At 61.5% G+C, this 56101-nt stretch carries 56 protein-coding genes, 1 tRNA gene and 1 pseudogene (2 of these 58 running past the window's edge); 34 read left to right on the plus strand and 24 right to left on the minus strand.

The window, feature by feature from the left end; genetic code table 11:
* Nucleotides 1-204, minus strand: partial view of a helix-turn-helix domain-containing protein gene (locus tag ACM5SV_RS17005; protein ID WP_026157537.1) — the 5' end (the start) only. The gene continues 363 nt to the left of window position 1, outside the view; 204 of the gene's 567 nt are visible here — the first part of the coding sequence; it begins with the start codon at nt 202-204; its stop codon lies beyond the left edge, outside the window.
* Nucleotides 205-340: 136 nt separating this feature from the next.
* On the opposite strand from ACM5SV_RS17005, the gene tenA reads away from it, so the two are divergent.
* The 3 genes and pseudogenes from tenA to ACM5SV_RS17020 all read left to right on the plus strand — a co-directional run.
* A complete protein-coding gene (gene tenA, locus ACM5SV_RS17010; RefSeq protein ID WP_222015104.1) occupies nt 341-1039 on the plus strand; it encodes a thiaminase II in 699 nt (232 codons plus the stop codon).
* 76 nt (nt 1040-1115) lie between these two features.
* Nucleotides 1116-2948 (plus strand): translation elongation factor 4, encoded by a 1833-nt coding sequence (lepA, locus tag ACM5SV_RS17015; protein ID WP_012759770.1) that lies wholly within the window; start codon nt 1116-1118, stop codon nt 2946-2948.
* 330 nt (nt 2949-3278) lie between these two features.
* Nucleotides 3279-3389 (plus strand): annotated as a pseudogene (locus ACM5SV_RS17020) (type II toxin-antitoxin system CcdA family antitoxin); the annotation flags it as partial.
* A gap of 1 nt (nt 3390) precedes the next feature.
* Here ACM5SV_RS17020 and ACM5SV_RS17025 read toward each other — a convergent pair.
* The 3 genes from ACM5SV_RS17025 to ACM5SV_RS17035 all read right to left on the minus strand — a co-directional run bounded on the left by ACM5SV_RS17025 (nt 3391) and on the right by ACM5SV_RS17035 (nt 5363).
* A complete protein-coding gene (locus ACM5SV_RS17025) occupies nt 3391-3843 on the minus strand; it encodes a GFA family protein (protein ID WP_222015091.1) in 453 nt (150 codons plus the stop codon).
* Between the two features lie 183 nt (nt 3844-4026).
* Nucleotides 4027-4575 (minus strand): sugar O-acetyltransferase, encoded by a 549-nt coding sequence (locus tag ACM5SV_RS17030; protein ID WP_017995739.1) that lies wholly within the window; start codon nt 4573-4575, stop codon nt 4027-4029.
* An 11-nt stretch (nt 4576-4586) separates the two neighbouring features.
* Entirely contained in the window at nt 4587-5363 is a 777-nt protein-coding gene (locus ACM5SV_RS17035; RefSeq protein ID WP_222015090.1) for a type 1 glutamine amidotransferase, read from the minus strand.
* 203 nt (nt 5364-5566) lie between these two features.
* Between ACM5SV_RS17035 and ACM5SV_RS17040 the strand changes: the two genes are divergently transcribed.
* A complete protein-coding gene (locus ACM5SV_RS17040) occupies nt 5567-5860 on the plus strand; it encodes a SelT/SelW/SelH family protein (protein ID WP_003544579.1) in 294 nt (97 codons plus the stop codon).
* A 9-nt stretch (nt 5861-5869) separates the two neighbouring features.
* Here ACM5SV_RS17040 and ACM5SV_RS17045 read toward each other — a convergent pair whose 3' ends face one another.
* Nucleotides 5870-6289, minus strand: coding sequence for a BA14K family protein (locus ACM5SV_RS17045; RefSeq protein ID WP_017995736.1), 420 nt, complete (start codon nt 6287-6289; stop codon nt 5870-5872).
* A 169-nt stretch (nt 6290-6458) separates the two neighbouring features.
* Between ACM5SV_RS17045 and ACM5SV_RS17050 the strand changes: the two genes are divergently transcribed.
* The 8 genes from ACM5SV_RS17050 to ACM5SV_RS17085 all read left to right on the plus strand — a co-directional run bounded on the left by ACM5SV_RS17050 (nt 6459) and on the right by ACM5SV_RS17085 (nt 12645).
* Nucleotides 6459-6545: transfer RNA gene (locus ACM5SV_RS17050), tRNA-Leu, on the plus strand.
* Nucleotides 6546-6783: 238 nt separating this feature from the next.
* Nucleotides 6784-7068, plus strand: a complete 285-nt coding sequence (locus ACM5SV_RS17055; RefSeq protein WP_017995735.1) for a hypothetical protein — start codon at nt 6784-6786, stop codon at nt 7066-7068.
* A gap of 516 nt (nt 7069-7584) precedes the next feature.
* Nucleotides 7585-8358: a glucose-1-phosphate cytidylyltransferase gene (gene rfbF, locus ACM5SV_RS17060; RefSeq protein ID WP_113546556.1), complete on the plus strand. Its 774-nt coding sequence runs from the start codon at nt 7585-7587 to the stop codon at nt 8356-8358.
* The gene (rfbG, locus tag ACM5SV_RS17065) at nt 8349-9413 is read left to right on the plus strand and encodes a CDP-glucose 4,6-dehydratase (RefSeq protein WP_222015261.1); all 1065 of its coding nucleotides are present in this window, start codon (nt 8349-8351) and stop codon (nt 9411-9413) included. Before rfbF ends, rfbG begins: the two co-directional genes overlap by 10 nt.
* A complete protein-coding gene (locus ACM5SV_RS17070; protein WP_222015089.1) occupies nt 9410-10645 on the plus strand; it encodes a class I SAM-dependent methyltransferase in 1236 nt (411 codons plus the stop codon). The genes rfbG and ACM5SV_RS17070 overlap by 4 nt, the downstream gene beginning before the upstream one ends.
* Nucleotides 10642-11184, plus strand: a complete 543-nt coding sequence (rfbC, locus tag ACM5SV_RS17075; RefSeq protein ID WP_222015088.1) for a dTDP-4-dehydrorhamnose 3,5-epimerase — start codon at nt 10642-10644, stop codon at nt 11182-11184. Before ACM5SV_RS17070 ends, rfbC begins: the two co-directional genes overlap by 4 nt.
* Entirely contained in the window at nt 11181-12419 is a 1239-nt protein-coding gene (locus ACM5SV_RS17080; protein ID WP_222015087.1) for a glycosyltransferase family 2 protein, read from the plus strand. The genes rfbC and ACM5SV_RS17080 overlap by 4 nt, the downstream gene beginning before the upstream one ends.
* 76 nt (nt 12420-12495) lie before the next feature.
* Nucleotides 12496-12645 (plus strand): hypothetical protein, encoded by a 150-nt coding sequence (locus tag ACM5SV_RS17085; RefSeq protein WP_157628347.1) that lies wholly within the window; start codon nt 12496-12498, stop codon nt 12643-12645.
* Between the two features lie 8 nt (nt 12646-12653).
* On the opposite strand, the gene ACM5SV_RS17090 is transcribed toward ACM5SV_RS17085, so the two are convergent.
* Nucleotides 12654-13232 (minus strand): acyltransferase, encoded by a 579-nt coding sequence (locus tag ACM5SV_RS17090; RefSeq protein ID WP_012759757.1) that lies wholly within the window; start codon nt 13230-13232, stop codon nt 12654-12656.
* An 82-nt stretch (nt 13233-13314) separates the two neighbouring features.
* On the minus strand, nt 13315-14067 hold the full coding sequence (locus ACM5SV_RS17095; protein WP_128438465.1) for a cephalosporin hydroxylase family protein: 753 nt from the start codon (nt 14065-14067) through the stop codon (nt 13315-13317).
* A 285-nt stretch (nt 14068-14352) separates the two neighbouring features.
* Between ACM5SV_RS17095 and ACM5SV_RS17100 the strand changes: the two genes are divergently transcribed.
* Together ACM5SV_RS17100 and ACM5SV_RS17105 are read left to right on the plus strand one after the other, a co-directional pair.
* Entirely contained in the window at nt 14353-15501 is a 1149-nt protein-coding gene (locus ACM5SV_RS17100; RefSeq protein ID WP_222015086.1) for a DegT/DnrJ/EryC1/StrS family aminotransferase, read from the plus strand.
* Nucleotides 15502-15533: 32 nt separating this feature from the next.
* Nucleotides 15534-16292 carry a cephalosporin hydroxylase family protein gene (locus ACM5SV_RS17105; protein ID WP_012759754.1) on the plus strand — a complete coding sequence of 253 codons (759 nt, stop codon included), beginning with the start codon at nt 15534-15536 and terminating at the stop codon, nt 16290-16292.
* A gap of 330 nt (nt 16293-16622) precedes the next feature.
* Here ACM5SV_RS17105 and ACM5SV_RS17110 read toward each other — a convergent pair whose 3' ends face one another.
* Together ACM5SV_RS17110 and ACM5SV_RS17115 are read right to left on the minus strand one after the other, a co-directional pair.
* Nucleotides 16623-16955: a hypothetical protein gene (locus ACM5SV_RS17110; RefSeq protein ID WP_012759752.1), complete on the minus strand. Its 333-nt coding sequence runs from the start codon at nt 16953-16955 to the stop codon at nt 16623-16625.
* A 59-nt stretch (nt 16956-17014) separates the two neighbouring features.
* Nucleotides 17015-18628 (minus strand): GumC family protein, encoded by a 1614-nt coding sequence (locus ACM5SV_RS17115; RefSeq protein WP_012759751.1) that lies wholly within the window; start codon nt 18626-18628, stop codon nt 17015-17017.
* A gap of 134 nt (nt 18629-18762) precedes the next feature.
* Between ACM5SV_RS17115 and ACM5SV_RS17120 the strand changes: the two genes are divergently transcribed.
* The 12 genes from ACM5SV_RS17120 to ACM5SV_RS17175 all read left to right on the plus strand — a co-directional run bounded on the left by ACM5SV_RS17120 (nt 18763) and on the right by ACM5SV_RS17175 (nt 34593).
* Complete coding sequence (locus ACM5SV_RS17120; protein ID WP_221962239.1) at nt 18763-19812, plus strand: glycoside hydrolase family 5 protein; 1050 nt, start codon at nt 18763-18765, stop codon at nt 19810-19812.
* A gap of 2 nt (nt 19813-19814) precedes the next feature.
* The gene (locus tag ACM5SV_RS17125) at nt 19815-21107 is read left to right on the plus strand and encodes a hypothetical protein (RefSeq protein WP_222015084.1); all 1293 of its coding nucleotides are present in this window, start codon (nt 19815-19817) and stop codon (nt 21105-21107) included.
* Between the two features lie 159 nt (nt 21108-21266).
* Entirely contained in the window at nt 21267-22286 is a 1020-nt protein-coding gene (locus ACM5SV_RS17130; RefSeq protein WP_222015081.1) for an acyltransferase family protein, read from the plus strand.
* Between the two features lie 216 nt (nt 22287-22502).
* Nucleotides 22503-23387, plus strand: coding sequence for a formyltetrahydrofolate deformylase (gene purU / locus ACM5SV_RS17135; protein ID WP_130662642.1), 885 nt, complete (start codon nt 22503-22505; stop codon nt 23385-23387).
* Between the two features lie 113 nt (nt 23388-23500).
* The gene (locus ACM5SV_RS17140) at nt 23501-26422 is read left to right on the plus strand and encodes an aminotransferase (RefSeq protein ID WP_113546565.1); all 2922 of its coding nucleotides are present in this window, start codon (nt 23501-23503) and stop codon (nt 26420-26422) included.
* 521 nt (nt 26423-26943) lie between these two features.
* A complete protein-coding gene (locus tag ACM5SV_RS17145; RefSeq protein WP_003544544.1) occupies nt 26944-27138 on the plus strand; it encodes a hypothetical protein in 195 nt (64 codons plus the stop codon).
* 228 nt (nt 27139-27366) lie between these two features.
* On the plus strand, nt 27367-28362 hold the full coding sequence (locus ACM5SV_RS17150; RefSeq protein ID WP_012759745.1) for a P1 family peptidase: 996 nt from the start codon (nt 27367-27369) through the stop codon (nt 28360-28362).
* Between the two features lie 114 nt (nt 28363-28476).
* Complete coding sequence (locus ACM5SV_RS17155) at nt 28477-29397, plus strand: LysR substrate-binding domain-containing protein (RefSeq protein ID WP_012759744.1); 921 nt, start codon at nt 28477-28479, stop codon at nt 29395-29397.
* 149 nt (nt 29398-29546) lie between these two features.
* The gene (locus ACM5SV_RS17160) at nt 29547-31076 is read left to right on the plus strand and encodes an ABC transporter substrate-binding protein (protein ID WP_012759743.1); all 1530 of its coding nucleotides are present in this window, start codon (nt 29547-29549) and stop codon (nt 31074-31076) included.
* Nucleotides 31077-31350: 274 nt separating this feature from the next.
* On the plus strand, nt 31351-32298 hold the full coding sequence (locus ACM5SV_RS17165; protein ID WP_012759742.1) for an ABC transporter permease: 948 nt from the start codon (nt 31351-31353) through the stop codon (nt 32296-32298).
* 3 nt (nt 32299-32301) lie between these two features.
* Nucleotides 32302-33165: an ABC transporter permease gene (locus ACM5SV_RS17170; RefSeq protein WP_012759741.1), complete on the plus strand. Its 864-nt coding sequence runs from the start codon at nt 32302-32304 to the stop codon at nt 33163-33165.
* 36 nt (nt 33166-33201) lie between these two features.
* On the plus strand, nt 33202-34593 hold the full coding sequence (locus ACM5SV_RS17175) for an amidase (RefSeq protein ID WP_222015080.1): 1392 nt from the start codon (nt 33202-33204) through the stop codon (nt 34591-34593).
* Here ACM5SV_RS17175 and ACM5SV_RS17180 read toward each other — a convergent pair whose 3' ends face one another.
* The 3 genes from ACM5SV_RS17180 to ACM5SV_RS17190 form a co-directional block, all read right to left on the minus strand.
* Nucleotides 34594-35451: an NlpC/P60 family protein gene (locus tag ACM5SV_RS17180; protein WP_221967724.1), complete on the minus strand. Its 858-nt coding sequence runs from the start codon at nt 35449-35451 to the stop codon at nt 34594-34596. It abuts the gene before it with no gap.
* An 11-nt stretch (nt 35452-35462) separates the two neighbouring features.
* A complete protein-coding gene (locus ACM5SV_RS17185; protein WP_003544522.1) occupies nt 35463-35813 on the minus strand; it encodes a MarR family transcriptional regulator in 351 nt (116 codons plus the stop codon).
* Nucleotides 35814-35983: 170 nt separating this feature from the next.
* Nucleotides 35984-37375: a leucyl aminopeptidase gene (locus tag ACM5SV_RS17190; RefSeq protein WP_012759737.1), complete on the minus strand. Its 1392-nt coding sequence runs from the start codon at nt 37373-37375 to the stop codon at nt 35984-35986.
* A 144-nt stretch (nt 37376-37519) separates the two neighbouring features.
* Here ACM5SV_RS17190 and ACM5SV_RS17195 point away from each other — a divergent pair, with 144 nt between their 5' ends.
* A complete protein-coding gene (locus tag ACM5SV_RS17195; protein ID WP_012759736.1) occupies nt 37520-38356 on the plus strand; it encodes a tetratricopeptide repeat protein in 837 nt (278 codons plus the stop codon).
* Nucleotides 38357-38404: 48 nt separating this feature from the next.
* Here ACM5SV_RS17195 and ACM5SV_RS17200 read toward each other — a convergent pair whose 3' ends face one another.
* The 10 genes from ACM5SV_RS17200 to ACM5SV_RS17245 form a co-directional block, all read right to left on the minus strand.
* Complete coding sequence (locus ACM5SV_RS17200) at nt 38405-39037, minus strand: LysE family translocator (RefSeq protein ID WP_012759735.1); 633 nt, start codon at nt 39035-39037, stop codon at nt 38405-38407.
* 197 nt (nt 39038-39234) lie between these two features.
* A complete protein-coding gene (locus tag ACM5SV_RS17205; protein WP_012759734.1) occupies nt 39235-40221 on the minus strand; it encodes a type II secretion system F family protein in 987 nt (328 codons plus the stop codon).
* 15 nt (nt 40222-40236) lie between these two features.
* On the minus strand, nt 40237-41244 hold the full coding sequence (locus ACM5SV_RS17210; protein ID WP_113546570.1) for a type II secretion system F family protein: 1008 nt from the start codon (nt 41242-41244) through the stop codon (nt 40237-40239).
* Nucleotides 41245-41249: 5 nt separating this feature from the next.
* Complete coding sequence (locus ACM5SV_RS17215; protein ID WP_012759732.1) at nt 41250-42725, minus strand: CpaF family protein; 1476 nt, start codon at nt 42723-42725, stop codon at nt 41250-41252.
* Between the two features lie 132 nt (nt 42726-42857).
* Nucleotides 42858-44135 (minus strand): AAA family ATPase, encoded by a 1278-nt coding sequence (locus tag ACM5SV_RS17220; protein WP_012759731.1) that lies wholly within the window; start codon nt 44133-44135, stop codon nt 42858-42860.
* Between the two features lie 14 nt (nt 44136-44149).
* The gene (locus tag ACM5SV_RS17225; protein WP_017995713.1) at nt 44150-44905 is read right to left on the minus strand and encodes a CpaD family pilus assembly protein; all 756 of its coding nucleotides are present in this window, start codon (nt 44903-44905) and stop codon (nt 44150-44152) included.
* Complete coding sequence (locus tag ACM5SV_RS17230) at nt 44902-46401, minus strand: type II and III secretion system protein family protein (RefSeq protein ID WP_012759729.1); 1500 nt, start codon at nt 46399-46401, stop codon at nt 44902-44904. The genes ACM5SV_RS17225 and ACM5SV_RS17230 overlap by 4 nt, the downstream gene beginning before the upstream one ends.
* 10 nt (nt 46402-46411) lie before the next feature.
* The gene (cpaB, locus tag ACM5SV_RS17235) at nt 46412-47227 is read right to left on the minus strand and encodes a Flp pilus assembly protein CpaB (protein WP_012759728.1); all 816 of its coding nucleotides are present in this window, start codon (nt 47225-47227) and stop codon (nt 46412-46414) included.
* A 110-nt stretch (nt 47228-47337) separates the two neighbouring features.
* The gene (locus ACM5SV_RS17240; RefSeq protein WP_012759727.1) at nt 47338-47850 is read right to left on the minus strand and encodes an A24 family peptidase; all 513 of its coding nucleotides are present in this window, start codon (nt 47848-47850) and stop codon (nt 47338-47340) included.
* 124 nt (nt 47851-47974) lie between these two features.
* Nucleotides 47975-48163 (minus strand): Flp family type IVb pilin, encoded by a 189-nt coding sequence (locus tag ACM5SV_RS17245; protein ID WP_012759726.1) that lies wholly within the window; start codon nt 48161-48163, stop codon nt 47975-47977.
* Nucleotides 48164-48543: 380 nt separating this feature from the next.
* Between ACM5SV_RS17245 and ACM5SV_RS17250 the strand changes: the two genes are divergently transcribed.
* The 7 genes from ACM5SV_RS17250 to ACM5SV_RS17280 all read left to right on the plus strand — a co-directional run bounded on the left by ACM5SV_RS17250 (nt 48544) and on the right by ACM5SV_RS17280 (nt 54066).
* Entirely contained in the window at nt 48544-48954 is a 411-nt protein-coding gene (locus tag ACM5SV_RS17250) for a pilus assembly protein N-terminal domain-containing protein (RefSeq protein WP_003544493.1), read from the plus strand.
* A 113-nt stretch (nt 48955-49067) separates the two neighbouring features.
* The gene (locus ACM5SV_RS17255) at nt 49068-49703 is read left to right on the plus strand and encodes a TadE/TadG family type IV pilus assembly protein (RefSeq protein ID WP_041935612.1); all 636 of its coding nucleotides are present in this window, start codon (nt 49068-49070) and stop codon (nt 49701-49703) included.
* Complete coding sequence (locus ACM5SV_RS17260; RefSeq protein ID WP_012759724.1) at nt 49703-50284, plus strand: TadE/TadG family type IV pilus assembly protein; 582 nt, start codon at nt 49703-49705, stop codon at nt 50282-50284. Before ACM5SV_RS17255 ends, ACM5SV_RS17260 begins: the two co-directional genes overlap by 1 nt.
* 178 nt (nt 50285-50462) lie before the next feature.
* On the plus strand, nt 50463-51683 hold the full coding sequence (locus tag ACM5SV_RS17265; protein WP_012759723.1) for a phosphopentomutase: 1221 nt from the start codon (nt 50463-50465) through the stop codon (nt 51681-51683).
* A complete protein-coding gene (locus tag ACM5SV_RS17270) occupies nt 51680-52648 on the plus strand; it encodes an adenosine deaminase (protein WP_012759722.1) in 969 nt (322 codons plus the stop codon). Before ACM5SV_RS17265 ends, ACM5SV_RS17270 begins: the two co-directional genes overlap by 4 nt.
* Nucleotides 52649-52741: 93 nt before the next feature.
* The gene (upp, locus tag ACM5SV_RS17275; RefSeq protein WP_012759721.1) at nt 52742-53371 is read left to right on the plus strand and encodes a uracil phosphoribosyltransferase; all 630 of its coding nucleotides are present in this window, start codon (nt 52742-52744) and stop codon (nt 53369-53371) included.
* 125 nt (nt 53372-53496) lie between these two features.
* Nucleotides 53497-54066 (plus strand): TIGR02281 family clan AA aspartic protease, encoded by a 570-nt coding sequence (locus ACM5SV_RS17280; protein ID WP_017995705.1) that lies wholly within the window; start codon nt 53497-53499, stop codon nt 54064-54066.
* Nucleotides 54067-54072: 6 nt separating this feature from the next.
* Here the strand turns inward: ACM5SV_RS17280 and deoA are convergent, their stop codons facing one another.
* Both deoA and deoC read right to left on the minus strand, forming a co-directional pair.
* Nucleotides 54073-55380: a thymidine phosphorylase gene (deoA, locus tag ACM5SV_RS17285; protein WP_012759719.1), complete on the minus strand. Its 1308-nt coding sequence runs from the start codon at nt 55378-55380 to the stop codon at nt 54073-54075.
* A gap of 1 nt (nt 55381) precedes the next feature.
* Nucleotides 55382-56101 carry the 3' portion of a deoxyribose-phosphate aldolase gene (gene deoC, locus ACM5SV_RS17290; protein ID WP_012759718.1) on the minus strand. Its footprint extends 57 nt past the window's final position, so the window shows 720 of its 777 coding nt (coding positions 58-777); the start codon falls outside the window, past its right edge; the stop codon is at nt 55382-55384.

Genomic DNA, 56101 nt, shown 5'->3' on the forward strand with positions numbered 1-56101 from the left:
AAAGAAGGCCGACAGCGACAAGCCGAGTGCTGCACAGATCCTCGCCAGCAGCGAGGCGGTCGGGCTCGCCTCCGCCCGCTCGATGCGCGAGATCATCGCCCGGCTGACGCCGGAGGCCGTAGCCAGCTCATCGAGCGTGAGAGCCTTTTCCTGCCGCAGTGTGCGAATGCGGATGCCGATCGCCTGTTCGAGTTCCGGTTCCATTTTCCAGTCCAATTTCTACTATAAGAGAAATACATTATCCGATGATGGAATCAAGTGGCTACGAAAAGCGGCCAAACGTGCCTTGCTTTCGCCGCTACGCCGTCCATATATGGCGGCGCAATCCGAGGAGAGAGTGATGGACGCCAGCAAGCAGAGCACGGAACTGACGGGAAGCTTCACGGCTGCCGCCTGGGACAGGATCGCGCCGATCATGGCTGAAATCGAGGCCTTGCCGCTGCTGCAGCGCCTTTCGGACGGCACGCTGCCGCCGGAGGTTTTCCGCCATTACATCCTGCAGGATGCGCTCTACCTCAAGCATTATGCGCGATGCCTTGCGATCGTCGCGGCCAAGGCACCCGACAATGCGCAGGTCCTGCGCTTCCTCGGTTCGGCACAGAAGGCAATCACCGTCGAGCAGGGCCTGCATGCCGGCTTCCTCACCCAGTTCGGCATGACGTCTGCCGACGTCACATCAGCCGAACCCTCGCCTGCCGGCTTTGCCTATACCAACTTCCTGCTTGCCACCGCCTATCACAGCTCCTACGCGGTGGCGCTGTCCTCCATCCTTCCCTGCTTCTGGATCTACTGGCATGTCGGCGAAGCGATCAAGAACCGGCCTGCTATCGAAGGCAATGCTTTCCAGGCCTGGATCAACACCTATGGCGATCCGCAATTTGCCGCCGGTGCCCGCGAAGTGATCGCGCTGACCGACATCGCCGCCCGCGCCGCATCGCCGGTGGAGCGGGCGCAAATGACCGATGTCTTCGTGCGCGCCTCGCAATATGAATGGATGTTCTGGGATTCGGCCTGGCGGCTGGAGACGTGGCCGGTCTGATCGGCGCCCGGCACAGGACGAAATAGCGTAAACAGCAGGATAATTACCGCTTTGCGGCAGGGGGCGGCGCTGCTATATGGCGCGCATGAGCACCAATTCCACCACTCCGCTGTCCCATATCCGCAACTTTTCGATCGTGGCCCATATCGACCACGGCAAATCGACGCTGGCCGACCGCCTGATCCAGACGACGGGCGGCCTTGCCGAGCGCGAAATGTCCGAGCAGGTGCTCGACAATATGGATATCGAGCGCGAGCGCGGCATCACCATCAAGGCCCAGACCGTGCGCCTGCATTACCAGGCGAACAACGGCGAGAAATACATTCTCAACCTGATCGACACGCCCGGCCACGTCGACTTCGCCTATGAAGTCTCACGGTCGCTGTCGGCCTGCGAGGGCTCATTGCTCGTCGTCGACGCCAGCCAGGGCGTCGAAGCGCAGACGCTTGCCAACGTCTACCAGGCGATCGACAACAACCACGAGATCGTCACCGTCCTCAACAAGATCGACCTGCCGGCCGCCGAACCCGACCGCATCAAGGAACAGATCGAGGAGGTGATCGGCATCGACGCTTCGGAGGCGGTGCTGATTTCGGCAAAGACCGGCCTCGGCATTCCCGATGTGCTGGAAGCGATCGTCCACAGGCTACCGGCGCCGAAGAGCCCCGGCGGCGAAAAGGCGCCGTTGAAGGCGCTGCTCGTCGACAGCTGGTACGACGCCTATCTCGGCGTCATGGTTCTCGTCCGCGTCATCGACGGCGTGCTGACCAAGGGCCAGACGGTGCGGATGATGGGCACCGATGCGAAATACCAGGTGGAGCGCGTCGGCGTGCTGACGCCGAAGATGGTCAATATCGACCGCCTCGGCCCCGGCGAGATCGGCTTCATCACCGCCTCGATCAAGGAAGTGGCCGATACCCGCGTCGGCGACACGATCACCGAGGACAAGCGGCCGACGGCCCAGGCGCTGCCGGGCTTCAAGCCGGCGCAGCCGGTGGTGTTCTGCGGCCTCTTCCCGGTCGACGCCGCCGATTTCGAGGATCTGCGCGCCGCCATGGGCAAGCTTCGCCTCAACGACGCCTCCTTCTCCTTCGAAATGGAATCGTCGGCGGCTCTCGGTTTCGGCTTCCGCTGCGGCTTCCTCGGCCTGCTGCATCTCGAAATCATCCAGGAACGGCTGGAGCGCGAGTTCGACCTCGACCTCATCGCCACTGCACCCTCGGTCGTTTACAAGATGTTTATGACCGACGGCACGGAGCGCGAGCTGCACAATCCGGCCGACATGCCCGATGTCGTCAAAATCTCGGAAATCCACGAGCCGTGGATCCGCGCGACGATCCTGACACCCGACGATTATCTCGGCAGCATCCTGAAGCTCTGCCAGGACCGGCGCGGCATTCAGATCGAACTCACCTATGTCGGCACGCGCGCGATGCTGACCTACGACCTGCCGCTCAACGAAGTCGTGTTCGATTTCTACGACCGGCTGAAGTCGATCTCGAAGGGCTATGCCTCCTTCGACTACACGCTGACCGACCACCGCGAGGGCAACCTCGTGAAGATGTCGATCCTCGTCAATGGCGAGCCGGTCGACGCGCTGTCAATGATGGTGCACCGGACGGCAGCTGAAAAGCGCGGCCGCGACATGTGCGAGAAGCTCAAGGAACTGATCCCGAAGCACATGTTCAAGATCCCGATCCAGGCGGCGATCGGCGGCAACGTCATTGCCCGCGAGACGATTTCGGCGCTGCGCAAGGACGTGACCGCCAAATGCTACGGCGGCGACGCCACCCGCAAGCGCAAGCTGCTCGACAAGCAGAAGGCCGGCAAGAAGCGCATGCGCCAGTTCGGCAAGGTGGAAATCCCCCAGGAAGCCTTCATCGCTGCGCTGAAGATGGGCGACGAATAGGCTTTCGCAGAGCTTTTTTGACGAGGAGACGTAGGTCTCCTTAGATGTTGACGAGCCTCGCTCTTTGTTCGCCGTCATCCTCGGCCTTGTGCCGAGGATCTGCTACATATCAAACGGCTGCAGATGCTCGGGACAGGCCCGAGCATGACGAAAGAGACGTGGTTAAGGCTCCGTCAACAGTTATCTCCGAGGGGATTCTGCGATGAACGATGAAAGCCGAACGACTGGCAAACCGGGATCGGTGATGGGTACAAACACTCATTCCAAGATCGAAAGGGGCTGCAAAGCTCCGACCTTCGATCAAAAACAAGCGACGATGAAACGCTGCCTCGCGAAGAACGCGAAAGACTTTGGCGAATTGAAAACGCCGAGGCGATCGCGGAGCAAAATGAGTATGTCGCAAAGCACGGTTTGCCGTTTGCGAAATACAGGCAGTTTTGACTTACCCCCTGCCCATATACTCCTTCACCAGCCCCTCATAGGCGTCCATCTCCGGCAGCGCCGTGTAGCTGTATACCGCGCCGGTCTCGGCGAATGACAGCTTCTCGCTCGTCCACGTCTCGATGAAAGGGGTGAACCAGCTCGGATCATCCAGCATGGTCACGCGCAGATTGACGAACCAGTCCATGCCTTCCGGCCGGGTGAACATCCAGCTCATGCAATGCGGGCAGAAATAATGCTTCGTGAAACCATGCAGACCGCCGATCACCGGCTCGCTCTGCGTGACCTCGAAGCCTTCGCTGGGGATGGCCGCACTCAGCGAATAGGCGCTCGATGTCATCTTCTGGCACCCCGTGCAATGACAGGCCATGGTGAGCAGCGGCGGGGCGCTGATCTTCAATCGCACCCGGCCGCAACGGCAGCCGCCTTCCATGGGTAAATTCCGAACGCTCATGATGTCCTCCCGTTTTGCTTTCTGATCTAGCGGAGCTTTCGCCGCTGTCGAGGTCATCGCGGAATGGGCGGCCTTGCCGGCGCTAGCGCATTTCCGTTTTCTCCGAATCACGGAAATGCTCCATCTCGTTGTTTTCACGCAATTCCGGACGCAAAACCGCTACGCACTTTTGCTGGAATTGCTCTAGCGGATGCGGGCTGGATTGCCGACCACGGTTGCGCCGGCCGGCACGTCCCTTGTTACCACCGCACCGGCGCCGACGATCGCACCGTCGCCGATCGTGACGCCGCCGAGGATGATAGCGCTGCCGCCGATCCAGACATCGCTGCCGATGGTGACAGGCTTGGCGATCTCGATGCCTGTGCTGCGCAGTGCCGGCTCCTTGTGATGCTCGGCGCAATAGATCTGCACGCCGGGGCCGAACATGCTGCGGTCGCCGATCGTCACCCGGCCGGAATCGAGGATGGTGCAGCCGGCATTGAAATAGACGCGCTCGCCGAGAGTGATATTGATGCCGTAGGAGCAGTGAAACGGCGCCTCGATGAAGACATCGAGTGCTGCCTGCGCAAAGAGCGCCCTCAGGGCCGGCGCCATCGCGCCGCGTTCGTCCGGCGGCAGCGTATTATGGGCGTGGACAGCGGCACGCGCCTGCCGGCGCAAAAGATCGAGCTCGTCATCGAGGCAGCAATACCATTCGCCTGCCGCCATCTTTTCGCGTTCGCTGGCGGGCATCGCATTGGCCCTCACGCCGAGGCCTGCGACAGCATTTCGACCTCTTGCCGCTCGATCAGGCTGACCCAAGCGCGCGCGATGGCAAGGCCCGCGGCATCGGCGGCTCCGCCATGTCTTGCCGCCAGTTCGGCATGGTTCTCCAGCCAGCCCGGCGCAATGCGCGCGATCGTGTCGGGAAATTCGGCCTTCCATTGTTCGACGACCGCTGAATCGGCCTCGAAATGGAACTGGGTGCCATAGACGGCGCGGCCGATGCGGAAGGCCTGGTTCTCTGCAACGGGGCTCGAGGCGAGGCGCGCCGCGCCCTCAGGCAGGGAAAACGTATCGGCATGCCATTCGAAGATGGTGAATTCGCCGCCAAGCGCCGACAGCAGCGGATCGGTCCGGCCCTCGGCGGTGACGCCGATCCCGTGCCAGCCGAATTCGCGGGCGATTCCTAAGTGATTGTCGGCGCCATAGGCGCGGGCGAGGATCTGACTGCCGAGGCAAATGCCGAGCACCGCCTTGCCGGCATCGCCGAAGCGGCGCGCGAGCCGGACGAGCTCCGGCAGATAGGGGTGGGTTTGGTCATCCAGCGCGCTCTGCTCGCCGCCAAGAACGACCAGCGCGTCATGGCCGGATATATCTTTCGGCAGGATGCCGTCCTGCCACACCCGGAACCACTCGATCTTCGCTCCCGCCTCGTCGAGGGCCGCGGCAAGCGCGCCGAGGCCGGTATTCCGCATGTTTTCGATGACTGCGACGCGCATAAGTTCTTCCCGGTATGGCCGACCACGGGAAGAGACCATGGCGGAGGGCGGCGCGCAAGACGCCAGAACAGGATTGAGGCTTTAGGCCGGTTCGGCCCAAAATCTGAATCCTGTTCTTAATTAAATAGTTAGAGCATGATGTCGCCCGAAAACCGCTCACACTTTTCGGCATCATGCTCTGCGAGGGCGATTGCGCGCACGCGCCACAGGGCTTAAATCTCAGCAAACGAAAGGACATCGCCATGACCGAAAAAGCCCGCGTCACGATCCTCTACTGCACCCAGTGCAACTGGCTGCTGCGCGCCAGCTGGATGGCGCAGGAGCTGCTGCATACTTTTTCCGACAGCCTCGGCGAAGTGGCGCTGATCCCCGCCACCGGCGGCAATTTCGAGATCCGCGTCAATGGCGATCTGATCTGGGAGCGCAAGCGCGACGGCGGTTTTCCCGGGCCGAAGGAGCTGAAACAGCGGGTCCGCGACATCGTCGAGCCCGGCCGCGATCTCGGCCACGTCGACCGCGCCTCGCTCGAAAGCTAACCACGCGGCTCAGCGATAGGGCGAGCGGCAGGTCTTGTAGATGCCCTCATAGGTGAGGAAACGGTCGGTCCGCGGATTGTAGGAGCGGTATTCGTTGCTGCACCAGGCGGCATGGCTATTCATGTCGCGCACTTTCGGCTGCACTCTTTGCACCGGCGGCGGATCATAAGTCAGCTGCGGCGGCCCGGCAGCGCCCGGCCGGTAATAGGTTGGCCCCGCGCCGCGTGGACGGTAGTTCGGCTGGACATAGGCGGGGCGATGCCATTGCTGCGGCCCGAAACCGAAGCAACCGCGAAAATCGCAGAGCGTCGATCCCGTGTTCAGCGGCCCGACCCCCGGCTTGCCCAGCTTCAGCGAATCGGCCCCGGCGATTGCGGGCGATAGAAGAGCTAAAAGACTGGCGAGCAGAAGCGTACGAGCAATAGGCATGTGGCATTCCTTTCGATATTTCCCTTATATAGGGCGTGACCACCGAAGCGCTATGCCCCGCCTAGCGCCACTCCCGCCCATGTGATCAGCGGCTTTCTCGCCAACTGTCAGAAAAACTTCAAAAACCCAGTTGACAGTCAGGAGCCACCCCCTTACATCGCTCTCCGTCGCCCAGATGGCGGAATTGGTAGACGCGCCAGCTTCAGGTGCTGGTACCCGAAAGGGTGTGGAGGTTCGAGTCCTCTTCTGGGCACCATTCCATTCTTGATCACTACCAAGATCAAGGAGTTAAGCCTTTCCAACTAGAGTTGCGCAGGTGCCTTGCAACAAAGGCCAATCGCGATGCGCTCAAGGGCTTGTTCGCTCAATAGCTCCCAAGATCTCTCCGAAGCCCTCATTTCTAGATGTTTATTCCTGCCGCTCTTGATAGCTGGCCTGCATTGACTCCCTCACTCCCAAATGCGAACATAAAGCGAACAGATGGAGTTTTGCTGATGATCCGATTCGCCACAACCCCAGCCAGCACCCCCGAGCCTATAAAGGCCCGCGAGGTGTCAGCTGCCAAGCCGGCCATTGAAATGCCGAAGCCGAAGCCGGTCATTGAGGTAGCCGCTACGGGGCCTGCGGTCGGCCTGTTGGTGCCCAGCTCCGAGGCAGACGAGCTCGGCTCCGACACTCGGCCGAAAACCACCAAGCCAGCACGCCGTGCGGCAACAAAGCGTAAGCCCAAGGTCGTCGAGGCAGACGACGCTTCCCTCCAGCTTCGTCTGGAGGCATAACCGCACACGATCCGGCCAAGGTTTGGCGGCGCGGGGGGACTCCCACCATAATCTATATAGCACTTCGGAATCCCGAAATTGGCTGCGGGATTGAAATCATTGGATGTTTCTCCACGGCGACAGCCCGCGAAAGGCGTCGAATTTCGGAATCCCGAAGCGGGGGAATTTCGGGATTCCGAAGTGGGATTTTTTCTTCCCGCCGACGCGCCCGCCTTTGTCGGCAGCAATTGGCGGGCAGTATCTGACGCTCTCCTATCAGGATCAGCCGCTTTCCGTTCGGATGAATTGGGCCGCTTGGTGCTCCTCGTAAAACTGGAAGGACGTGCCTTCGGCCATTACTCAACGCATGGCCTGCGACACGCGCGGCTGCCCGTTCCGACACCCCCGCAAGCCTCGCACAAGAACGAAATCGGATACCGAGACAAGGATGAACATACGGCCGTTCCGCCTGTAAAGAGCCGGGCGGCTCTGAGGGTGGTCGGGAAACCTGACTAGACACTCTGGAGTTCGCTTGGGATGAAAGTCGTAATTCTCGCCGGTGGCCTTGGCTCTCGTCTTGCCGAGGAGACCAGTATCCGACCCAAGCCTCTGGTCGAAATCGGCGGCATGCCGATCCTCTGGCACATCATGAGCATCTATGCTCATCACGGGCTCAATGATTTCATCATCTGCGCCGGCTACAAGGGCTATTTGATCAAGGAATATTTCGTAAACCTTGTTCTGCACCACAACGACATCACCGTCGACCTCGCCTCCAACAGCATCAACTATCACGGCGGCACACGACCGAACTGGCGCGTGACCGTGGTCGATACCGGCATGCATTCGATGACCGGCGGCCGTCTCGGGCGCATTCGCGACCATCTGACGCCAGGCGAACCCTTCTGCATGACCTATGGCGACGGCGTCGGCGACATCGATATCGCCGCCGAGGTCGCTTTCCATCGCAGCCATGGCCTGAAGGCGACGATGTGCGCGGTCACTCCGCCCGGACGTTACGGCGCCACGAATATCGAGGGACAGTACATCACCTCCTTCATCGAGAAGCCGAGGGGCGACGGCCAGCGCATCAACGGCGGCTTCTTCGTGCTCGACCCCTCGGTGGTCGATCTCATCCCGGGCGACGACACGATCTGGGAAGCCGGACCGTTGGAATGGCTCGCCGCCAACAACCAGCTCGCCGCCTTCAAGCATGACGGTTTCTGGCAGCCGATGGACACGCTGCGCGAGCGCAACCAGCTCGAGGAGCTCTGGAGTTCCGGAAAGGCACCGTGGAAGCTATGGGCCTGACGGACTTCTGGAATGGCAGGCGCGTGTTCCTGACGGGACACACGGGGTTCAAGGGATCCTGGCTGTCGTTGTGGCTGGAAAAGCTCGGTGCGGAAGTGGCGGCGGTCTCGCTCGAACCCGAGACCAATCCCTCGCTCTATGGGCGGCTTGCGCCCTGGAACGGACAGGGCCACCACATTGCCGACATCCGCGAAGCGGCGACGTTCAAGCAGCATTTCATCGATTTCGAGCCTGAAATCGTCATCCACATGGCAGCGCAGGCGCTGGTGCGGCGCTCCTACGAAAATCCGACCGAAACCTTCGCGACCAATGTGATGGGAACGGCAAACGTGCTTGACGCGGTGCGGGAAACGCCCTCGGTCAGGACGGCTCTCGTCGTCACCTCCGACAAGGTCTATGCCAACAACGGCAGCGGCGTTCCCTTCGTCGAGACGGATATGCTGGGCGGCAAGGACCCCTACTCCAACTCCAAGGCCTGCACCGAACTCGTCGTCCAGAGCTACCGCGACAGCTTCTTCAAGGGGCGCGATATCAGGCTTGCGACGGTACGTGCCGGCAATGTCATTGGCGGCGGCGACTGGTCGAAAGACCGGTTGATTCCGGACTTCATCCGCGCCTTCGAAAGCAGCCAGCCGATCCTGCTGCGCTATCCCGAAGCGATCCGCCCCTGGCAGCATGTGCTGGAGCCGCTTGGCGGTTATCTGAGCTTCGCTGAGGTGCTGACGCAGCAGCGCGGCAGGGATCTGCCGGATGCACTGAATTTCGGTCCGCATCCCGAAAGCTTCGCCACTGTTTCCGAACTTGCGGAAGCGCTCGGACGCGCTCATCGCGTCGAAGACGTGTGGCGGCTTGCGCCGGGCGAACATCTGCCCGAAGCGCCGGCGCTGACGCTGAGCTCCGCTCTGGCGCTCGACACGATCGGCTGGCGTCCGCGCCTCAGCCTGCAGCAAACAATCGACTGGACAGCCGCATGGTACAAGGCCAATCGCGAGGGAGCCGACATGCGCGCCTTCTCGCTCGGCCAGATCGCGGCTTATGAGGAAACAGTATCATGACAGCGCATAATTGCCGGTTCTGCAACACTCCGCTGAAACATCGTTTCGTCGATCTGGGCTCGACTCCGCTCGCCAATGCCTATCTGACGGAGGAGCAGCTCAAACTGCCCGAGCCATCCTATCCGCTGCGCGCCTTCGTCTGCACGGAATGCTGGCTGGTACAGGCCGACGCCTTCGTTCCGCCGGAGGATATCTTCAGTCACTATGCCTATTTCTCCTCCTACAGCGACGGCTGGGTGGAGCATGCCCGCCAGTTTACCATCATGGCGCGCAAGCGCTTCGGCCTCGGTGAGGCATCGCAGGTGATCGAGGTGGCGAGCAATGACGGCTACCTTCTCAAGCATTTCGTCGAAGCCGGCGTGCCGGTGCTCGGCATCGAGCCGGCCGAGAACGTCGCGGAAGTGGCGCGGCAGATCGGCGTTCCCACGGAAGCGCGCTTCTTCGGCAGGGAAACCGCTGCCGATCTCGTCTCCCGCGGCCTTGCCTCCGACATTGTCATCGGCAACAACGTGCTGGCGCATGTGCCCGACATCAACGATTTCGTCGGCGGACTTTCGGCCGTACTGAAGCCGGACGGCGTCGTCAGCGTCGAATTCCCGCACCTTTTGCGGCTGATGGAAAATATCCAGTTCGACACTGTCTACCACGAGCATTTCTACTATCTGTCGCTGCTCGCCGTCGAAAAGGTCTTCGCGGCGCACGGCCTCAAGATCTTTGACGTTGAAGAATTGCCGACCCATGGCGGGAGTCTCCGCGTGCTTGCCTGCCGCGCAACGTCCATGGTTCACGCAATCGGCCATGGCCTTGCCAAGGTGCGCACTGAGGAGGCAGCCGCCGGTTTCGACAAGGTTGAAACCTACGAAGCTTTCCAGAGCCGCGTCGCACCGATCAAGGATGGGCTGCTCGCCTTCCTCGAACAAGCCAAACGCAGCGGCAAGAAGGTCGCCGCCTATGGCGCTGCCGCCAAGGGCAACACGCTGCTGAATTTCTGCGGCGTCGGCACCGACCTCATCGAATATGTCGTTGACCGCAATCCGCACAAGCAGGGGCATTTCCTGCCGGGGAGCAAACTGCCGATCTACGCCCCGGAGAAGATGGACGAAACGCAGCCGGATTACGTGCTCATCCTGCCTTGGAACATCAAGAACGAGGTCGTTGCGGCCAACAGCAGGGTCGGTGCCTGGGGGGGACGCTTCGCGGTCGCCGTGCCGGAACTGACGGTGCTCGGTTGAAATTCCTTCCGACCGCGGTTTCGGGCGCCTTTGTCGTGGAAGTCGACGCGCGCTCCGACGACCGGGGAATGTTCGCACGAACCTTCGACGCGCAGACCTTTGCGGCGCAAGGTCTCCTCCCCGTCTACCCGCAGTGCAATATCTCGCAGAACCACAAGCGCGGGACGCTGCGCGGTATGCACTACCAAGCCCAACCGCGGCCGGAGATCAAGCTGGTGCGCGCCACGCGCGGCAGGGTATTCGACGTGGCTGTTGATCTGAGGCCGGATTCGCCGAGCTATCTCAAATGGGCCTCCGTCGAGCTCGATGCCATCAATCACAACGCCTTCTACATACCTGCCGGATGCGCGCACGGCTTCCTGACGCTCGAGGATGATTGCGAGCTCTTCTACCAGATGTCGGAAGCCTATGTGCCGGAACTTGCCCGTGGCGTCCGCTGGGACGATCCCGCCTTTTCCATCGCCTGGCCGTTCACGCCGAGCATCATCAGCGAGCGCGACGCCGCGCTTGACAGCTACGGCCAGGAGACAAGCCTTTGAGCGGTATCAAACTCAGCATCTGCATCCCGACCTATAACCGCGAAGCCTATCTCAGAAACGCGCTGACCTACTGCGAGAACGATTGCAAGTTCGACTTTCCCTTCGAAATCGTGATCTGTGACAATGCCTCCACGGATGGCACGCAGCAGGTGGTCGAGGAATTCATCGCCCGCGGGCTGCCGATCCGCTACTACAAGCGTGAAACCAATGCCGGCGCCGCGGCAAACGTCACGAGCGCTCTGCGCCTCGGCAAGGGCGAATACCTCATCTATCTCGCCGACGATGACATCCTGATTGCCGATGCGGTGGCCGAAACCATCAGATATCTCGACAACAATCAGGAGGTGACCTGCGCCCATGCGCCGTGGTTCCTCTACGACGAAGTCGCCAAAACCGACATCACGAAGTTCTACAATGTCAACGAGGATCGGAAGTTTCCGCAGGGAAGTTTCGGCGACGTCTTCCAGTATATCTGCGAACGCCACATCTTTCCGGAAATCGCGATCTACCGCTCGTCGACCCTGCGGTCGGCCTGGATCCCGCGGGAATTCTGCTTCTATCCGTTCCCGTTCCTTGCGCATTTCCTCGATCAGGGCGCGGTCTCCTTCCTGCAGCGCCCGTTCTACCGTTCCATCGCCAATTCGGCGATCGTCCGCGACCGTCCGCAAGAAGGCACCAACGACGTCATGACGAGCTGGGATCGCTATCGCGGCGGGCTTGAATATTTTCTCTATACGGGAGCCAGGCGCGGGGCGCTGAACCTGACGCCCGAGACGCATCTCAAGTATGACGAGATGTGCAAGATCTTCACTCTCAATCGCATGGCGGTCGCCTTTCGCTTCTGGGCGGAGCGCAAGAACTTCATCAAGGCCTATGAACTCTATACCCGCATCATGTGGGGCGGGATGCTCGACCACCCGGAAATTCGCAGTTTCCGTGAAAGGCTGCCCCTGATGGTCGCCATCCAGACGCTGGTGAGCGAAGTGAATTCGGCAATCGGCATCGATACGCTGCTTCTCGGCGGTTTCCCGGAAATCACCGCGCTCGAAGGCCTGATGCGCGAACTCGGCCTCAGCGAAAAGGTGAAGGTGACAGTGAAACTCAGCGACAGTCCGCTGGAAAGCACCGCCGTCTTCGTCAGCGCCGACAACGACCGGGAGTATTTCGTAGCACTCGGCTACCTGCCCAATCTCGTGTTCCACCAGCACGATGTCGCCCGGCATATCATCATGTGAGCCTCGCGCCAGTTTCAAAAACTAGCGTCGTGGCGGGCGCCTGCGTTTTGATTTCAATTCAACAGAAATTAGCGGCATGACAGACAGGATCTTCTACACCAAGCCTTCGATCACCCAGCTCGAAACGGATTATGCTGCCGATGCCGCCGCCACCGGCTGGGGCGCGAGGTTGCCGTCCACAATCTCGACCGCTTCAGCGCGTGGATCACGCTCTGCGGGGCGATAGCTTGCCTATCAGGCCTGTGATGCTCGCAGTTCTTTCTCAAGGATCAGAAGATTTTGAGATCTATCGCGTAAACGCCTGACGGGGATACCAGCGTATACTCCCCATGCAGGGAGAGACTTATTTACGAGAGATAGGCTACCTACAGAACTTCCCTCCTCAATTGTTACCTTAGGCAAAACGACCGAGTTGGAGCCGATAATCACATGTTTGCGGAGGACGACTTTCCCAGCAGGGCCGCCAATAAGATGGCGCGGCAGAGTCGGGTTGGTCATCTTTTCACCCGTGTAGTCATCGCTTGAGGTGTAGATTTTGACACCTGGTGCCAAACCCGAAAAGTCCTCCATGACGAAGCCGTCACTCCCAGATATATAACACTGTGACGCGATGTGCACATTACATCCAATCTCAACGTGTTCCCTACTTGCCACAATGATGGTGAAATCATCGATCCGCGCGTCATCCATGATGGAGATATTCTCCACGAAAAAAAGTCCGGCGGTTCTTTTAATCTTTACGTTCGACCCAAGATGCCGGAACGGCAGGGATCTTAGTTCAGTCTCGTCGTAAAATGTCGAGCCTAAATGCATCCGATACCTCCATACTCCGTCGGCCCCAAAGTACGTCGACTAATCGACGAGAATTTTTGATTTGATCGCATCAATCGCATGCTTAGGACCGCACACATCGAAGATAGCCGCCCGGAGAACTGGAGAGAACGAGCTTTCCATTGATGACGGTATCCAACTCGAAACGATCCGTTTCCTGCAAGTAATCATTGAGGGCAACCAAGGGCTCATCGCCAGGTAAGAGAACCTTGGAGCGTTTGGTCGGGACCTGGGAAGGTTCGTAACGGCCAAGGATCGTATCGGCAACGACGAGATACTGGCCGTCTGTCACCAGCGGCGCGTAATTGCGTAATTCATCCAGTACATGCGCCTTGCTATGATCGCTGTCGAGAATGACCATGACCGAGGCCCCTTCAGGGATAGACGCCTTGACCTTCGCCATGGTTTCGGCGGAGGTGGATGGCCCTTCGATCAGTTCGACGCGATGCGCCATCGGATGGGATTCGATCGCCTGACGGTTATGGGCGCGAATGTCGATATCTACGCCGACCACCTTGCCCTTGCCAATCAGTTGTAGCATGGCAGCCTGGAAGATCATCGATCCGCCACGCGCCACGCCCGTCTCAACGATCACGTCTGGCTTGGTGGCCCAGATAACTTCCTGGGTGGCCATCACATCGGCGGGCATTTGGATGATTGGCATGCCCATCCAAGACCACAGATAGGAATAGTCGTATTTGTCCAGGCTCACCAGAGTATCGAGCGTCTGACGGAAGACATCCGTGTCACGACCTAGAGCGAGGCTCATTTCGCGCTTGCTGGCCTCGAACTCCTGCCTATCATCCTTGGTGGTCATGAACTTTACAAACCTTCCTACCTGAACAAGTGGCGCATTTGCGGCGGACGTCCTTGCGAAGGGCAAGCGGGCACAAATGTCTCATTTTCCATCTTTCATCGGAACCTTATGTGAGGCTGGAGCGATCACGGTCAACAGCGTAGCACTCGGGCTACCTGCCCAATCTCGTGTTCCACGAGCACGATCTCGCCCGGCACATCATCATGTGAGCCTCGCGCCAGCTTCGAAAACTAGCGTCGTGGCGGGCGCCTGCGTCTTGATTTCAATTCAACAGAAATTAGCGGCATGACAAACAGGATCTTCTACACCAAGCCTTCCATCACCCAGCTTGAAACCGATTATGCCACAGATGCGGCAGCGACCGGCTGGGGCGCACACTGCTACGACTACATCAACCGCTTCGAACGCGACTTCAAGACCTATCTCGGCAGCGGCTTCGCCATCGCGACCTCGAGCTGCACCGGCGCCATGCACATGGGCCTGGCCGCGCTCGGCGTCGGCGAAGGCGACGAAGTGATCCTCGCTGACACCAACTGGGTCGCCACCGTCTCGCCGATCGTCCATCTCGGCGCCAAGCCGGTTTTCGTCGACGTGCTGCCGGATTCCTGGTGCATCGATCCGGGCGAGGTCGAGCGCCATATCACGCCGAAGACGAAGGCCATCATCGCCACGCATCTCTACGGTAATCTCTGCGACATGGACGCACTGCTGGAGATCGGCAGGCGGACGGGCATTCCGGTGATCGAAGATGCGGCCGAAGCGGTCGGCTCCGTCTGGCACGGCCGCCGCGCCGGCTCGATGGGCGCCTTCGGCACTTTCTCATTCCACGGCACAAAGACATTGACGACGGGCGAAGGCGGCATGTTCGTCACCAACGACGCCGCGCTTTACGAACGGGTGCTGACGCTCAGCAATCACGGCCGGGCTCGCGGCCAAACCAAGCAGTTCTGGCCCGACGAGATCGGCTTCAAGTACAAGATGTCCAACATCCAGGCTGCCATCGGCTGCGCACAGCTCGAACGCATCGAAGAGCTCGTCGCCCGCAAGCGGGAGATCCTCGCGGCCTATATGGTCCGGCTTTCCGCCCTGCCCGGCATCTCGATGAACCCGGAATATAGCGGCACGATCAACGGTGCGTGGATGCCGACCGCAGTCTTTCATCCGTCGACGGGTACCACCCGCGAGATGATGCAGCAGGCCTTCGAGGCCGCCAATATCGACGCGCGCGTCTTCTTCTATCCCCTCTCCAGCCTCTCCATGTTTGAGGATCGGCCACAGAACGTGAACGCCTGGAGCATTCCGGGCCGCGCGATCAACCTGCCCAGCTATCACGACATGAGCGAAGCCGATATCGACCGGGTGGCGGCAACGCTGCTCGATGTGGCGGCCGGGCGGATCTATCACAACAGCACAGCATTGCGGCAGTCGGTCTAAGACAGCCCCACAGCGAAGGACAAAGAATAGTCATGACCACGAAGGACGATCGTCTCGAATTCGAAGCCCACAAGCGGGAAATGTCGCTTGCGCTCGGCAAGGATGAGGCAAGTTTCCAACAATCGCTGAACACGCTGATCGGGCTCGACAAGTTCGACTATTCCTATCTCTGGTCATGGATGGGCGTACCGATCATCCAGCTTCCGGTAGATATCCTGGCGACCCAGGAAGTCATCTGGGCGACCAAGCCCGATGTCATCATCGAAACCGGCATCGCGCGCGGCGGCTCGCTGATCTTCATGGCGTCGATCCTCGCCGCCATGGGCAACGACGCGGCCAAGGTTGTCGGCATCGACATCGACATCCGCGCCCATAATCGCGAGTCGATCGAATCCCATCCGATGTCGAGCCGCATCAAGATGATCCAGGGCGGTTCGGTCGACGACGACGTGCTTGCCGCCGTGAAGGCCGAGATCCCGCCGGGGGCCCGGGTGATGGTGGTGCTCGACAGCGACCATTCCTACGAGCATGTTCTGGCGGAATGCCGCGCCTACGGTCCGCTGGTAACGGAAGGCTGCTACCTCGTCGTCGCCGACACGTTCATCGGCCACCTGACCGAGGAACAGGCCTTCACAAAGCGCTCCAAGGTATGGCTGCGCGGCAATGAGCCGCTGAAGGCCGTCACCGACTATCTGGCGGAAACCGACCGCTTCGAAGTCGATCCGGTTCTGAACGGCAAGCTCGTGCTGTCCTCCTCTCCGGGCGGCTACTGTGTCTGCCGCAAGGCGTGAGCGGAATCAGGGATAGTCGTTCATGGCGCAGGTCGATATCGTCAGTCTCAAGGACAAGTCGGATCCGGCCAGACGGCTCCGACTTGGGTCGAAACCGCCGCGTTGCACGTCTTCTGCCACAATGAAAAAGCGATCGGCCTATAAAAGCGGCTGGGCTTTGCGGCAGCCGAAAGCCTGCCGCTGCGGCGCGCGGAGGAAGAGGGCATGGTCAAGTATTCGATCGTCGATCGATCGGAAGCGAATGCCGGCTTCGACTATCTCAGGATGGAGCTTCCGATCGAATGTTTCAGACAGGCGCATCCATCGGCTTTGCTGACCGCCTGAAACCCCTCACCGCACCGGCTGATAGTGGCCGCGGAGCGGAACCTTGTCGTCCATCGAGATGAAGCCGTCGCGTTCGCAGACATACATCAGCGTCGGCATGCCGCCCGAACGGAAGATCTCGTCATAGCGGCGGCGGATCTGCACGGTTTCGGTGCGGCAATTGTAGGATTCCTCTTCCTTCTTGTCCGGCTGCGCCTTGACGCCGGGAAGACCTTTGTAGGGATAAAGAGGTTGAACGCCCGGATCGACGGATTTCGTCCAGTCGACGGCAAAGGCGGACGCCGGGGCGAGGCTCGATACTGCAACGAGCAATATCAGAAGCATCATCATTGGCCGCATGGGAACTCTCCTGCCGGCAATAGGCCGCTTCCCCGATGTAGGAAAACCGACGACCGTCATCAAGCGGCCGCAGCGGGAGACTTCCTGAAATAACTTCTGATGACGGGATGGCTGAAGAGGCCGGCGAGAATCGCAAAGCCCGCGCCGACGACGAAACCGGCGAGAAAACCGCCGATGACGCCGGCAACCAATAGAATCGTCTTTCCGGGACCGTCTCCCTTGACCGGCGGCTCGGCCGGCGAAATGACGCGAATGTTACTCCGGTTGAAGTTTTGCTCCTCGCTCGTCTGGCTAGAGCGTTTCAGCACCGTCTCGTAAATATCGCGCGCCGCCGTCGCCTTGCGCTGCAATTCGTTCAATTCCACCTGCTTGTCGGAGGTACTCGCCTGCAACGCCTTCTGCACGGCAAGTTCCTTGGCGATGCTGTCCTCGGCGGCCTTTGCCTGCTCGTATTCGCCCCTTGCCGAGGTGACGAGACGCTGCAATTCGCCCTTGATTTCGCCGCCAATGCTCTGCAGCGAGGAGCGGGCGGCCTGCAGGCGCGGATGACGCGTGCCCATCTGGCTTTCGAGGCTGCCGACGGCGGCGGCCTGGGTGGCATATTGCTGACGCAGGCTGACGAGCGGCGAGGTGACGCCGCCCTCCGCCTGGTTGCCGGCGACGATGTCCTCGACGCGGAGGTTGGCGACGGCATCGGCGCGCGCCTTTGCCTGGATGGTCTTTTCCTGTGCCGTCACCAGCATCGTGTTCAGCGAAACGAGCCGCTGATCGGAAATCAGGTTGCCCTCGGTCGCGGCCATGTCGTTGTCGGCGCGGAAGGTTTCGACAGCCTGCTCGGCCTCCAGCACCTTCTGGCGCAGGTCGTTGAGGCGACCGTCGAGCGTTGAGGAGGTATTTTCGTAAATGCCGTTCGAGGCACTGTTCTCCTCCTCGGTGAAGGAGGTGACGACCTGGTTGGCAAGCCTTGCGGATTTTTCGGGATCGTTGGTCGTGGCGGCAAGCGAGACGACATAGGTGCTGGCCTCACGGGTGATGACCAGCGCCTTCTGCAGAGTGCCGATCACGGCGGCGCCATCCGTGCGGCCGCCGGTGAATTCGGGATCTTGGTCGAGCTTCATGGCTTCGGCGACGCGGCGCAGCACATTGCCCGAGGTCAGGATCTGCACCTGGCTGTCGATCAGCGCCGAGATCATTTCCGGCGAGGGACCCGACGATTGCGCGCCGGCATCGGCAAGGCCGATCTGGCGCGGATCGAAATAGAGGCTGCTGATGGCGGTGAATTTCTGGGCGATGCGCGGCGCCACCGCCCCGCCGGCGAGGGCTCCGAGAAGCGCCAAACCCAGCACGATCAGTCGCCGGCTCCAGATCGCGGCGATACTGGAGCGGAGGTCGAGAAGCGGTGCGGCCGGCGCGGACTCTGCATTCGGCGGCGCGTCCGCGACAGGCTGTCTTGCAGGCTGAGGCTGAGGTGCCGGACGCTCATATTGGCGGGTTTCCGCAATGCTTGCCGGCGGCACGAAGGGGGGCGGGGCAGGTTCGGGCGATGGCCGGACGAAATCATCCGGGCGGACGACGGGACTGCGCATGCCCACGCCTTCCGGCGCAGTCTGAGACGGCTCAAAACTGCGCCAGCCAGGGAGCCGGCTTATCCTGTTCCTGTCATACTGGTTCATACGCGCACTCGTGTCCCGCCCAGCGTGAAAGACTGAAGCCGAGGTGCCGATACTTTAGAAATTCTTAGCTAACGGACCGTTAAAATAACGTCAGCGACGCCGATGTTGCGATTTGCCGCGATTGCGAGGATGCCATGAGGACGACACGACATCTGACAGCGCTGCTGCTTGCGGCCGCTCTCACCCCGTCGCCGGTCCTTGCGGCTGAGGCCCCTTGCTACCGCGGCGTCAATTTGTCCGGCGGTGAATATGGCGAGCGCGGCGGCATCTACGGCACCAACTACACCTACCCGAGCGAAGACACGATCGGCTATTTCGCCAAGAAGGGCATGACGATTATCCGGCTGCCCTTCCGCTGGGAGCGGCTGCAGCCCGCACTCGGCGGGCGGCTCGACGAGGATGAGCTCAAGCGGATCAAAGATACGATCGGCCTGATCCGCAAGCACGGCATGGCGGTTCTGCTCGACCCGCATAATTTCGGCTATTACGACAAGACCCAGGTCGGCACAGCGCCGGCGACGGATGCCGCCTTCGGTGACTTCTGGGCAAGGCTCGCCGTCGAATTCGCCAATCAGGACGGCGTTCTCTTCGGCCTGATGAACGAACCGCACGACATCAAGGCGACCGACTGGCTGGATGCGGCCAATGCGGCGATCCGCAGCATCCGCGCTGTCGGCGCGCGCAACCTCATCTTGGTGCCGGGCACCGCCTGGAGCGGCGCGGGCAGCTGGGAAAAGGATGTGATCGGCGGCGCCAACGGCACGGTGATGCTCGGTGTGCGCGATCCGCTCAATTTCTACGCCTATGAGGTCCACCAGTATCTCGATGCCGATTCCTCCGGCACCCATCCGACCTGTGAAGGTGCGTCCGCCGCGGTCGCGGCGATCAACGGCGTTACCGCCTGGTTGAAGCAGAACCACAAGCGCGGTTTTCTCGGCGAATTTGGCGCCTCCACCGACAAGGACTGCATGAGCGGGCTGACCGAAATCTACGCCACCATGTCCGGCAATAGCGATGTGTGGCTCGGCTGGTCCTACTGGGCGGCCGGCGATTGGTGGCCGGCGGACGAGCCGTTCAACGTCCAGCCGCGCGAGGGCCCTGAGCGGCCGCAGATGCGGCTTCTTGCCGAGGCGGCAAAAGCCGGTGCCGGCATTTGCTCCGCCGTCAAACCCGCGGGGAAATGAGCATGGCGGTCGTCGATCAGAGAACAGCGACATTCACTGTAGCCGGCACTGTCGCCGGCAACCGGCTCGATGCCGCCGGCAGGGCATCGCGCACCGATCATACGGTGCTCTGGCTCGGGCTGCTCTCCGTGCTCTACAACGGCATTCTCGCCTTCATCAACCACAACATTGTGCCGCTCTCGATGACGCATGTCGCCGCCAGCGAAGGCCTGATCATGGCGAGCGCCATCATCTATATCCTGCACAAGGGGATCTACGAGACCGATCTGCCGGCCTTCCTGTTCCTGCTGTTCACGCTCGTCGTGACCATCTATGTCAGCGTGCTCAACCGCATGCTGTTCATCGATCACTTCCGCAACGTGCTGATCATCTTCTGCTTTACCGGGCTCGGCGGCTGGAGCAACGAGAAAACGATGAAGCTCGCCTTTCGCTGGGCAAGTCTTGCCGTCATGATCTTCCTGATCTTCGAGATCGTCAGCGTGCCGTTCTATGTCAGCATCGTCCACCCGTCCGATTATTTCGCCAATACGCGCGGGCTGCTGCCGCTGAGCTACAATACGACGGGCCTCTTCCAGAACGCGCTCGGCTTTCCCGAGCGCTTCTCCTTCGGCATCATCGACCACCGTTCCTCCTCGATCTTCCTCGAGCAGGTGTCGCTCGCCAATTTCTGCGGCGTGATCGCGGTCTACCTGATTTCGATGTGGGAGAGGCTTGGCCGCTGGGACCGGTTGCTGATGGTCGGCACGGCCGTGCTGATCCTGGTGACGAACGACACGCGCACGATGCTGATCTTCTGCTGTGCCTGCATCGTCGGTTACTTCGTCTTTCCGAAGATCCCGAAGAATTTCAATCTGGCGCTGATGCCGCTGATCGTCGCCGCCGGCTTCCTCATCTACGTGCTGAAACCCAATGCGACCGGCGACAATTTCACCGGCCGCATCAACCTGACGATGAAGAAGATCATGGAGCTCGATCCGCTTGCCATCCTCGGGCTTTCGGTCGACCGGGTCGCCGAATTCGCCGACAGCGGCTATGTCTACCTGATCTACGCGGCGACGATCTTCGGCGTCATCGCCTTGTGGCTGTTCGTCTGCCTCTTTCCCGCCGGGCGCACGGCGGCGCAGCGGCGCTGCGCCCATTCACTTTCTCTTTTCATTTTTCTGAATATGATGATCGGGGGAACCGCGGTCTTCTCGATGAAGATCGCTGGTCTCCTCTGGTTCGTCGTCGGATATATGCGTTTCCATGACAGCCCGCGCATCCGGCAGGGTCGTCCGGCAGATGTATTGAGTTGACCGCAGCGGCGCCTGTCCGCGCGAGCCCTAGAAAAGGATGATTTTAGGCCGGATTGGCCTAAAGTCTGAATCCTGTTCTAAATCAAAGAAATAGAGCATGATTTCGTCCGAAAACCGCCCACACTTTTCGGCATTATACTCTAGGGAGCAAGACGCTCGATGCTTGTCCAGCTTCAATATCTGCGCGCCATCGCGGCGCTGATGGTCGTCTATTTCCACGCGGTATTGCAGCTTGCCAAGGTCAATCCCGCGGTCGATGCCACCGCCTTCGTCTATGGCGAAACCGGCGTCGATATCTTCTTCGTCCTGAGCGGCTTCGTCATGTGGCTGACGACGAGCGGACGCACGATGAGCCCCCTCGATTTCGCCCGCCGGCGCATCAAGAGGATCATGCCGCTCTACTGGCTGGCGACGCTGTTTTCGGCGACAGTGGCGCTGGTCGTTCCATCATTGCTGAAATCGACGGTGTTCGACCTGCCGCATCTCATCGCCTCGCTGTTCTTCCTGCCATGGAGCAATCCCGCCGATCCGAGCACGATCACGCCGGTGGTCGTTCCCGGCTGGACGCTGAATTACGAAATGTTCTTCTACTTCGTCTTCGCGCTGTTATTGCCGCTACAGGAAGTTCGGCGCATCCCGGCGATGTTTGCCGTCTTTGCCGTCATCCTGATTGCCTGCCGGCTGCTGCCGGAAATGACCGTGACCCGGTTCTACGGCGAGCCGATCATGCTGGAGTTTCTCGCCGGTGTCGTGCTCGGCTGGCTCTACGGACAGAAGGTGCTTTTGCCGAACCGCTGGGCTTGGGCGGCCCTTGCCATGGGCTTTGCGTTTCTCTTCATCAACGAGGCGCTGATGCCACCGGAAAGCCGGTTCTATGCCTGGGGAATCCCGGCGATCTTCATCGTCTACGGCGCGATCTCCATCCACTTTTCCAGGCTGCCGGTTGTGGGATGGCTGAACTATCTCGGCGACTGCTCCTACAGCATCTATATCACCCACGCCTTCACCCTGGCTTTTCTCAGGGTCGCCGCGGACCGTCTGCCGATCGGCATCCTGCAGCAGCCGGTGCTCTTCGTGATGCTCTCGCTGGTGCTCTCGTCGATCGGCGGTGCGATCATCCATGAGATCACCTCGCCGCGCCGCCGGAAGGTTGCGGTGGCGAGTCGGCCGCCAGCCTAAAGCGCGTCGAAGGCGAGATTACGCATCCAAGCGGCGCTGACGGTACAGTTTTTCGCGCAACTTCTCCTAAGCTTCAGACTGGGCAATGAGAGAACTTGCGCAAAGGTGATGGTTTCTCTTGCAATTTGTCGCATGAATGAAAGTGCGCCGGCCTGTTCGCGGTCCGGGCTTTGATCTAAGCACGGCGGCGGCCTTGGAGAGGGAAGAGGGAAAGACATGACAAGTTACGTATTGACGGTATCCTGCAAGTCTACGCGCGGCATCGTGGCGGCGATTTCGAGCTATCTGGCAGACAAGGGCTGCAACATCGTCGACAGCTCGCAGTTCGACGATCTCGATACCGGCAGGTTCTTCACGCGCGTCAGCTTCATCTCCGAGGAAGGCGTGCCGCTTGCCGAACTCAAGGAAGGCTTCGAGCCGATCTGCAAGCGGTTCGCCATGGATGCCGAGATCCATGACGGCAACGCCCGCATGAAGGTGCTCTTGATGGTGTCGCGCTTCGGCCATTGTCTGAACGACCTGCTTTACCGCTGGAAGATCGGCGCCCTGCCGATCGATATCGTCGGCGTCGTCTCCAACCATTTCGATTACCAGAAAGTCGTGGTCAACCACGACATTCCCTTCCACCACATCAAGGTGACGAAGGAGAACAAACTGCAGGCTGAAGGCCAGATCATGGATATCGTCGAACAGACCGGAACCGAGCTGATCGTGCTGGCGCGCTACATGCAGGTGCTTTCGGATGCGATGTGCCAGAAGATGTCCGGGAAGATCATCAACATCCACCATTCCTTCCTGCCGAGCTTCAAGGGCGCCAACCCTTACAAACAGGCCTATCAACGCGGCGTGAAGCTGATCGGGGCGACGGCGCATTACGTCACCGCCGATCTCGACGAAGGCCCGATCATCGAGCAGGACACGGCGCGTATCACCCATGCGCAGTCGCCCGACGACTACGTCTCGATCGGCCGCGATGTCGAAAGCCAGGTGCTGGCGCGCGCCATCCATGCGCATATCCATCACCGCACCTTCCTGAACGGCAACCGCACCGTGGTCTTCCCGGCAAGCCCCGGCGGCTACGCCTCCGAACGCATGGGCTGAGCGCAGCCCTGCATCTCTTTTGCTGGCAAACGACAATCCCCGTTGCCTGCCAGCGGCAAGTACTTGATTATCTCGTTCAATAGGTAATCGAATCATGCTGCGGGAGGGGTGTCATGACCGACGAGGCGCTTGTTGATCGCATGGCGCTGCCGCGCCCCGATGTGACCGCCACCGATGCGGAAGAGATCCTCCTTGCTCATTACAGCCTATCCGGCACGCTTGCCGAACTCGGCAGCCAGCAGGATCGAAACTATCGCGTCGATAGCGAGAGGGGTCGCTACGTCCTGAAGATCTGCCACGCCGCCTACGAGATCCGCGAGCTCGAAGCGCAGAATGCGGCGATCCGTCACCTCAATAGCCGGCAAGATGCGCCGCGCGTTCCGAAGGTGATCCCCACCAATGAGGGGCGGGAGATCGTCGTCCTTACCGTGCGCGGGCAGGGCTATCAGGTCCGGCTGCTGGAGTATCTGGAAGGCCAGGGGCTGACGGAGCTGACCTATCTGGCGCCGGCTTCCGTGGCGGCGCTGGGCGCGCTCTGCGCCAGGCTGGCGCAGGCGCTTGCCGATTTCAACCATCCCGGTCTCGACCGCAGCCTGCAATGGGATCTCAGACGGGCAGGTCCCGTTGCCGTGCAGCTGCTTTCGGCCATCACCGACAGTGCGGCGCGCGACCGGATCGCCAAGACCATGGTGATGGCCGTCCGCCGCATCCAGCCGTTGGCGCCGGCGCTTCGGCTACAGGCCGTGCATCACGACGTCACCGGCGACAATGTCGTCGGCCACCGTGACGCCCATGGCCATATCATCCCCGACGGGGTGATCGATTTCGGCGACATCATCCGCGGCTGGCTGGTCGGCGATCTCGCCGTCACCTGCGCTTCGCTGCTGCATCAGGCCGATGGCGACCCCTTTCACATCCTGCCCGCCGTCACCGCCTATCAGGCGATCTATCCGCTGAGCGAGGAGGAACTGAAGGCGCTCTGGCCGCTGATCGTCGCACGCGCGGTCATTCTCGTCGCCAGCGGCGAGCAGCAGATTTCGGTCGATCCCGACAATGACTATGTCCGCGACAATCTCGACCGCGAGCGGGCGATCTTCGATACGGCGATGTCGGTTCCCTTCGATCTCATGGAAGCCGCGATCCTCAAGGCAGCCGGCGTAGATGTCACCGCGCCGGAAACATCGGGATGGCTGCCGTTGCTGCCTGACATCGATCCCGCCGGGATCGCCTATGTCGATCTTGGGGTACGGAGCCCGCATTTTTCCGCCGGCAACTGGCTGAATACGGACATGGACTGGCGGCTGCTTGCCCGCATGGCAACCGAAAACGGTACGGCAGCGACGCGCTACGGCGAATATCGGCTTTCCCGCGCGGGAACCGCGAAGGGACAGGCGACCTGCGCTCTGCATGTCGACATATGCCTTGCCGCAGGCAGCGCGATTGCCGCGCCCTTTGCCGGCCGCATCGGCTGGAAGGACCAGCATTTGACGCTCGCCAGCGACAACATGACCCTGCATCTCGATGGGCTCGACCTCTCCGTCGAGGATGGAGCCGAGATCGCCGCCGGCGATTCGCTCGGCACTGTTTTCGGAGAGGCGTCGTCGCTCGGCGGGCTGCGCGTCCAGCTTTGCAGCGTCGCCGGTCTCGAACCGCCGCTTTTTGCGACGCCGCGCACGGCGGCGGCCTGGTCGGTGCTCTGCCCTTCGCCTTCGCTGCTTCTCAGCCCGCAAGCGGATGCGCCGCAACCTGAAACCGCCAAACTCTTCGCCAGGCGGCGGGCGCATCTCGCAAGGCCGCAGAAGAATTATTATGCGGCGCCGCCGCAGATCGAGCGCGGCTGGAAGGAGCATTTGTTCGATGTCGAGGGCCGCGCCTATCTCGACATGGTCAACAACGTCACCATTCTCGGCCATGGCCATCCCAAGCTCGCGGCGGCGATCAGCGCGCAATGGCTGCGGCTCAACACGAATTCGCGCTTTCACTACGCCGCGATCACGGAATTTTCCGAACGCATCGCCGCCCTGTCGCCGGATGGGCTCGATGCGGTCTTCCTGGTCAACAGCGGCTCGGAGGCGAACGATCTGGCGCTTCGGCTGGCGCAAGCCCATAGCGGCGCGCGCAACATGCTCTGCCTGCTCGAAGCCTATCATGGCTGGTCAGCGGCGAGCGACGCCGTCTCCACCTCGATCGCCGACAATCCGCACGCACCAACCACCCGGCCGGACTGGGTGCATACCATCGTTTCGCCGAACACCTATCGCGGCGACTTCCGTGGTCCCGATACGGCAGCGGATTATCTCGGCATGGCGACGCCGGTGCTGGAGGCAATAGATGCTGCGGGCGAAGGCCTTGCGGGCTTCATCGCCGAATCGGTCTACGGCAATGCCGGCGGCATTCCATTGCCGGAAGGCTATCTCAAGGAGCTCTATGCGCAGGTACGCGCTCGCGGCGGCCTCTGCATCGCCGACGAAGTGCAGGTCGGCTATGCCAGGCTCGGGCACTATTTCTGGGGCTTCGAGCAGCAGGGCGTCGTGCCTGATATCATCACCGTCGCCAAAAGCATGGGCAACGGCCATCCGCTCGGCGCCGTCATCACCACGCGGGAGATTGCGCAATCGCTGGAGAAGGAGGGCACTTTCTTTTCCTCCACCGGCGGCAGCCCCGTCAGTTGCATCGCCGGCATGACGGTGCTCGACATCATGGCCGAGGAAAAGCTGCAGGAAAATGCCCGGACGGTCGGCGATCATCTGAAGGCGCGGCTCGCCGCGTTGATCGACCGCCATCCGATTGCGGGCGCCGTGCACGGCATGGGCCTCTATCTCGGACTCGAATTCGTCCGCGACAGAACGACGCTGGAACCGGCGACGGAAGAGACGGCTGCAATCTGCGACCGGCTTCTCGACCTCGGCGTCATCATGCAGCCGACCGGCGATCACCAAAATGTGCTGAAGATCAAACCGCCGCTCTGCCTCAGCATCGACAGCGCGGATTTTTTCGCGGACATGCTGGAGAAGGTGCTCGAAGAAGGCTGGTGACACAGGGCTTCCAGCATTAACCAAATCGGTCATTTCGAGGCATTTCGATTTTTAATGAAACGGGGCATTGCCTCATACAGCAAGGCTTCTTATGTCTGCCGCTGTGATCGATCGAAGTTCGATTCTGTCATGCGAATTTAACGAAGAGCTGATATGTTTCTTTCTGTAAGTTCGGGCTGTGACGGAATGAATTTTTTCGGATCGTCGATATTTTGACACGTTTCGGAATATGTTTCTGACAGGCTATCAGATAATCTCTACCAAGTTAGTGGATTATAGAAGACAGCCTTCACCGGCCCCGGGCTCTACCGGGACCACTCAAGTGCAACGCCAACACAAGGAACGAGCATGATAGACATCGATATTCTCGCCGATCTCCTTGGGCGATCTGTGCTTGGCAATGACCGTCCGGGCGCCCTCTCCCGCCCGAACTGTCGAATGTGACGTTCGTCCTCCTTTCAACGGTACCAGACAAGTCAATTCGCCATGGCTGCGCATGTCGCGCGGCAGGAGTTCTATCTATGAAGAAGCAAGTTATCGAATATGCAGGCGTTCCCGTCGGGATCGTCATTCCCGATGAAGATCGGCTGAAGTTCATCGCCGTGAAATTTCATGTCCACGACCTCGACGAGCAGCGTTTCGGCTCGCCCGATGAGGTGCGGTTGGCCATCCATGACCTGATGACCCGCCGTCATCCGAAGCCGCTTCATGCCTGAGGGCATGAGGCCGCGATTAGCATTCGCGGCTTTTCCCGATGTCCGACCGGTCCCGCCACATGGGGCCGGTCTTGTTTTTTGAGGGCATTGCAGCGCCGCGCGTCTTTATCAACGCGCAAAGGCTGTAACACTTTGAATTGCTGCATAATTTTGTCCTTAAATCGATTCCGATTTAAGGAATTATGCAGTACAGTCCTACCGGCCGCCTTCCCGCATAAGGATCCGCCCTTGCCCGATCTTCTCAATCTCATCACCGATATCGAAGGTCTTTCCATCGGCCATGCGACCGACCTTGCGCTCGGTTCCGGCGTCACGGTCATCGTCTTCGACGAACCGGCCGTCGCATCCGGCACGGTGCTCGGCGGTGCCCCGGGCGGGCGCGACACCGGCCTGCTCGATCCGTCGATGACCGTCAATGCCGTGGATGCCTTCGTGCTCTCCGGCGGCTCGGCTTTCGGGCTGGATGCCGCCGGCGGCGTGCAGGCGGGCCTGCGCGAGCGCGGCCGCGGCTTTGCCGTCGGGTCGGTGCGCATCCCGATCGTGCCGCAGGCGATCCTGATGGACCTGCTGAATGGCGGCGACAAGGATTGGGGCCTTCACTCCCCCTATCGCGACATGGGCTATACGGCACTGCAGGCTGCGGCCAAGGGCACATTCGCGCTCGGCACGACAGGTGCAGGCACAGGGGCGACGACGGCCACCGTCAAGGGCGGGCTCGGCTCGGCCAGCGCCGTCAGCAGCACCGGGCATCGCATCGCGGCGATCGTCGCAGTCAATGCGCTCGGCTCCGCAACGATCGGCGACGGGCCGCATTTCTGGGCAGCACCTTTCGAAAAAGACGCGGAATTCGGCGGGCTCGGCATGCCTGATGTGGCCGACCACCGGATGCGGCTCAAGGGCATGAACACGCCGGCAACGACGATCGGCGCGGTGGTGACCGACGCGCAGCTGACGAAGGCCGAGGCGCACAGGCTTTCGCTCGCCGGCCATGACGGCCTTGCCAGGGCACTGCTGCCAGCGCACCTGCCACTCGACGGTGATACCGTCTTTGCCGCTTCGACGGCCAAGCATCGAAGAGACGACATGGCGAGCCTGATGGAGCTTTGCCACCTTGCGACCATCGTCATGGCGCGGGCGATCGCCCGTGGCGTCTACGCGGCGACCGCCCTTCCGGTCGAGGGCGCGCAAATGGCATGGCGCGACCGCTATCCGAATGGTCGTTGACTGAGATCTTTGTTTTTATCCATGTCGTTGTCCCAAAACCGCTGCGCACTTTTGGGCGACATGCTTTAGGGTCGGAACCGGAACCCCAACGTGCCGAAAGGCGGAGAGACGTGAATGCAGATCCGGGCGCTGATGTATTTCGACGAGCTGGTCAGGACCAATTCTATGCGCCAGGCGGCCGAGAATCTCAATGTCGCGCCGACGGCGATCAGCCGGCAGATCGAGAACCTCGAATATCATTTCGGCGCGCCGCTCGTCGAACGCAGCGCCCGCGGCGTCAAGCTGACGGCCGCCGGCGAACTGCTTGCCGCCCGCGCCGGCCGGACGTTGCGCGAGCTCGATCATGTGCAGCAGCTGATCGAAGACCTGAAGGGCCTGCAGCGCGGCCGTGTCAGCATCTATGCCAATGGCGCCACCGTCGCCAATCTGCTGGCGCCGGCGCTTGCCGAATTCAGCCTGAAATATCCGAAGCTGCGTTTTACCGTGACGATCACCAGCGCGCGGCAGGCGGTGGATGCCGTCAACAGCGCCGAGGCGGATATTGCGGTGACGCTGTTTGCGCCACCGATGTCCGGCACCAAGGTGCGGCTACGCTCCGAGATCGCCTATGATCTCATCGCCACGCCGCAGCATCCGGCCGCCGCGCATGCCGAGATCCCGCTAAGGACGCTTGCCGACTACGCATTGGCGCTGCCGGATCAATCCTTCGGCTTCCGCCAGGCCTTCGACGCGCTGTTCGAGAAGGAGGGGCTGAGCCTCGATCCCGTCTTCGTCACCAGCTCGCTCGAAATGCTGAAGGAACTCGTGCTTAGCGGGGCTGCGGCCACGCTGCTGCCAGCACTGACCGTCCGCCGTGAGATCGAAGCGCGTCAGCTCCTTGCCATTCCACTCGCCGGCAAGACCGGCATCCGCACCCATGTCGATCTCTGCGTCGCGCCGGACCGGCAGCTGTCTTTCGCGGCGACGAAACTCCTCGATTTCATCGAGAGGTTCATGCGCGAGCGCACGAGCCGTGCCGCCGAGACGAAAGACTGACGCTTCGAGCTTGCATTGCCCGCGGATTTGCGGTGTAGCTTTTTCGGCTACACTGAGCACACAAAATCGTCATTGTGTGTGCACTGACATAGTGCCACTCTATTCGCAAAAGGGCCTGCCATCGCAGCGTGGCCAGACAAGGGAACATGATGATCAAGTTTTCGCTTGCGCCTTCAGCGCGTTTCGCCCGGCGGCTTTCGCTCGGTGCCGCACTTTCGGCCGGCCTGGTGATGACGGCGATGACGCCGGCCGAGGCGGCAAAGACTACCCTCAATCTCGGCATGAGCGTCGAGCCGGCCGGTCTCGACCCGACGATCGCAGCACCGGTCGCGATCGGCCAGGTGACCTGGCAGAACGTGTTCGAAGGGCTGGTGACGATCGACCAGTCCGGCAAGATCCAGCCGCAGCTGGCAAAAAACTGGGAGATCTCTCCCGATGGCCTGACCTATACGTTCAAGCTGCAGACCGGCGTCAAATTCCATGACGGCGAGGCCTTCGATGCCACTGCCGCCAAGTTTTCGCTCGACCGTGCCCGTGGCGCCGATTCGGTCAATCCGCAGAAGCGCTTCTTCGCTTCGATCGCCTCGATCGATACGCCGGATGCCGAAACGCTGGTGCTGCATCTCTCTGCGCCGACCGGCAGCCTGATCTACTGGCTCGGCTGGCCAGCCTCTGTGATGGTCGCACCGAAGACGGCTGCCGACGACAAGACGACGCCAGTGGGGACCGGCCCCTTCAGTTTCGCCAGCTGGGCGAAGGGCGACAAGGTCGAACTCACCAGGAATGCCGATTATTGGAACAAGGATGCGGCCGCCAAGCTCGACAAGGTGACCTTCCGCTTCATCGCCGATCCGCAGGCGCAGGCGGCAGCGCTGAAATCCGGCGATCTCGATGCCTTTCCGGAATTTGCCGCGCCTGAGCTGATGAGTTCTTTCGACGGCGATGCGAGGCTCGTCACCAAGATCGGCAATACCGAGCTCAAGGTCGTTGCCGGCATGAACACTGCCAAGAAGCCGTTCGACGACAAACGCGTCCGCCAGGCGCTGATGATGGCGATCGACCGCAAGACGGTGATCGACGGCGCATGGTCGGGCCTCGGCACGCCGATCGGCAGCCACTACACGCCGAACGATCCGGGCTATCAGGACATGACAGGCGTGCTGCCTTACGACGTCGAGAAGGCGAAGGCGCTGCTTGCCGAAGCAGGCTACCCCAACGGTTTCACCTTCACGATCAAATCGCCGCAGATGGCTTATGCGCCGCGCAGCGCCCAGGTGATGCAGGCGATGTTTGCCGAGATCGGCGTGACGATGAATATCGAGCCGACGGAATTTCCGGCGAAATGGGTCCAGGACATCATGAAGGACCGCAACTTCGACATGACGATCGTCGCCCATGCCGAACCGCTCGACATCGACATCTATGCGCGCGATCCCTATTATTTCAATTATAAGAACCCCGCTTTCAACGCGCTGATGAAGAAGGTTCAGGAGACGACCGATCCCGCCGCGCAGAATGCGATCTATGGCGAAGCGCAGAAGATCCTCGCCGAGGACGTGCCGGCGCTCTACCTCTTCGTCATGCCGAAACTCGGCGTCTGGGACAAGAAGCTGAAGGGCCTGTGGGAGAACGAGCCTATCCCTTCCAACGTGCTGACTGGTGTTTCCTGGGACGAGTGAGAGGGGTAGGTCAGGCGCGATGTGATGAGGTGATGGCCTTGGCGCCGGAAGCAGAACAGTCGGATATGGTCGACTCACGCGAACCTCTCGCTCCCTCATTCCTGTGCTTGTCACAGGAATCCAGTGCGCCCAAGTCCTTGGGCGCGGGAGAACCAGCTACTCATCGCATGAGAGTTATTCACGGCGCAGACGCCCCGTGGCTGGATTCCTGTGACGAGCACAGGAATGAGGGCGGGCGGGGGAGCCGCCAGGCCACATCGAAAGCGTGGCACGCATGATCCCACTCCTCGCCCGCCGCTTCGCCGGTCTCATCGTCACGCTCGTCGTCGTCTCGCTGCTGATCTTCGCCGTCATGGACCTTCTGCCAGGCGATCCCGCCTCGATCATGCTCGGCACCTCGGCAACGCCGGAGACGCTTGCGGCGCTGCGTCACAGTCTCGGCCTCGAGCAGCCGCTGCTGCTGCGTTACGGGCAATGGTTGATCGGCGTGCTATCAGGCGATCTCGGCAATTCCCTGACCTATGGCGTACCGGTCGCGGGGTTGATCGTCGAGCGGCTGGCGGTAACGCTGCCACTGGCGCTGATGGCGATCGTGCTTTCGGTGGCGATTGCCCTGCCGCTCGGCGTGCTGGCCGCCTCGCGCCGCGGCGGTGTCTTCGACATCATGGTGACGCTGTTTTCGCAGATCAGCATCGCCGTGCCCGCCTTCTGGGTGGCGCTGCTGTTGATCATCCTGTTTTCGACGATGCTCGGGCTGATGCCGGCCGGTGGCTTCCCGGGCTGGGGCGCCGGCCTGCTGCCGGCATTGCAGGCGCTGGTTATGCCCGCCGTCGCGCTGGCGATGCCGCAGGCGGGGGTGTTGACGCGGGTGGCGCGCTCAGCGGTGCTCGACACGATGCACGAGGATTTTGCCCGCACTGCCGTCGCCAAGGGGCTTTCCCGCAGTGCGGTGCTGTGGCGGCATATCGTGCCGAATGCGCTGATCCCCATCCTGACGATGATCGGGCTGCAATTCACCTTTCTCGTCGCCGGCGCGGTGCTGGTTGAAAACGTCTTCAACCTTCCCGGCCTCGGACGGCTCGCGCTGCAGGCGCTCTCCCAGCGCGATGTCATCGTCATGCAGGATGTCGTGCTATTCTTCGCAGGCCTTGTCATCGTGATGAATTTCATCGTCGATCTCTCCTATCTGGCGATTGATCCCAGGATGAGAAAGGCGGCCTGAAACATGGTACCGATCGCATCCACCGCAATTGCCAGCCGCCGCCGGATCTTTAGACTTAGCCGGCGAATGAACCTGATTTCAGGGACTGTGATCATCGGGCTGCTGGTCGCCGTCGCGCTGCTGTCGCTCGTCTGGACGCCGCTGCCGCCGGCGAAAATGCAGATCATCCACAAGCTGCAGCCGCCGCTTGCCTTCGGCCTGCTCGGCACGGACCAGTTCGGCCGCGACGTGCTTTCGATGCTGATGGCAGGTTGCTGGAATTCACTGTCAATCGCCATCACAGCGGTTATGATCGGCGGGACGCTGGGTTCGATATCAGGTATTTCGGCGGCGGCGATCCGCGGTCCTTTCGAAGCCCTGCTGATGCGCATCTGCGATGTCATCTTTGCGCTGCCGCCGATCCTGTCCGCCATGATGCTCGGCGCCTTTCTCGGGCCAGGGCGGTTCACCGCGATCACGGCGATTGCCGTCTTCATGATCCCGGTCTTTGCCCGCGTCACACTCGCGACCTCGCTGCAGGCCTGGAGCCGCGACTATGTGACGGCGGCGCGCGCCATCGGCAATACGCGACTGACGATTTCGCTGCGCCATGTGCTGCCGAATATCATCAGCCAGATCATCGTGCATGGCGCGATCCAGCTGGGGCTGGCGATCCTCACCGAAGCGGGTCTTAGCTTCCTCGGGCTCGGCATGGCGCCGCCGGCGCCGACCTGGGGCCGGATGCTTGGCGATGCGCAAACCTATCTGGCGCTCGCCCCCTGGCTGGCGATCCTGCCCGGTCTTGCCATCGCGCTCACCGTCTTCGGCTTCAACATGCTCGGCGACGGTTTGCGCGATCTGCTCGACCCGCGCGAGGCAAGCCGCTGATGTCCTCCCAAGACGAAGAGCCCGAAAGACCATGCCATGACCGAAACCGACCTTACCATCCGCGAACTCAGGCAACGCTTCGCCGATAAGAGCCTCTCCCCCCTGGAATACTGGCTGTCTCTCGAGGATCATATAGCAGCCTGGGAGCCGTCGATTTCGGCACTCTACCTCTACGATCCGGAATCGGCGCGCGCGCAGGCGAAAGCGTCGACGGAGCGCTGGGCGAAGGGAGAAACGCTTGGCTCCCTCGACGGCATCCCGGTGACGCTGAAGGAACTGATAGCCACGAAGGGCCAGCCGGTGCCATCAGGCACGAGAGCGGTGGAACTGAGGCCCGCGGACGCCGATGCGCCGGCCGCCGCCCGGCTGCGGGAAGATGGCGCGGTGATCTTCGCCAAGACCACCTGCCCCGATTACGGCATGCTTTCCTCCGGGCTTTCGAGCTTTCATCCTCTCAGCCGCAATCCCTGGAACACCACGCAGAATCCCGGCGGATCGAGTGCCGGGGCTTCCGCAGCGGCGGCGGCCGGCTACGGACCACTGCATATCGGCACCGATATCGGCGGTTCGGTGCGCCTTCCCGCCGGCTGGACCGGCATCTTCGGCTTCAAACCGAGCCATGGACGCATTCCGGCCGATCCCTATTATGTCGGGCGCTGCGTCGGGCCGATGGCGCGCACCGTCGAGGATGCGACCTTTTCGATGGCGACGCTGTCACGGCCGGATTGGCGCGACGGCACCAGCCTGCCGCCGAACGATTTCGACTGGATGGATCTCGACATCGACCTGTCGGGCATGAAGATCGGGTTGATGCTCGATGCCGGCTGCGGCCTTGCGGTGGACGACGAGATCAGGGCCGCGGTGGAAGCGGCGGCGAAACAATTCGAGGCGGCCGGCGCGACCATTCTATCGGTCCAGCCGGTGCTGACGCGCGCGATGCTGGATGGCCTCGACAATTTCTGGCGGTCCCGGTTCTGGGGCGATATCGCGGATCTCGACGACAACAGGCGCGACAGCATCCTGCCCTATATCAGGGATTGGGCGATGGGCGGCGCCGACATCAGCGGCGTCGATGCGGTCAAGGGCTTCAATCAGACGATCGAGATGCGCAAGAGCTGCGGACGGCTGTTTACCGAGGTCGACGCCCTGCTTTCGCCGACCAATCCGATCATCTCCTATCCGGCCGAATGGGCATCTCCGACCAATGATCCGGCACTGCCGTTCGAGCATATCGGTTTCACGGTGCCGTGGAACATGTCGGAGCAGCCGGCCGCCTCGATCAATTGCGGTTTCTCCCGATCGGGCATGCCGATCGGGTTGCAGATCGTCGGGCCGCGCTTCGACGATATGCGGGTGCTGAGACTGTCGAAAGCCTTCGAGGACTGGACGGGCGGAGTGAGATCCTGGCCGCAGCCTCCGATCGGCTGATCAGCTGATCGAGCGGCGATAGCCGGTCGGTTGCTCGTAGAGCCAGCCGATGCGCTCGACCGCGGCCTCGAAATTCTCGCGCGCCACCGTCATACTATGACCGTTGGCGTGGAGGATGGTTTCCGGATCTTCGAAGACGGCGACATGGCCCTTCCAGAAGACCAGGTCGCCACGGCGGATTTCGGAGCGATCGATCGGCTGGCCGAGGCCGGCCGCCTGCAGGTCGGTATCGCGCGGCGCAGCTCTGCCCGTCATCAGCATCGCCAACTGGACGAGGCCGGAGCAATCGATGCCGAGGCCGGAACGCCCGCCCCAAAGATAGGGCGTTTCCAGGAAACGGGCGACGATCTCCACATAATCGGCGCCATCGAGCGCGCCGATCGGCTGGACGTGCTTGGCGAATATCGCAGTTCCGTCCTCGAGCACGACATAGCGATTGCCGCGCGCCTCCGCCTCGCCGGCGACGTGGACGCGGCTTCCCATCGACAGGATGGCCTGGTGGGGCTTGCGCAGTTCCGGTTCCGGATAGAGGAAGGTGCGCTGCACGGTGACGATATGGGTCGGCGCCGGCCGGCCTTCCAAGAGCGCGTCTGCCTTGACATAGCCGACATACCCGTCCGAAGCGGCTTTCACCCAGCACCAGCCGCCGGCGCGATCGAAAACCGTCACATCCTCGCCGAGAAGCAGTTCCGTATCGATTCCGCGGGCAAGGTCCGGTTCAGGGCGCACGGCCAGGACAGGAACGGCGACACGCGCCGGCGCGCCTTCCGTAAAACGTGACGCCTCAACCTTGCCTTCGAGCCCCGCTTCCGCGAGATCAGACCTGTAAGCATGCAGGCGGCGGTCGAGCATCGTCATTCGCATTCCTTTCAGATCGGCAGCCGGCGAGCCTGATCTCGGATGAGATCGCCGAGCTTTTCCAGGTAGAGCGCACCGCCGACGGTGCGCTTGATGATCACGTTGCGCCGGTCGGCATCGTCACGCACACGATCGACCAGGCCCATCTCACCCATCGTATCCAAGGCGCGGGTAATGACCGGCTTGGTGACATCAAGCGTGGCGGCAAGCCCGCGCACCGTGTGCGGCGGCGGCACCAGATAAATATGCAGCAGGATCGCCATCTGACGCAACGTCAAATCGCGGTCATCGTGGCGGACCTGATCGAGCGCCGCGCCATGCCAGAGCCCCAGCGCCTGCGAGGCGGTCAGTTCGATCGGCACGGCCCCTCCGGAAGATCGTTACGCTAACGTTCCATTTTCCGGCAGTTGCTGTGGACATGCAAGAGGCGCTGGAAATTGCTGTCCGGCAAGGTGAATAAAATTTTAACGATCGGCAGCGAGGCGCAACGCGTGAACACGCGGCGCGCCTCAACGCTTTTCTGCGGATGGCGTCAGCGCAGGCTCTCGCGGATATGGTGAAAGAGTGCGCGGATCGCCTGTGCCTCGCCGCCGCCCGGCGAATGCGGCCGTTCGGACGGAGCCCAGCCGAAAATATCGAAATGCACCCAGCTCTTCGCCTTGCTGACGAAACGCTTGAGGAAGAGGGCCGCGGTGATCGCCCCCGCCATGCCACCGGCCGGCGCATTGGTGAGATCGGCGAATTTGGTGCGGATATCCTTTTCGTAGCCGGAATAGAGCGGTAGGCGCCAGAGCGGATCATCGGTTTCCAGGCTTGCTTCGGTCAGGTCATGCGCCAGATTGGCGTCGTCGGTGAAGAAGGGCGGGAGATCCGGGCCAAGCGCAACGCGGGCAGCGCCGGTCAGCGTCGCCATGTCGATCAAGAGCTCGGGCTCTTCCTCGTCGGCATAGGCAAGCGCATCGGCAAGGATCAACCGGCCTTCAGCGTCGGTATTGTCGATCTGGACGGTCAGGCCCTTGCGGCTCCGGTAGATGTCGCCGGGGCGGAAGGCATTGGACGAGATCGCGTTTTCGACGACCGGAACGATAACGCGCAGATCGACCTTCAGCTTGGCGTCCATGATCATCAGGGCAAGCCCCATGACATTCGCCGCGCCGCCCATGTCTTTCTTCATCAGCAGCATCGAGGCGGCAGGCTTGATGTCGAGACCGCCGGTATCGAAGCAGACACCCTTGCCGACGAGCGTCACCTTGCGATGACCCTTCTTGCCCCAGCGCAACTCAAGCAGGCGCGGCGCATCGGCGCTGGCGCGGCCGACGGTATGGACCAGCGGAAAGTTCTGCTTGAGCAGGTCGTCGCCCGATATAACCGATATCTCAGCCTTGTAATGTTCGGCCAGGCCACGGAAAACGGCCTCGAGCTGGTTCGGCCCCATGTCGTTCGTCGGTGTATTGATCAGATCGCGGGCGAGAAAGACGCCGGCAAGCTGGCGCTTGATATCGGCTGCGTCGGCATCGCGGGGGATCATCAGCGTCGCCGCCGGCGACTTTTCGGATTTGTAACGGTCGAAACGGTAGCTGCCGAGCCCAAAGCCGAGGGCCAGGCGATTTGCCGTCAGCGGCGCGGTCTCGATGTGCCAGTCGCCGGCCGGCAGCGCACGGGCGAGCCTGCCGGTGATGTAAGGCTGCTCGGATGGATTGGTGCCGAGGCCGTAAAGCGCGCCGCCGAGATGGCCTTCGGCCGTCGGGATCAGCAGCAGCGACCCGCTTTCGGCCTTGTAGCCTGCCCTGCGCGCCCAATTGAGCGCGATCGGATCGATCGTGCCGGTCTCGATATGGGCAGGCGTAACGGCAAAGATCGGCAGCGTCGAACCGCCCTTCGTGTTGAAAGGAGTCGGTCTCTCGATAAACTGATAGGGGGCCATGATTGTCCTTCGGCGGTCGCAAGGAATCGTTCCTTAACGGTCTGTTAGGGTTAACAGACTATTGCTGGAGCGAAGATTACGCGTCAAACCTTTCCCTGTTCCGCTTCGAGGTCAGGCGCCGATTTCGGAATCCAGGAACGCGCCATGCCTGCCTCGCTCACCACCACATTCACGAATCGTATCCTGCAGGGCGCTGCGGCATCGCTGCTCGTCCTGGCACTCGCCGGTTGCTCGACGACCAAGGACCGGATGACAACGGGCTCGGTCCCGAAACTCACCAAGCCGGTCGAAGAGATGGACGCGATCGAGCTGCGCTCAGCGACGGACCGGCTCGGCCAGGCCTATGAAAAGAACCCGCGCGATCCCGTCACCGGCGTCAACTACGCCAATCTGCTGCGCATGAACGGTCGCGACACGCAGGCGCTCGCCGTCATGCAGCAGGTGGCGATCGCCAATCCCGCCGACCGCAACGTGCTGGCCGCCTACGGCAAGGCGCAGGCGGCGGCCGGCCAGTTTCAGCAGGCGCTCGACACGATCGGCCGCGCCCAGACGCCCGACCGTCCTGACTGGAAGCTAATCTCCGCCCAGGGCGCGATCCTCGACCAGATGGGCCGGGCAAGTGATGCCCGGCAGCGCTACCGCGACGCGCTCGACATCCAGCCGAACGAGCCCTCCATCCTTTCCAACCTCGGCATGTCCTACGTGCTGACCGGCGATCTGCGCACGGCCGAAACCTACCTGCGTTCCGCCGCCAGCCAGCCGACTGCCGACAGCCGCGTCAGGCAGAACCTTGCCCTGGTCGTCGGCCTACAGGGGCGTTTCCCGGAAGCCGAGCAGATAGCCCGGCGCGAACTTTCGCCGCAGCAGGCCGATGCCAATGTCGCCTATCTCAGAGGCATGCTCTCGCAGCAGAATTCCTGGCAGAAACTCGCCGCCAAGGACAAGACGCCGCAAGCAGCAGGCGACAGCAACACCAACTGACCGAATCATGTCGTCGGAAAGGCTTACGCCTTCAGACAGATCCTGATCTTAGCGGGCGCTCAGGCCTGAAAGAATGAGACGCAAACCCAGGCCGCCCATGACGGCACCAGCGGCCCGGTCGATCCAGCCCTTGGCGGCAAGATAGAGGCGCCGCGGATGGCGGGCCGAAAAGGCGAAGGCCACGATCGAATACCACCCCGCCTCCACGGCAAAGACGCCGAGCGGCAGCGCGACGATGAGATCGAGCGGCACCGTCCTCGGCAGAAGTGCCGCAAAGAGGCTGGCATAGACGATGATGGTCTTCGGGTTGCTGAGCTGGGTCAGCAGCGCATTCATGAAGCTCAATCTCAGCGCGCGGTTGCCGTTGACGGTGTCAGAGACTTCGAGCGGCTGACCGGCACTCCTCCAGATATTGACGGCGATATAGACGAGATAGGCGCCGCCTGCGATCTTTAGCAGGACATAGAGCCATTCGAACTGAGACAGCAGCGCCGTCAGCCCGGCAAGCGCCAGCACGGCAAAAACGACACCGCCGGCGCCCATGCCGAGTGCGGCCGCAAGGCCATCCAGCCTGGAACGCGAGATGGCGATCCTGGAGACGACGACGAAGCTCGGCCCAGGGCTCATCGCGCCGACCGCCAAGGCTGCCAAGATGCTGATGAAAATGCCCGCAGAAGACATCGGAGACCTCTCTTTTGGATTGAACGCGCGCCAGGGGCACTGCGGTTGCATCCGCTTGCCGATGGTCGTCCGTCCCGTTTACCAGCTATGCCGGTGCTGGTCACGCATGTTTGAAGGCTCCGGATCGGCCGACGGTCTTTGAGGCAACATCGTCTTCTGCCGAAAGCGGCATCCGCTTTCCGGCGCCGGCGCAACCGTCAGAACTTGTCTGCCACCTGAATGCCGGCCGGACCGAGAATGACGGCGATCAGCACCGGCAGGAAGAACAGGATCATCGGCACCGTCAGCTTCGGCGGCAGGGCGGCAGCCTTTTTTTCCGCCTCGTTCATGCGCTCGTCGCGTCCTTCCTGGGCAAGAACGCGCAGCGCCTGTGCAACCGGCGTACCGTAGCGATCGGCCTGGATCAGCGCCTGAGTCACCGATCGAACCAGCTCGATCTGGGTGCGCGTGGCAAGATTTTCGAGCGCCGCACGGCGATCCGGCAGGAAGGAAAGCTCGGCCGTGGTCAGCACCATCTCCTCGGCAAGCGCCGGCGACTGCTCGCCGAGCTCTTCCGACACACGGCGCATCGCGGCCTCGATCGAGATGCCGGATTCAACGCAGATCAGCATCAGGTCCAGCGCATCCGGCCAGGCGCGCTTGATCGAGTGCTGGCGCTTGCCCATGCGGTTCGAGATGAAGATATTCGGCGCGTAGAAGCCGAGATAACCGACGCCGATGACGGCGAAGAGGCGGATCGGCGTGCCCTTTTCGGCGAGATTGCCGAGGCCGAAGACCCAGACAGCGGCAAGCGTCAGGAACAGGAAAGGCAGCAGGAAACGCGCCACCAGGAAGGTATTCAGCGCATTCTCCGATCGGAAGCCGGCGGCACGCAGCTTGTTGACCGTGTTTTCGTCGACCAGCGCCTTGCGCAGGTTGAAGCGCTCGACGATCTGACGGACCGAGCGGTTGTTCTGGTTCCTGAGCGAGGCCTTGCCGGCGCCGGTTTCCGTGTTCATGCGGGCGCGTTCGCGGGCACGGATCTGCTCGCGCTCCGTGGAAACAGCCTTCATGCGCTTGTTCAAATCGCCGCGCTCGAAAAAGGGAATGGCGATCGTGTAAAAAGTGGCGAAGACGGCAATCGCGACGAAGAGGGCGATCAGCATGCTCGGATTGGTCAGCGTTGCGGCAAGATCCTGCGACATGGTGCGTCCTTCCGGCTAGATGTCAAAATTGACCATGTTGCGCATGACGAAGATGCCGATCGACATCCAGATCGCCGAGACACCCATGATGAAATGGCCGCGCGGATCGGTGAAAAGGATCATCATGTAGTTCGGCGACGTCATGTAGACGAGCGTCGCGACGATGAAGGGCAGAGCCCCGATAATGACGGCCGACGCCTTGGCTTCCATCGAGAGCGCCTGGACCTTGGCCTTCATCTTCCTGCGCTCACGCAGCACCTTGGAGAGGTTGCCGATCGCTTCCGACAGATTGCCGCCGGCCTGCGACTGGATGGCGATGACGATGGCGAAGAAGTTGACTTCCTGGAGCGGCATGTGGATCGTCATGCGCGCGCAGGCGTCGGGGATACTCAGGCCTACCTGCTGCGCCTCGATCACCCGCAGGAACTCGCTCTTGACAGGCTCGGTGCCTTCGGTGGCAATAAGGCGGATCGCATCGTTGAGCGGCAGGCCCGATTTGATTGAGCGCGTAATAACGTCAAGCGCATTGGGGAGTTCGTTCAAAAACTTGGTCTGGCGGCGCTTGATCAGGAAGCCAACGACCCAGCGCGGCAGGCCGAGACCGGCGACGACGGCGATACCGACCATGACCATCCACGATGCGCCGACGACCAAGGCGACGAGAAGCAGCATGGAGGCGAAGACGGCGCTGATGAGATAGAATTTCGCCGCCGTGATCGTCAGGCCGGCCTGCACCAGCCGCGCCTTCATCGACACGGTCTTCTTGGTCTTTTCGTGCTGGCGCTTTTCCAGATCCTTCAGATTGTCCTGCACCGATTTACGGCGCTTCGACAGCTCTTGCACCCGGTCACGGGCAGCCTTGACCTTGACCCGGTCGCTTTCGGCCGATTTGACGCGATTGATGCGGCTTGCCGATTTCTTGTCGGCCTCGATCTTCGAAAACAACAGGGCATAGGCGACCGCCGCCGCGGAGACGGCGGCGAGGACGACGATTACCAATACTATCGGATCGAACCCGAACATCTCGCCTATTCCTTCGTTTTCGCTTCCATCGCGTCGAGGGCGGCGGCAAGACGCTTTTCCTCGTTGAAGTAGCGGGCGCGATCCCAGAAATGCGGCTTGCCGACGCCGGTCGACATGTGCCGGCCGATCAGGCGGCCATTCGCATCCTCGCCATCGATCTCGTAGCGCATCAAGTCCTGGGTGATGATGACGTCGCCTTCCATGCCGATCACCTCGGTGATCTGGGTGATGCGGCGCGAACCGTCGCGAAGGCGTGCCGCCTGAATGACGACGTCGACCGAGCTGGAAATGATCTCGCGCACCGTCTTTGCCGGCAGGGTAAAGCCCCCCATGGCGATCATCGATTCAATACGGCTCAGGCATTCGCGCGGTGTGTTGGCGTGGATGGTGCCCATCGAACCGTCGTGACCGGTGTTCATCGCCTGCAGCAGGTCGAAAACTTCAGGTCCGCGCACTTCGCCGACGATGATGCGCTCGGGACGCATACGCAGGCAGTTCTTGACGAGATCGCGCATGGTGATCTCGCCCTCGCCTTCGATATTCGGCGGGCGCGTTTCGAGACGCACGACATGCGGCTGCTGCAGTTGCAGTTCGGCCGTATCCTCGCAGGTGATGACGCGTTCGTCCCTGTCGATATAGTTGGTGAGGCAGTTCAGAAGCGTGGTTTTACCCGAGCCGGTGCCGCCTGAAATGACGACATTGCAGCGCACGCGCCCGATGATCTGCAGCACGGTTGCACCTTCCGGCGTGATCGCGCCGAAACGGACGAGCTGATCGAGGGTCAGCTTGTCCTTCTTGAACTTGCGGATGGTGAGCGCCGGCCCGTCGATCGACAGCGGCGGCGCGATGACGTTGACGCGCGAGCCATCCGGCAGGCGGGCGTCGCAGATCGGGCTCGATTCGTCGACGCGGCGGCCGACCTGGCTGACGATGCGCTGACAGATCGAGAGAAGCTGTGCATTGTCGCGGAAGCGTATTTCCGATTCGATCGTCTTGCCGCCGACTTCGATGAACGTCTGACCGGCGCCGTTGACCATGATGTCGGCGATGTCGTCGCGCGCCAGCAACGGCTCCAGCGGGCCGTAGCCGAGGACGTCGTTGCAGATATCCTCGAGCAGTTCTTCCTGCTCGGAGATCGACATCGCAAAGTTCTTGATGGTGATGATGTCGTTGACGATGTCGCGGATTTCCTCGCGGGCGCTTTCGCCGTCGAGCTTGGAAAGTTGCGAGAGATCGATCGTGTCGATCAGCGCGGAAAAGACCTGCGCCTTGGTGTCGTAATATTCATCGGTGCGGGCCGGGCGCTTGCGTTGCGGCGTCTGCATCGGCGGCGGCGTCACCTGCTGGCGTGCGGACTCGCGCGAGGGTTCGACCAGAATGGAGGGGGAAGAGGCCGCAGGGGCGGCGGCCGGAGCCGGCGGCGGAGGAGCAATCGCCCCCCCGACCTTTCCGGAACCCTCATTTCCGCGTTTTCCAAACATGCCACTCGATCCAATCTGCTCGTTCTAGAGCATTTCCCGATCTCTCCGAGTCATGGAAATGCTCTATCTGTTCGTTTTCACGCAATTGCGGACGCAAAGCCGCTTCCCGCTTTTGCTGGAATTGCTCATCGTCTACTTGCGCTTTAGGAGGCCCAGCAGGCCGCCCTTCCTCGCCTTCTTGATCGCGACACGGCCGGTGACGATGTGCGATATCTGCGAAAAGGTTTCCGCCGTCGGCGACTTCGGGTCGACTTCCGAGATCATCCGGCCACTGTTGGCGGCGTTGCCGAAAAGATGGATGTCGAAGGGAATGATCGCGATCGGATCGATCTCCAGCGGCTCACAGAAATCCGACGGCGAAATTTCCGGCCGTTTCGGCATGCCGACCTGATTGAGGATGAGATGCGGCGGCCGGTCGTTCGGCCGCATCTTGCGCAGCGCGTCGAGCATATTCTTGGCGTTGCGCAGGTTGGCGAGATCGGGAACCGCTGCGATGACCACCTCGTCGACGCTCGACAGCACCGAGCGCGTCCATTCCGACCATGCATGCGGGACATCGAGCACTGTGACGGGCGCGCTGCGCTGCAGAACATCGAGCACCGGCTGGAAGGCCTGGCCGTCGAAATCATAGGCACGGTCGAGCAGCGAGGGTGCGGCAAGCAGCGACAGATGCTCGGAGCATTTCGTCAACAGGCGGTCGAGGAAGACCTCGTCGAGACGATCGGGTGCGAAGACCGCTTCAGCGATGCCCTGGGCCGGATCCTGGTCGAAATCGATGTTCGCCGTGCCATAAGGCAGGTCGAGATCGGCGAGGATCGTCTCGGTGGAGAAGAGATTGGAAATGCCGAAGGCGCAATTATGCGCGATGGTCGAAGCGCCGGTGCCGCCCTTCGAGCCGATGAAGGCGATGCTGCGGCCAAGCGGCTCGGCTTCCGGATCGACGAAGATCGAGGCCATCGCCGCAAGGATATCGGGCATGGCGACGGGCTGGACCATATATTCGGAAATGCCGTTGCGGATGAGTTCGCGATAAAGCCCGATATCGTTGTAATAGCCGATAATGACGACCTTGGTCGTCGGATCGCAGACGGCGGCGAGCGGTGCGAGTTCGCCGAGCAGGTTCGCGGCATTCGCCTTGGTCTCGAGGATGATGAGGTTCGGCGTCGGGGCGCCGGAAAACATATTGGCGGCAGCGGCGATGCCGCCGCTGGTGATGCGCATGCTGACTTTCGCCACGCGCCGATCATTGGCGCAGCGTTCCATGACATGCTGCAGGACCTCGCTCTCGCAGAAGGCGTGGACGGAGATGCGCGGCAACGGCCGCATGTTTTCCAGATCCGCCATGCGCACCGCCTCCTCGGCGTTGCGAAGCTCGCTGGGGTTTTTGATTTCGTATTCGATCGCGCTCATCGTCCCGTTCCGCCTCAGAAGCTGCTGTCGCTGCCGACATCTTCGATTGTCGATGTCGTCGTGCGGTATTCCTGGATGGCATTGTTGCGTCGCTGTGCGTCGATCGGGGTCATGCCGCGGGGTGCCACCAGATCCTCCGGATTGGCAATCTGGGCGGCAAGGTTGTTCTGCGAAGCGCAGCCGAAATTATAGTAATTCTGGTTGGTCAAATCGTTCGAAATGTCCTTCGGCCACTGACCGCATTGCGTGGTGACCGCGGTGGTGCCGGTAAAGCTCAGCCGGATCGGCGCCGCATCGCCGGGACCGGCAGCGGCATAGGAGGTGTTGACGATTTTCGAGCTTGCGATCCCCCTCGATGTCAGCTCGGCACGAACCTGATTGCGCAGCTGATAGGCGGCCGCCGAATTGGGCGAGCCTTGCGGTGACAGCACGTAAACTGGCCCGGAGGCGCGCGAGATATAGTTTGCCGCAAAGCCGCGGATGAGGTCGCGCTGGGCGATGGTCAAGCGGCGATCGGTGGAGGCAACAGGTATATCCACCGTCTGCTCCGCCTCCGTGACGATGATCGGGTGGCGGGCGCGGTAATCGTCCGGAATGCCGCCGGTCGTCAGCTGGTCATGCGGGCCGGCGCATCCGGAAAGGATTGCCATCGACATGGCGGCCATCGCAAAAAACGCCTTCGAGATTCCGAAGCGGGGTGTCGTCGCAATCATATGGGCCATCGCCTGATCTCTGTTTTCTGCCATTGCTGCCGATCGTGCCCCGCTCATTTGTAGATGAACCCGATCGAGCCGTGGAACTGCGCGTCTGCAACGGGCGCCTCGCGGCGGCCATAGACCTTGTTGACACGGTTGAGGAAGAAGGTCGCACCGTCGTTCTCAGGGCTGAAATTGTCGTCCGGCCGGTTGAGCTGGTTGCGCGCCACCGGGCGCACCAGATAGGGCGTGGCGATGATGACGAGCTCGGTTTCCTGACGCTCGAAACCCTTCTGGCGGAAGAGCGTCCCGAGTAGCGGGATCTTTGAGACACCGGGCGTGCCGCCCATCGTCTGGGAAACATTGTCGCGGATAAGGCCGGCGAGCGCGATCGAGCCGCCCGAAGGCAGCTCCACCGAGGTTTCCGCCGAGCGGCGCTGATAGGTGGCGTTGCCGCTGCCGGCCACCGGTTCGGAGACGTTGGTCTTGATCTGCAGGCTGATGCGGCCCGATGACAGCACGACCGGTTTGAAGGCGAGGCTGATACCGTAGTTAAACGGTACGACGGTGACATTGCCGTCGCTGTCGGTCGTCGAATAAAGCTGCTGGCCACCGGAATTGAAGGTCGCGGCCTGGCCCGATATCGCCGTCAGCGTCGGTTCTGCGAGCGTCTTGACGACCTTGGCCTGTTCCAGCGCGTTGAGGTAGGTCGAAATGTCGTATTTGCCGATCGAGCTCTTGAAGAGCGCCGCCAGACCGCCACCGACCGTCGACGCGGCGCTGTCGGCGCTGGGACTGCCGAGCTGAGCGACCGTCATGCCGGAAGAATTGGAAACCAGATTGTCGAAGCCGAGCTGCTTCAGCACCTCGCGGCGGACCTCGGCGATCGTCACCTTGAGGGTGACCTGGTCCTCGCCCTCGATCTGCAGCAGGTTGACGACCTGCGAACTCTGGCGACCTTCGGCAAAAAGCGCCACAGAGCTGTCGCCGCCGGTGCCGGATGCCGTTTCGGTTCTGGTCGTCGCCTCGCCGCCCTTCAGGAAGACCTGTGCCAGATCGGCGGCCTGTGTGGCATCCTGCGGCGTGCGCACGGTGCCGGTCAGCACGATGTTGTCGGAGACGATTTCGACGTTGATGTTGGAGTCGGGAATGAAGCGGCGGAGATTGACTTCGAGGCCGGAGACGTCGCGCTCGATCTCGATGTCGAGATTGACGATCTCCTGTCCACCGGCGCCGAAGACGAAGATATTCGTCTGGCCGACCTTCTTGCCGAACAGGTAGATGCGCCGCGAGGTGCGGGTCACGGCATCAGCCATGGTCGGATCGGAGACGAGGATATCATGCGCATCCTCCGGCAGATCGACAACGACGGCCTTGTTGAGCCCGAGCTTCAGCCGGCGATGGGCATTGGAGCCGGTCTGCGAGATCCGGACCAGGCTATCGGAATCGGCGCGCGCTTCGCCTGCACCGAAGAGTGGGGCGAAAGAGGCCGGCACCATACCAGAGGCGCCGATTGCCAGCGAAAGGCAACCTGTCAGGAGAGGTCCGGCGCGCCGCGTTGAATTGCCCATTTGCACGTCCTTACTCCGCCTTCGGCGCGGCGCCCGCATCCGTGACGATGGCGCCCGATTTGATGACCTGGATGATCGCACTGCCGTTGTCGCCGCTCAGCAGATAGTCGGCGGCGCTGGTATCCTGCTCCTGCGCATCGGCGACCGAGCGCAGCGCCAGCGACAGCCGGTCCGCCATCTGCTGGGCGACGGCAAGAACCTTCGTTTGATCGGGCGTGAGCTCGAGCGTCGCGGTTGTACCGACCACCGATTTCGAGCCATCGTCCTTTTCCTGGATCTGCTGGTCGATGGCGAGGACGCGGACATTGCTCAGCACGGTTTCGGTGATGAGCTTGTCGGCCTCCGCGCCCTTGCGGACCATGATGACGTCGACGCGATCATTCGGCAGGATGAAACCGCCGGCGCCCGTTGCCACCGATATCTCAGTCGCGACGGCGCGCTTGCCGGCCGGCAACAGCGAGGAGAGGATGCGGCTGCTGGAATCGGCGATCTTTTCCGGCCGGATCGGTTCACCTTCGAAGATCGGCAGACGCACGACGGCGCCCTGCAGATCCTTGATTGCATCCGGCTTGTCGGTTTCGGTGATGAGGCCGGGAACGACGCCGCCCTGCGGCCAGGCCATCCAATGCACCGCCTGGTCATCCAGCCTTGCGCCGACCGACAGATTGCCGCTCGAGACGAGGATGTTGACGGTCGGTTCCTTCTCGACGACCGAGCGGACCTGGGTAACGACACCGCCGCTGCCCGCCATTTGCATTGCCAGGAGGCCGGCGAGGCCGGCTGCCACCACGGCGACAGCTAGGATTATAAGGCGAGCCGGTTTCATCGATCATTCCTCAGGGCACGATATGTTCGCCCTGTAGAATGCTCAGCAATTGGTATAATTATGGTTAATGGAACGCTTACATTTTAAGTTAACGGGCATTTAAAATGCCGTTATTTCAGGCTTTCCAGTGCCGCGAGGAACAGCGGCGAGGAAGGGAAGGCCATGAAGCCGCCGATTGCGATCGCGATGCCGTAGGGGATCTTCTTGGCGAGCAGGACCGAGTTCGGCACTGGCAGGCCGATGGCGAGAATAGTATTGGACTGCGTTCTCACCAGCAGGATGAGCAAGGTGATGAGACCGCCGATCGCGGCGACATCGGTCATCAGGAAAAGCAGCGATTCATTCAGACCGAACCAGAGCGCGGTGGCGCTCAACAGCTTGGCATCTCCGCCGCCCATCACATTGAATGCAAAGAGAGCAAAGCAGGCGCTGAAGACGATGGCGGCGCCGGCAAGATGCATGCCGATCATTTCCAGTCCCAAGCCGGAGAACGGCGCGAGGACGAGGAAAGAGGCGGTCAGGATCACGGAAATGCGGTTCGGGATCGTCATGGTGAACAGATCCGAGAACGCCGCCATGGCGAGGCAGAGTGGCAGTATCAGGAAAACTGCAGCTGCGATCATGCGTATATCCGATCAAGACATGATGCGAAAAGGCTCACGGCTGTTCAGCCTGTGAGCCCGCTCGGATAGTTCGGCCGGAGAAAATCCGGCCGGCATATGCGAATGCCGTCACGCAACAGCTATCTTAGCTGCCGCTCGCGGTGACCGAGGTGTCCATCTTGGTGCTCAAGCCGTTAAACACGTTGCCGATCTTGCCGCCAAGGCTCGTTGCGCCGGTGATGAGCGCTACGGAAATGAGGGCGGCGATCAGTCCGTATTCGATTGCGGTCGCGCCGGATTCGTCCTTCAGAAAACGGCTAAAAAGCTTGGTCATGGTAACTCCTAACTCCAGTTGATGTTCAGCACGTCCGCCAACTGTTTGCCGTTGATCGGATGACTGCAACCTAGCGAATGGCCGTTTCCATCGGCTTAAGGAAAAGAGTTAACGACATGTGAACGAGACAACAGGCCTTTGTAGAGTCAGTATTTTCTTACGCGCTTACCTCAATATTTAACAATATTCCTGATATAACCGCAGCATTCATCCGGAAATAGCACAAATTCCGCTTCCAACCGAGGCGTGCGCCGCCCAGAGACCGTACCAAATCGGAGCATTGCGCTTCATCCTGGAACAGAGCGGTAGGCTTAAGGCTTCGTTCACCATTTCTTTCCATTCTATGCGGATATTGCGCTGTGATCATGAAAGAGGACCCAATGTCATCGAGCGGCAAAACCATTTTCTTTGCCGGCATGATCGCCGTTTTCGGTATTTCGGGAGTTTCCGCGGCCGCAGACGATGACATGCTGCGCGTCTATATGGATCACGCGCGCGTCTTGAAACTCGACCGCCCCGTCAGCAAGGTGATTGTCGGCAATGCCGCAGTCGCCGATGCAACGGTCGCCGACGCCAAGACCATCGTGCTGACGGGACGCAGCTTCGGCACCACCAATCTGGTGCTTCTCGATGCCGACGGCAATGCGATCCTCGACGAACGCATCCTGGTGTCGATCGACGAGGGCAATACGGTACGCGTCTACCGGCAGACGCAGCGCTCCGTGCTGTCCTGCACGCCGAATTGCGAGCAGCATGCGCAGCAAGCGGCCACCGCGACCGCCTCACCCTGAGTATATTTCGGAGCTTCCTCGGCCATTCGTTAAAATCCTCGTGTCAGGTTGAAACGGAAAATCAACGAACGGACCTTAGTCTGACGACTGAGAATGTCGCTCGGGTCCAGGCAATGATGACAATCGATCAGCAGACGGATAAGGGGCGCGCTGTTGCGCCGTTCCGCTTCTTACGGTTTCGCGGTCTCGCCCGCTCACGCGAGGGTGCTGCGGCGATCGAATTCGCCCTGCTCGCCATTCCCTATTTCCTGGTGATTTTCGCAATCCTCGAAACTTTCGTCGCCTTCGCCGCCGAAGAACTTGTCTCCAATGCTGTCGATACGATGAGCCGCCGGATGCGAACCGGGCAGATCACCTATAATCTCGGCCGCACGACCGATATGAACCAGGCGCAGTTCCGGCAGGCTTTCTGCGATGAGATCTCGATCCTGATCCGCTGCTCGGCGAGCGAAGTCGCTACGCCGAGCAAGCTCTACGTGGATGTGCAGACGTTCAGCACCTTTTCGGCCATTCCGACGACGATCCCCAAGCTTTCCACCGACAAATATGCCGACATCAACACGGCGGCCTTCAAATATGCGCCGGGCGGCGCCGGCACGATCAATATGCTGCGCGCCTACTACCGCTGGGAAATCACCGCGGATCTGGTCCGACCTTACATCACCACGATACGTCCCTCCGACGGTTCGATGCCGCGGCAATATCTGATCGTCGCGACCGCGGCCTTCCAGAATGAGCAGTATCCATAATGGCGTTGCGCAACCCGTTCACCAGACTGGTCCTGACGGTGCGGCGGCTGGCCCGCGACCGCAGGGGCGCCGGCGCGATCGAATTCGCGATCCTCTTTCCCGTGCTCGTGATGCTCTATATCGGCGCTTTCGAGATCACCGTCGGCCTCAGCGTCAGCAAGCGCGTGACGCGCGCCGCAGGAACGGTGGCCGACCTCGTCACCCAGCAGCAATCCGTCACCAAGAGCGCGCTCGCGCAGATGCCGTCGGTCGCAACGGCGATCTTCGTGCCCTACAACTCCACGTCGCTGACGCTGAAGATCACCGGGATCACCATCGATGCCGGTGCCAATGCGAAGGTGCTCTGGTCCTGGGCGAAGGATGGGACGGTGCCCTATGCCAAGAACACCACGGTGAGCAACGTGCCAGCGGATATGAAGACGGCGAACAGTTTCCTGGTCCGTACCGAACTCAGCATCCCCTATACGATGTTCCTGTTTGCCCCGAACTTCATGCCGGATGGCATGCGTACGATCACCATCAGCCGCAGTTATTTCTACCGCCAGCGGCAAGGCGACTCGATCCCCTGCGGCGACTGCTGACGACCGCCTCCTGCTCCTCTCTGCTGCATAGCAGCAATTCAAAGTGTTACAGTGTCCTTTGCGCGTCTGAAAAAGACGCGCGGCGCTGTAATTTGCCAAGCCGGCCGCAGCATTATATGGCTGGATTTCAGCCGCCTCCGATATTGCAGAGGCCGCGATCGGCTCTCTCGGGTGTAAAATGGCGCGTGCCTTTCTTTTCGTTCTGGATTCCTTCGGCATTGGCGGGGCGCCGGATGCGGCGGCCTATGGCGACGAGGGCGCCGATACGCTCGGCCATATCGCCGAGTTCTGCGCAGCCGGAGCCGGAGACCGCGCCGGATTGCGCGAAGGGCCGCTTTCCCTGCCCAACATGTCGGAACTCGGGCTCATGCAAATCGCGCGATCCGCCTCCGGCCGATTTCCGGCCGGCATGCCCGTCCCGGAGAAGGTTTATGGCATTTATGGCGCTGCGACCGAAATCTCCCGAGGCAAGGATACGCCGTCGGGTCATTGGGAAATCGCGGGAACACCGGTCAGTTTCGATTGGGGTTATTTCCCGATAGAGGGCGACGCCTTTCCTGCCGAATTCATCGAGGCGCTATGCAGAGAGGCTGACGTGCCCGGCATCCTCGGCAACTGCCATGCTTCGGGAACGGAGATCATCGCCCGGCTCGGCGAGGACCATATCCGCACCGGCAAGCCAATCTGCTACACCTCTTCGGATTCCGTCTTTCAGGTCGCGGCGCACGAGGAGCATTTCGGCCTCGATCGTCTGCTCGCCTTCTGCCGTTTGGCCCGGGGGCTGCTCGATCCCTACAATATCGGCCGTGTCATCGCCCGGCCCTTTATCGGCCAGTCCGCCTCTACTTTCCAGCGCACGGGAAACCGGCGCGACTTCTCCGTGGTGCCGCCGGAGCCGACGCTACTCGACCGGCTGATCGAGCACGGCCGGCATGTGCATGCTGTGGGAAAGATCGACGACATCTTCGCGCATCAGGGCATTTCCAAGGTCATCAAGGCGAACGGAAACGAGGCGCTGATGGATGCGTCCCTCGCGGCGCTCGACGAGGCTGGGGACGGCGATCTCGTTTTCACCAATTTCGTCGATTTCGACATGATCTACGGTCATCGCCGCGACGTGCCGGGTTATGCAGCCGCACTCGAAGCCTTCGATGCGCGCTTGCCTGAAGTCCACAAGAAACTGAAGCCCGGCGATCTCGTCGTGCTCACCGCCGATCATGGCTGCGATCCGACCTGGCGCGGCACGGACCATACGCGCGAGCGTGTGCCTGTCATCGCTTATGGCCCCGGCATCCGGTCGCGTTCGATCGGCGTGCGCCGCAGCTATGCCGATATCGGCGAGAGCATCGCCCGGCATCTCGGCATCCCGGCCGGGCCGCACGGAAGGAGTTTTCTGTGACATCGCATTTGAAGAAGGTCGAACTGCACTGCCATCTGGAGGGTGCAGCACCGCCGGCTCTGACCGCAGCGCAGGCGCAGAAATATGGCGTCGACATCAGCGCACAGCTTCGCGACGGCGCCTATGTCTGGCATGATTTCGCAAGCTTCCTCGAATGTTACGACAAGGTTTCCGAGGTCTACAAGACCGAGGAGGACTATGCGCTTCTGACCGAAACCTATCTCGACGAACTCGCCGCCATCGATACGATCTACAGCGAGCTCATCGTTTCGCCCGACCACGGCAAGCGCATCGGGCTCGGCGCCGATGCCTATATATCCGGTATCTGCGAAGGCATCCGGCGGGCCAGGGAAAAGAACGGCATTGAGGCCCGGCTGATCGTCACCGGCGAGCGGCATTTCGGTCCGGAGAGCGTGATTGGTGCTGCCGAATATGCGGCAAAGGCCGGCAATCCCCTGATTACCGGCTTCAATCTTGCCGGCGAGGAGCGCATGGGGCGCGTCGCCGATTATGCCCGCGCCTTCGATATCGCCCGCGAGGCCGGCCTCGGGCTGACCATCCATGCCGGCGAGGTCTGCGGCGCCTTCAGCGTCGCCGATGCGCTCGATGCGGTGCGCCCCTCGCGCATCGGCCACGGGGTGCGCGCCATCGAGGATGTCGATCTGGTCAAACGGCTTGCCGATCTCGGCACCGTGCTCGAGATCTGCCCGGGCTCCAATATCGCCCTCGGGGTCTTTCCGGATTTCGCCTCCCATCCGCTGCGCCGGCTGAAGGACGCGGGCGTCCGGGTGACGATCAGCTCGGACGATCCGCCTTTCTTTCATACTTCGCTCAAGCGGGAATACGAACTTGCCGCCGGGACCTTCGGTTTCAGCGACGCCGAGATCGATGCCATGACGCGCACGGCGATCGAAGCCGCCTTCGTCGACGATGAGACACGCAAGGCCCTGCTCGCCCGAATTTGAGGGCGAGAGGCTGGGGAAGATTGGCCGCCACTCTTGCGGTCTGGCCGATTTCCGTGAAAGAAACATTCGATAGAAAGAATGAAAGGCTTCCCCATGGACGGCGTCACAGTCATCGATCATCCGCTTGTGCAGCACAAGCTCACCATCATGCGGCGCAAGGAGACATCGACGGGAAGTTTCCGGCGCTTGCTGCGCGAAATCTCGACGCTGCTCTGTTACGAGGTCACCCGCGATCTCGAACTGACGATGGAAACGATCGAGACGCCGCTGCAGACGATGGAATCGCCGATCCTCGAGGGCAAGAAGCTGGTCTTCGCCTCGATCCTGCGCGCCGGCAACGGACTGCTCGAAGGCATGCTCGATCTCGTGCCGTCCGCCCGCGTCTCGCATATCGGCGTCTACCGCGACCACGAGACGCTGCAGCCGGTCGAATATTACTTCAAGGCGCCGGAGGACGTGGCCGAGCGGCTGATCATCGTCGTAGACCCGATGCTTGCGACCGGCAATTCCTCGATCGCGGCAATCGACAAGCTCAAGGAACGCGGCGCCCACAATATCCGCTTCCTCTGCCTGCTTGCCGCCCCGGAAGGCATCCGCAACTTTCGCGCCGCGCATCCCGATGTTCCGGTCTTCACCGCGTCGATCGATAGCCATCTCAACGAGAAGGGCTATATCGTGCCCGGTCTCGGCGATGCCGGCGACCGCATGTACGGCACCAAGTAATTTCAACCTTCTTTTACCAAATCGAAAGACTTTGCGGCCCGGTGGTTCAAGCCGGGCCTTTTGTCGTCGATATTAGCAACTTATCAGCACTTGAGGTTTAGGAAGCCTGAAGCATGAGGCCCTGCATGATGCCGGGTTTATACAGGAAGGATTTCTGTTTCATGCTCGTGCGTACCGTCCTATTCGCCAGCATCGCCGCGGTGCTCGCCACACAGGTGCCTTCCTTCTTCGGAAGCACCAGCCAGCAGCCTGCTGACGCTCTCTCCGCCAATTACGTATCGACCGAAAGCGATGAGGCCGCAGTACCCGCGCCCGTCTCTGGCAGCAATGCGATCCGGCTGCAGGCCGATGCGCAGGGCCACTATACCGGCAGCTTCAAGATCAACGGCAAGCCGGTGCAGGGCCTGATCGATACCGGCGCCACCTATGTGGCGCTCAACGAGACGCTGGCCCGCCGGCTGGGCTTCACCGCCAACCAACTCGATTTCCGTTACGGGGTGAACACTGCGAACGGCCAGACGAAGGCCGCGCATGTGACACTCGACCGGGTCGAAATCGGCGGCATTCGCGTGCGCGATGTCGAAGCCTTCGTCCTGAGGGACAATGCGCTGACGACGACGCTGGTCGGCATGAGTTTCCTGCAGAAGCTCGCCTCCTATTCCGTCGCCGACGGTTCGCTCAGCCTCAAGCAGTAAACCGCGTCAGATCAGGCCCGCAATCACCGGTGTCAGCTCCGGCTTGTCCTCGGTGATGCGGTAATGCATGGCAAGTGCCGCAGCCGCCCGCTCCGCCGCGGCTTCGTCAGCAGCATGAACCAGCGCGATCGGTTCGCCCGCGTTTACGCGGGTGCCAAGCGGCAGGAGTTCGGAAAAGCCGACGCGATGGTCGATCCGGGCCGCCGGATGGCGTCTTCCGCCGCCAAGGTCGATGACACTGATGCCGACACCGCGCGCATCGCAGCCGGCAAGCCAGCCGGACCGGGCGGCCGGGACAGGCTTTTCCACAGGCGCCCTGACTAGATATCGGTCGGGATTTTCGATGAGATCGGCCGGGCCGCCGAGCATCGATACCATACGCGCGAAGACTTCCGCCGCCTTTCCCGACGACAAGGCCCGCCGCGCCATTCCTTCAGCTTCATCAGGCGAAGCGGCGATACCGGATTTCACCAGCATCTCGGCGGCGAAGGCAAAAACGACGATATCAAGCCGCGTGTCTCTTTTCCTGCCTGCCAGGAAGTCCAGGCAGTTGCGCATCTCGACCGCGTTGCCGGCACTGTCGGCGAGCGGCTGGTTCATGTCGGTGATCAGGGCCGAGGTCTTCACGCCTGCACCATTGGCCACCTCGACCAGCGACTGCGCGAGGATCTCCGCCTGGCCGCGATCGGCCATGAAGGCGCCATTGCCGACCTTGACGTCGAGCACCAGCGTCTCGAGCCCCGCCGCAAGTTTCTTCGAGAGGATCGAGGCGGTGATGAGGGGAATGGAATCGACCGTGGCGGTTACGTCGCGCACGGCATAGAGCCTGCCGTCGGCGGGCGCCAAGGTCCCGGTCTGGCCGATGATGGCGCATCCCGCCTCCTTCACGACCTTGTGGAACAGGTCAGCATCCGGGGTGATCAGATAGCCGGGAATGGATTCGAGCTTATCCAGCGTGCCGCCGGTATGGCCGAGGCCGCGCCCGGAGATCATCGGAACGGCGAGGCCGCAGGCAGCGGCGATCGGCGCCAGCATCAGCGAAACATTGTCGCCGACGCCGCCGGTCGAATGCTTGTCGGCGATCGGGCGGTCGATATCGGCCCATTGCAGCCTGTCACCGGAATCGGCCATCGCCAGCGTCAAGGCCACGATTTCGGCCCGCGACATGCCCTTGAACCAAACGGCCATGGCGAATGCGCCGATCTGGCCTTCCGACAATCGACCGGCAGCGAGTGCCGCGATGAAGGAGCTGATATCGGCGGCGGCGAGTTCGTCGCCATCGCGCTTACGCCGAATGATCTCCTGCGGAATCATTTCAGTAGCTCGACGCTGCAGCCGGTGCCGACTGCGTTCCACTTAGAACCGCCAGGATATCGTCGAGCAGGTCGGAAGCGCCGAAGCGGAACGTCGACGGCATCGCCCAGTCCGGTGTCATGATGGTTTCGGCAAGGCTCAGATAGAGTGCGGCATCGCTCAGCGAGCCGATGCCGCCGGCCGGCTTGAAGCCGACCTTGCGGCCGCTTTCGCGGATAGCGCGGATCATGATGTCGGCGGCTTCGAGCGTCGCGTTGACGGCGACTTTGCCGGTGGAGGTCTTGATGAAATCGGCGCCAGCTTCGATGGCGAGTTCGGAGGCACGGCGGATCAATGCCGCATCCTTCAGCTCGCCAGTCTCGATGATGACCTTCAGAAGAACGGGGCCAGCGCATTCGGCGCGCACGGCCTTGACCATATCGGTCACCGCCTTCTCATTGCCGGCCAGCAGCTTGCGGTAGGGGATGACTAGATCGATCTCATCGGCGCCATCGGCAATCGCCTCGCGGGCTTCAGCGGCGACATCGGCGACTTCCATATCGCCGGAAGGGAGGTTGACGACGGTCGCGATACGCACGGCGTGCCCAGTGCCAAGGATATTGCGGGCCTGAGCGACGAACCGCGGCCAGATGCAGATCGCGGCGCTAGTGCCGTAGGGCGTCTGCGCACGGGCGCAGAGCGCGTCGATCTGCGCCTCGGTGCAATCATCCCTCAAATTGGT

The sequence above is a fragment of the Rhizobium sp. CRRU65 genome (genome assembly GCF_048551595.1).
Taxonomy (GTDB): Bacteria; Pseudomonadota; Alphaproteobacteria; order Rhizobiales; family Rhizobiaceae; genus Rhizobium; species Rhizobium leguminosarum_J.

Coding starts and splice junctions, on each gene's coding strand:
- ACM5SV_RS17245 (WP_012759726.1), bottom strand. CDS start 48,163: ATGACCAAGCTTTTTAGCCGTTTTCTGAAGGACGAATCCGGCGCGACC.
- ACM5SV_RS17105 (WP_012759754.1), top strand. CDS start 15,534: ATGACCACGAAGGACGATCGTCTCGAATTCGAAGCCCACAAGCGGGAA.
- purU (WP_130662642.1), top strand. CDS start 22,503: ATGACAAGTTACGTATTGACGGTATCCTGCAAGTCTACGCGCGGCATC.
- rfbF (WP_113546556.1), top strand. CDS start 7,585: ATGAAAGTCGTAATTCTCGCCGGTGGCCTTGGCTCTCGTCTTGCCGAG.
- ACM5SV_RS17045 (WP_017995736.1), bottom strand. CDS start 6,289: ATGCCTATTGCTCGTACGCTTCTGCTCGCCAGTCTTTTAGCTCTTCTA.
- ACM5SV_RS17095 (WP_128438465.1), bottom strand. CDS start 14,067: ATGACCACCAAGGATGATAGGCAGGAGTTCGAGGCCAGCAAGCGCGAA.
- ACM5SV_RS17265 (WP_012759723.1), top strand. CDS start 50,463: ATGGCGCGTGCCTTTCTTTTCGTTCTGGATTCCTTCGGCATTGGCGGG.
- ACM5SV_RS17250 (WP_003544493.1), top strand. CDS start 48,544: ATGTCATCGAGCGGCAAAACCATTTTCTTTGCCGGCATGATCGCCGTT.
- ACM5SV_RS17055 (WP_017995735.1), top strand. CDS start 6,784: ATGATCCGATTCGCCACAACCCCAGCCAGCACCCCCGAGCCTATAAAG.
- ACM5SV_RS17200 (WP_012759735.1), bottom strand. CDS start 39,037: ATGTCTTCTGCGGGCATTTTCATCAGCATCTTGGCAGCCTTGGCGGTC.
- ACM5SV_RS17280 (WP_017995705.1), top strand. CDS start 53,497: ATGATGCCGGGTTTATACAGGAAGGATTTCTGTTTCATGCTCGTGCGT.
- deoA (WP_012759719.1), bottom strand. CDS start 55,380: ATGATTCCGCAGGAGATCATTCGGCGTAAGCGCGATGGCGACGAACTC.
- ACM5SV_RS17130 (WP_222015081.1), top strand. CDS start 21,267: ATGCTTGTCCAGCTTCAATATCTGCGCGCCATCGCGGCGCTGATGGTC.
- ACM5SV_RS17160 (WP_012759743.1), top strand. CDS start 29,547: ATGATCAAGTTTTCGCTTGCGCCTTCAGCGCGTTTCGCCCGGCGGCTT.
- rfbG (WP_222015261.1), top strand. CDS start 8,349: ATGGGCCTGACGGACTTCTGGAATGGCAGGCGCGTGTTCCTGACGGGA.
- ACM5SV_RS17120 (WP_221962239.1), top strand. CDS start 18,763: ATGAGGACGACACGACATCTGACAGCGCTGCTGCTTGCGGCCGCTCTC.
- cpaB (WP_012759728.1), bottom strand. CDS start 47,227: ATGAAACCGGCTCGCCTTATAATCCTAGCTGTCGCCGTGGTGGCAGCC.
- ACM5SV_RS17240 (WP_012759727.1), bottom strand. CDS start 47,850: ATGATCGCAGCTGCAGTTTTCCTGATACTGCCACTCTGCCTCGCCATG.
- ACM5SV_RS17125 (WP_222015084.1), top strand. CDS start 19,815: ATGGCGGTCGTCGATCAGAGAACAGCGACATTCACTGTAGCCGGCACT.
- ACM5SV_RS17220 (WP_012759731.1), bottom strand. CDS start 44,135: ATGAGCGCGATCGAATACGAAATCAAAAACCCCAGCGAGCTTCGCAAC.
- ACM5SV_RS17040 (WP_003544579.1), top strand. CDS start 5,567: ATGACCGAAAAAGCCCGCGTCACGATCCTCTACTGCACCCAGTGCAAC.
- ACM5SV_RS17035 (WP_222015090.1), bottom strand. CDS start 5,363: ATGGTCTCTTCCCGTGGTCGGCCATACCGGGAAGAACTTATGCGCGTC.
- ACM5SV_RS17260 (WP_012759724.1), top strand. CDS start 49,703: ATGGCGTTGCGCAACCCGTTCACCAGACTGGTCCTGACGGTGCGGCGG.
- ACM5SV_RS17195 (WP_012759736.1), top strand. CDS start 37,520: ATGCCTGCCTCGCTCACCACCACATTCACGAATCGTATCCTGCAGGGC.
- ACM5SV_RS17225 (WP_017995713.1), bottom strand. CDS start 44,905: ATGAGCGGGGCACGATCGGCAGCAATGGCAGAAAACAGAGATCAGGCG.
- ACM5SV_RS17170 (WP_012759741.1), top strand. CDS start 32,302: ATGGTACCGATCGCATCCACCGCAATTGCCAGCCGCCGCCGGATCTTT.
- ACM5SV_RS17110 (WP_012759752.1), bottom strand. CDS start 16,955: ATGCGGCCAATGATGATGCTTCTGATATTGCTCGTTGCAGTATCGAGC.
- ACM5SV_RS17090 (WP_012759757.1), bottom strand. CDS start 13,232: ATGCATTTAGGCTCGACATTTTACGACGAGACTGAACTAAGATCCCTG.
- ACM5SV_RS17180 (WP_221967724.1), bottom strand. CDS start 35,451: ATGACGATGCTCGACCGCCGCCTGCATGCTTACAGGTCTGATCTCGCG.
- ACM5SV_RS17030 (WP_017995739.1), bottom strand. CDS start 4,575: ATGCCCGCCAGCGAACGCGAAAAGATGGCGGCAGGCGAATGGTATTGC.
- ACM5SV_RS17100 (WP_222015086.1), top strand. CDS start 14,353: ATGACAAACAGGATCTTCTACACCAAGCCTTCCATCACCCAGCTTGAA.
- ACM5SV_RS17175 (WP_222015080.1), top strand. CDS start 33,202: ATGACCGAAACCGACCTTACCATCCGCGAACTCAGGCAACGCTTCGCC.
- ACM5SV_RS17145 (WP_003544544.1), top strand. CDS start 26,944: ATGAAGAAGCAAGTTATCGAATATGCAGGCGTTCCCGTCGGGATCGTC.
- ACM5SV_RS17215 (WP_012759732.1), bottom strand. CDS start 42,725: ATGTTTGGAAAACGCGGAAATGAGGGTTCCGGAAAGGTCGGGGGGGCG.
- ACM5SV_RS17205 (WP_012759734.1), bottom strand. CDS start 40,221: ATGTCGCAGGATCTTGCCGCAACGCTGACCAATCCGAGCATGCTGATC.
- ACM5SV_RS17165 (WP_012759742.1), top strand. CDS start 31,351: ATGATCCCACTCCTCGCCCGCCGCTTCGCCGGTCTCATCGTCACGCTC.
- ACM5SV_RS17070 (WP_222015089.1), top strand. CDS start 9,410: ATGACAGCGCATAATTGCCGGTTCTGCAACACTCCGCTGAAACATCGT.
- ACM5SV_RS17155 (WP_012759744.1), top strand. CDS start 28,477: ATGCAGATCCGGGCGCTGATGTATTTCGACGAGCTGGTCAGGACCAAT.
- ACM5SV_RS17230 (WP_012759729.1), bottom strand. CDS start 46,401: ATGGGCAATTCAACGCGGCGCGCCGGACCTCTCCTGACAGGTTGCCTT.
- ACM5SV_RS17255 (WP_041935612.1), top strand. CDS start 49,068: ATGATGACAATCGATCAGCAGACGGATAAGGGGCGCGCTGTTGCGCCG.
- ACM5SV_RS17085 (WP_157628347.1), top strand. CDS start 12,496: ATGACAGACAGGATCTTCTACACCAAGCCTTCGATCACCCAGCTCGAA.
- upp (WP_012759721.1), top strand. CDS start 52,742: ATGGACGGCGTCACAGTCATCGATCATCCGCTTGTGCAGCACAAGCTC.
- ACM5SV_RS17190 (WP_012759737.1), bottom strand. CDS start 37,375: ATGGCCCCCTATCAGTTTATCGAGAGACCGACTCCTTTCAACACGAAG.
- ACM5SV_RS17210 (WP_113546570.1), bottom strand. CDS start 41,244: ATGTTCGGGTTCGATCCGATAGTATTGGTAATCGTCGTCCTCGCCGCC.
- ACM5SV_RS17115 (WP_012759751.1), bottom strand. CDS start 18,628: ATGAACCAGTATGACAGGAACAGGATAAGCCGGCTCCCTGGCTGGCGC.
- ACM5SV_RS17025 (WP_222015091.1), bottom strand. CDS start 3,843: ATGAGCGTTCGGAATTTACCCATGGAAGGCGGCTGCCGTTGCGGCCGG.
- lepA (WP_012759770.1), top strand. CDS start 1,116: ATGGCGCGCATGAGCACCAATTCCACCACTCCGCTGTCCCATATCCGC.
- tenA (WP_222015104.1), top strand. CDS start 341: ATGGACGCCAGCAAGCAGAGCACGGAACTGACGGGAAGCTTCACGGCT.
- ACM5SV_RS17140 (WP_113546565.1), top strand. CDS start 23,501: ATGACCGACGAGGCGCTTGTTGATCGCATGGCGCTGCCGCGCCCCGAT.